This is a genomic window from Romboutsia timonensis (genome assembly GCF_900106845.1).
In the GTDB taxonomy this organism is placed as follows: Bacteria; Bacillota; Clostridia; order Peptostreptococcales; family Peptostreptococcaceae; genus Romboutsia; species Romboutsia timonensis.
Map to the genome: position 1 here is coordinate 408,482 of NZ_LT629850.1, position 57,671 is coordinate 466,152.

Genomic DNA, 57,671 nt, shown 5'->3' on the forward strand with positions numbered 1-57,671 from the left:
ATATTTACAGGCAAAGAAAAATTTATACAATTTTCAAGACTGTTTACTTCAGGAGGAATGCCTAGTTCACATAGTTCTTTTGTAACAAGTTTAGCTACATTAGTTGGAATTGAAAGAGGATTTAACTCCACAGATTTTGCAATAGTAACTGTATTTGCGTTAATAATAATGTATGATGCTTCTGGAGTTAGAAGAGCTGTTGGTAAACAAGCAACTATATTAAATAAAATATTAGATGATCTTCATCATAAAAAACATATAGAACAAAAAAGACTAAAAGAATTAATAGGACATACTCCAAAAGAAGTTTTATTTGGAGCAATATTAGGTATACTAACAGCTATAGTTTTTGTATAAATTGAAAAGATATATAGCATATGATATAATTTTTTATGTTTTATTTTGTTATAAAATTAATGTGTCTAAGTCAATACTAAGATATATTAACTTTTAAAGTTTATTAAAACTATGCAAAGAAAGAGTCTTCTCATAGAAGACTTTTTTAGATAATAAAAATTATAACTTATAATATTAAATTTATATTATTTTATAAACTACATGTAATAATTAAATAATAGTTTGAAATGTATATTATGAGTATAAAATTTTTAATTAAATTAATTGTTCAAATAAGAAGATTTTTAGATAAAAGTGTGAATAAAATTTGGTCAATAAAAGGTGAATGAATATGTACAAATATTTAGACAAAGTAAATTCTCCACAAGACATAAAAAACATGACTGTAGATGAATTAGATTTACTAGCAAAAGATATAAGAAAGTTTTTAGTTAGATCTGTATCGCAAACAGGCGGACATTTAGCATCTAATTTAGGTGTGGTAGAATTAACTTTAGCATTACATAAGGTATTTGACAGTCCTAAAGATAAAATTGTATGGGATGTTGGCCATCAATCTTATGTACATAAAATTATTACAGGTAGAAAAGATAACTTCAAAAGTCTTAGACAATTTAATGGAATGAGTGGTTTTCCTAAAGAATGTGAATGTGAACATGATATATTTGACACAGGTCATAGTAGTACATCTATATCAATAGCTCAAGGGCTTGCTTGTGCTAGAGATATAAAAAAAGAAGAAAATGATGTTATAGCAGTAATAGGTGATGGGTCTATAACTGGAGGAATGGCACTTGAGGCATTAAATCATGTAGGATATACAAATACTGATATGATTATAATTTTAAATGACAATGAAATGTCTATAGATAAAAATGTTGGTGGAATGTCTAGATACTTATCTGGCATAATAAGAAATTCTACTGTTAATAAGGTAAAAGATGAAGTAGAAAAGATATTACAAGTATCTCCAGGAGGTAACATAATATCTAAAACAGCAAATAAGGTTAAGGATAGTATTATTAGTAAATTTATACCCCAAGAATGTTCTTTCTTTGAATCTATAGGGATAAAATATTATGGTCCAGTAGATGGTCATAACACTAAAGAAATTATAGAAGCTTTAAATAAAGCTAAATCTAAAAAAGGACCAGTACTATTACATGTAATAACTAAAAAAGGTAAGGGATATAGATATGCAGAAGAACAACCAGACAAATACCATGGTGTATCGAAGTTTGATATAAAAAGTGGTATAAAAGGTTCTAATGCTGTGTCAATATCTAATCAAGTTGGTCAAAAGCTTAGTGAAATGGCAAATAAAAATGAAAATATAGTTGCAATAACTGCAGCTATGCCATCTGGAACAGGACTTAATATATTTGAAAAAAATCATCCTAATAGATACTATGATGTTGGAATAGCAGAACAGCATGCTACTACATTTGCTGCAGGGCTAGCTAAAAATGGTATGAAGCCTTATTTTGCAGTATATTCATCATTTTTACAAAGAGCATATGATCAAATTATACATGATGTTTGCATAACAAGTAAGCCGGTAACATTTTTAATAGATAGGGCAGGTATTGTTGGTAATGATGGAGAAACACATCATGGGATGTTTGATTTAAGCTACTTAAATAATGTACCCAATATAACTGTAATGGCGCCAAAGGATAGCAAAGAGTTAGATTTAATGTTAGAATTATCTTTAAAAATAAACTCGCCAGTTGCGATTAGGTACCCAAGAGGAAATAGTTACTATTTAGAGACGGGGTCTTATGAGCCTATAAATTTAGGTAGCTATGAAATATTATCTCAAGGAAAAGATATAGTCATATTAGCTATTGGAAGTATGGTAAAAAATGCATTAGAAGCAAGAAAAATACTATTAGAAGAAGGAATAAATCCAACTATAGTTAATGCTAGATTTTTAAAACCTATAGATAAAGAATTATTAGATAGACTATTTAAAGACCATAAAAAAGTAGTAACTATAGAAGATAATGTGATAACTGGTGGATTTTCAACTAATATAAATAAATTTATTATAGACAATAAATGTGATATAGATATAATTAATATAGCTTTACCGGAAGAATTCATACCTCATGGAAGTGTGGATGAAATATATAATAGTGTAGGATTATCACCAATTAAAATAGCAGAGAAAATAAAAAGTTTATAAACTAGAAAGGTAAATTTATGAAGAAGAGGATAGATTTATTATTAGTCGAAAAAGGCTACTTTGAAAGCAGAGAAAGAGCTAAAAAGGCTATAATGGCAGGCGTTGTATTTGTAAATAATCAAAGATGTGATAAGGCTGGTGTAGATGTTGATGAAGATGCAGATATACTAGTAAAAGGAGACCCAATACCTTATGTAAGTAGAGGTGGACTTAAGCTTGAAAAAGCAATGAAAAACTTCGATTTAACACTAGAGGGTAAGGTATGTATGGATATAGGTGCATCTACTGGAGGGTTTACAGACTGCATGCTTCAAAATGGAGCTAAAAAAGTATTTTCTATAGATGTAGGATATGGACAACTTGCTTGGAAACTAAGACAGGATGAAAGAGTTGTTTGTATGGAAAGAACTAATATAAGACATGTTACAATAGAGGATACAAAAGAGTTTGCAGATTTTGCATCTATAGATGTTTCGTTTATATCCTTAAAATTAGTACTTCCTAAGTGTAAGGAACTTATTCGTGAAAATGGAGAAATTGTAGCACTTATAAAGCCACAATTTGAAGCAGGAAGAGAAAAAGTTGGTAAAAAAGGTGTAGTAAGAGAAAAATCAACGCATATAGAAGTTATACAAATGATATCTGACTTTGCAGTTGAAAATGGGTTTGAAATATTAGATTTAGATTATTCTCCTATAAAGGGACCAGAAGGTAATATAGAATACCTAATACATTTAAAAGTTACAAATCAGCCATTTGAGTTTGATAGTGAAAATCATAATAAAAAAATATTAGAAGTAGTTGAAGCTTCTCATAATTTAAGTAAATAGATAAAAAATATTAAATATATAAAAAAGAGGGGGATTTAAATTGATCCTTGAGTTATATATGAAAAACTGTGCACTAGTTGAAGAACTAAGACTAGGAATAGATGAAAACTTAAATATATTAACTGGTGAAACAGGTTCAGGGAAGTCTATAATAATAGATGCATTAGGATTATGCCTAGGTGAAAAATATGATAGATCTTTTTTAAGAAAAGGTACAGAAAAAGGTGTAATAGAAGCTGTATTTCATTCAGAAAGTAGCAACTTAAAGAAAGTCTTACATGAACATGATTTAGACTTAGATGAAGACAATTTATTAGTAATAACTAGAGTTATATATTCTGATGGAAAAAGTGTTGCTAGGGTTAATGGAAGAACAGTTAAATTATCTATATTAAAAGATATTGCATCTACTTTAATAGATATACATGGACAACATCATAATCAAGCATTATTTAATAAAGAAACTCATTTAGATTTCTTAGATTTGTTTGGAGAGTTTGAGTTAGAAAATTATAAAAAAGAATATAAATCTATATATGATGAATATAGTGATGTTAAAAAGGCATTAAGCGTATTAACTGAAAATAAAGATGATATGCAGATACAAAGAGAAATAGATTTACTTAAATTCCAAATAAATGAAATAGAATCTGCAAATTTAAGTAATGATGAATATGAAGAATTATTAAAACAAAGAGATGTATATAGAAACAGTGAAAAAATATATAGTAATCTTAATTCAGCATATCAGAATTTATATGATGGTTCTGTAAACTCTGTTGATTTAGTAGGAAATGCAGTAAAAGAACTTAGTTTAATATCTCAATATGATAAAACTTTAAGTGATTATAATAATGATATAGAAAGAATTATGTATGAGCTTCAAGATATATCGAGAGAGATAAGAAACTATAAAGAAAATATAGATTTTGAGCCATATGAACTTGAACAAATAGAACTTAGAGTAGATGAAATAAATAATTTAAGAAGAAAATATGGAGATTCTATAGAAGATATATTTAACTACTATGAAAAAATGAAATCTAGATTAGAAGAAATACTAAATAGAGATGAAAAAGTAGAAGAATTAAAATTAGAAATAATAAGACTTGAAAAAACTCTTAAAAATAAAGCAGATGAACTAACAAAAGCAAGAAAAGAAGTTGCTTTAAGGTTAGAGGAAGTTTTATTAGTAGAATTAAAGAGTTTAAATATGAAAAATGTTGTATTTAAAGTTAACTTTGAAGAAACTGTATTTAATATGAAAGGTCAAGATGATATAGAATTTATGATATCTTTCAACTTAGGAGAAGATATTAAACCTATATATAAAGTTGCATCAGGTGGGGAAATGTCTAGATTTATGCTTGCATTTAAGACTATACTTGCAGATATTGACCAAATAGATACATTGGTATTTGATGAAATAGATACAGGAATAAGTGGTATAGCAGCTCAGATAGTTGGAGAAAAGCTTAGTAATATAGGTAAGAAAAAACAAATTATATGTATAACACATTTACCACAAATTGCTGCTACAGCAGATACTCATTATTGTATAGAAAAAAGTACATCAAATGAAAGAACATTCACAACTATAAGAAGGCTAGATAACAATCAAAGAAAAGATGAAATAGCAAGACTTATAGCAGGAAGTAATATAACAGAGAAAACAATGGAACATGCTACTGAAATAATAGAATTAGCTAAAAGAAGCCTATAAGGCTTCTTTTTTTGTATAAAACTTACTAAAAATGGAATTATAAATACATAATATATAAGGGTTGGAGGTTAATATGAAAGGAAAAAATGTTATATTATCTTTAGTTTTAATTAGTTGTTTTATACTATTTGGATATTATTATAAAAGTGTGTATTTAAGTAATAGCATAGAAGCTATAAATATGAAAGCTATGAATAAGAAATATGTATATCCTTTAGGAGAAATCGTAGGTATAAAAGCAACTACAGATGGAGTTTTAGTTATAGGATATGAAGAGGAAAATATAGAGTATATAGGTGGTATAGAAAAAGGTGATAATATAATAGCTATAAATGATATAAAAATTGAAAATGTTCAAGATATATCTGAAATATTAGAAGATGTAAATGAAGATGAAGTTAAGATAAGTTTAATAAGAAATGAAAATTGTATTGATGAGAATATAAAATTAAAAAAATACGGAAAAAATAAAAGATTAGGATTATGGGTAAGGGATAAGATATCAGGAGTAGGTACAATTACATTTTATGATCCACAAGAAGCTGTGTTTAAAGGTATTGGTCATGCTATAATAGATTCTGATACAAATGAGTTGCTTAGAATAAAGCAAGGATATGTATATAAACCTAAAAAATTAAATATAGAAAAAGGAACAAATGAGAAAACTGGATATTTATATGGCGATTTTGATTTAAAAAGTCCAATTGGTGAGTTTAAATGTAATTCTAATTTTGGAATTACTGGAATATATAATTCAGAAAAGAAAAAATCAACTCAGTTAATGGAAGTGGGAAGTGAAAAAGATATAAACCTAGGAAAAGCATACATATTATTAGAAGATAAAAATAAAAATACAGTAAGCTATGATATAAATATAATTGATATATCAACAGATGAACAAAGTACTAGACAAATTTCAATAGAAGTTACGGATGATAGATTAATTAATTATACAGGTGGTATTATTCAAGGTATGAGTGGTGCTCCTATAATACAAAATAATAAGCTTATTGGAGCTGTAACTCATGTAATTAAAGATAATCCTAAAAAAGGATATGGTATTTTTATAGAGGAAATGATAAAATTAGAGAATAAAGATTAAAAAAATAATAATAAATATTAAAATTTTAAATAGATTGAAGGAATATAAATTTAGTATGTCGAATATGATTAAAAGTGAAAAACTTTCGATATTATTTAAATATAAAAAATAAAATGTTTTATTAATAGGGGGAATTTTAGTGAACGAGAAAATTAAAATAGTATTAGCTGACGATAACAAAGATTTTTGTCAGGTTTTAAAGGAATATTTATCAAATGAAAGCGATATAGAAATATTAGGTATAGCAAAAGACGGTATAGAAGCTTTAGATTTAGTTAAAAAAACTCAACCAGATTTACTAGTATTAGATGTTATAATGCCGCACTTAGATGGTTTAGGAGTAATAGAAAAATTAAACTCTATGAATCTTCCTAAGATGCCAAAAATAATAGTTTTATCTGCAGTAGGTCAAGATAAGATAACTCAATCTGCTATAAACTTAGGTGCAGATTATTATATAGTTAAGCCTTTTGATTTTGTCATATTTATAAATAGAATAAGAGAGTTAGTGGCAAATAAAACGAATCATGTTGAAGCTAAGCCAAGAACACATGCAGATATACAAATGACTAGAAGTGATTTTGTAAGAAATGCAGGGAATATAGAAACTGAAATAACAAATATAATACATGAAATAGGTGTTCCAGCACATATAAAAGGATATTTATACTTAAGAGAAGCTATAAAAATGGTTATAGAAAATGTTGAACTTTTAGGAGCTGTGACTAAAGAATTATACCCAAGTATAGCTAAGAAGTTCAACACTACTCCAAGTAGAGTAGAAAGAGCTATAAGACATGCGATAGAAGTTGCATGGAGTAGAGGTAAAGTTGATACTATAAACCAATTATTTGGATATACAGTTCATAATACTAAAGGAAAACCAACAAACTCTGAATTTATAGCAATGATTGCAGATAAATTAAGATTAGAGCATAGTATGGTCAAGTAAATCATATAAATAAAGCCTTCTAAAATAAGAAGGCTTTATTTTTTTGTATTTTATTATAATATATTATGTTATAGGAAAACTTAATATATAAGGACATATTAAGGAGGTTCTTTAATGGAAATATTTATACCTAAAGAGGTCAGTTTTTTAATAGATACAATATATGAAAATGGGTATGAAGCATTTATGGTAGGTGGATGTGTGAGAGATAGTATACTTAATTTAACACCTAATGATTATGATATTACAACTAGTGCAACACCACAAGAAATAATGAATATATTTAAAGACTATAAAATAATAGATACAGGAATAAAGCATGGAACAGTGTCTATTATTTTAAATAATAATATATATGAGATAACTACTTATAGAATAGAAGGAGAATATGAAAATAATAGAAGTCCTAAAAATGTAGAATTTACATCTAATATAGAAGAAGATCTTAAAAGAAGAGATTTTACAATAAATGCAATGGCATACAATGAACAGTTTGGAATAGTAGATAAGTTTAATGGCTTAGAAGATTTACAAAAAAGAATAATAAAGACAGTAGGAAATCCAGATGAAAGATTTGAAGAGGATGGACTTAGAATGATAAGGGCAATTAGGTTTAGTAGTAAACTAGGCTTTAGTATAGATGAAAATACACTAAAGAGTATATACAAAAATGCATATATAATAAAAAATATAAGTATAGAAAGAATTAATGATGAGTTTACAAAAACCCTGGTAAGTGATAATCCACAGAATATAATTTTACTGTATAAAACTAAGATACTTGAGAATTTAGGAATTCATTGCAACTTAAATGGATATTATTACGAAGAATTGGAAAGAGATATAAACATATTAAAAAGTTGTGATAATAATTTACTAGATAGATTAATAATGTTAGAATATTTAATTTCAAATAAAATATTAAAATGTATTGATCAACATGAAAAATATAAATATTACTGTGAAAACATAAAGAAAGTAAATATTATAAATAATTTAAGATATTCAAACAAAGTAATAAATTACTGTAATGATATTATGGAATATATGATTAAAGATATTGAAAAAATAGACAATATAGTTATTAAAAGATATCTAAATAATATTGGATATGAAAAATTAAATAAAGTTTTTAAATTAAAATTAATTTACAATGTATTTTTAGATAATAAAAATAAAGCTGAATTTTTTAGGCAATGTATTATTAAATTAAATGAAATAGAAAATAGCAAAGAATGTTATAAAATAAGTGATTTAGATATAAATGGAAAAATACTTAAAGATTTAGGATATAAAGGTAAAGAGATAGGAGAAAAGTTAAACTTTTTACTAGATGAAGTTATAAAAAGTCCTTTACTTAATAAAAAGGATATCCTAATAAATTTATTGAAGTTATAAGTAATTTATGATATTAATATAGATTAGATGTAACATATGAATAAATATATAAAAACTTAAAATATTTCTTTTATTGTTAAATAGTGATATAATTGAATGTGATTTTAAAAAAGATGTCGGAGGTTTACAATATGAAAGTCCAAGCACCTATAAAGGTGGATAGAAAAACTAAAAGACTTGCTAAAAGGCTTACAGGTAGAGAGATAGCGGTTATAAATCATGTAGATATTGATGAAGTTGCTGCAAACTCTTTAGTAGAAGGTAAGATTAAACTTGTAATTAATGCATCAGAGTCTATAAGTGGAAGATATCCGAATAAAGGACCAGGTATACTAACTGAAAATAACATACTAATAATCGATAATGTAGGAGAAGAGTTATTTCATAATTTAGCTGAAGGTCAAATAATAGAAGTTATAGATGGAAATATATATAGAGATGGAGAACTTTTAGGAAGCGGTGAAGTATTAGATAAGCAACAGGTTTCAGAAAAGTTAAAGAAAGCATACGAGAACTTATCAGTAGAACTAGACAGATTTATAGACAATACTATAGATTATGCAAAGAAAGAAAAAGGATTTATACTAGGAGAAGTTGAAATTCCACATGTTAAAACAAACTATGCAAATAAACATGTATTAATAGTTGTAAGGGGTCAAGATTATAAGCAAGATTTAAGTACAATAATATCATACATAGAAGAGATGAAACCAATTTTAGTTGGTGTTGATGGTGGAGCAGATGCATTACTTGAGTTTGGATATACTCCAGATGTTATAGTTGGCGATATGGATAGTGTAAGTGATGAAGCATTAAAAAAAGCAAAAGAAATAATAGTACATGCATATACGGATGGAAGAGCACCAGGATTAAAAAGAGTAAATGATTTAGGCTTAGATGCTATAGTTTTCCCTGCACCAGGAACTAGTGAAGATATAGCTATGCTTATTGCTTATGAATATAAAGCAGAACTTATAGTTGCTTTAGGAACGCACTCAAATATGATTGATTTCCTAGAAAAAGGTAGAAAAGGTATGGCAAGTACGTTTTTAGTTAGATTAAAAATTGGTGCTAAATTAATAGATGCAAAGGGTGTTAATTTACTGTATAGAAGTAAATTAAAGATGAAATATATTTGGGCGTTAATAGCAACTGCGTTATTCCCAATACTTATAATTGCATCTTTCACACCAAGTGTAAAACAATTTATGCATCTGATGCAATTAAAGTTAAAGTTATTATTACAGATGTAATTTAGGAGGATTAATATGCATATAAATATGAAATATTATATAGTTAGTATAGGGGCTATATTTATATCTTTAGGGATTGGTATATTAGTAGGGTATAACTTGAACTATGACCAAGAACTTAGCAAACAACAAGCAAGTGTTATAAGTGATTTAGACAATAAATTTGATGCACTAAAAGTAACAAATGATAATTTAGAAAAAAGCTTAGCTGATTTAAGTGATGACTATGATAAAGCTATAGCATTTATAAATGATAATGTAAATAATTTAGTAGTAGGTAGACTAACAGATAAAAACATAGGGATAATATCTACTAATCAAGACAATGACTATACAAAAGAGATAAATGAAATAATAACTACTGCTAATGGAAATGTAGCTTTTGATATAACATTAAATAACAATATATTTAATGAAAAAAAGATAGAAGAACTAGCAACTAAATTAAATTTAGAAATAAAAGATACAAAAGATATTATGGCATATATTGAAAAAGCTTTAAGTGAAAGTAATGCTAGCTTAAAATTAAAGGAACTTGAAGATGCAGAAATGATAAAGATAAATTCATTAAATGAAAATTACCAAAGTTATGATTCTGTAGTAATAGCCGGTGGAAATAATGGTAAGCTAGGTAAAGAACAATATGAAAATATAGATAAAATACTAATAGAAACTTTAAAGGATAAAGATAAAAATATAGTAGGTGTTCAACAAAGCAATACTAAATTTTCATATGTAGATTTATATTTTAATGACAAGGTTACAACTATAGATAATGTAGATGAGGGTATAGGTAAATTATCGCTAGTTATGGTACTTCAAGATAGTAGTATAGCAGGCAAATTTGGAAAGCTAGAAGGTTCAGATAGCATAATACCATATAAAAAATAAAAAGGAGAGACAAGTATGAATCCTTATATAAGTATAATAATACCAGCTTATAATGAAGAAGATAAAATTAAAGATACTTTAGAAAATATCAAAGATATAAATGAGATAAATGAAATATTAGTTATAGATGATGGATCAAGTGACAAAACAACTGAAATTGCAAATTCAGTTGAAAGTGAAAAAATAAAAGTTTTTACTCTAGATAAAAATAGAGGGAAAGGCTATGCTCTTAATTATGGATTAAAAATAGCAATGAAAAATGCAACTATTATAGGATTTTTAGATGGAGATTTAGGTTCTACATCTAGCGAAGTTAAAAAGCTTATAACTCCAATATTAAACAATGAAGCAGATGTTATAATAGCTAAGTTTCCACCAGCTACGAAAAAAGGTGGATTAGGATTTGTAAAGAGACTAGCAAAAGAATCTGTATTAGAAATGACGGGTAAAGAATTAGATGCTACTTTATCAGGGCAAAGAATATTTAAAAAAGAAGTACTAGAAAAGTTTAAAGAAATGCCATATGGATATGGTGTAGAAGTAGGTATGACTATAGATATACTAAAACATGGATATACTGTAAAAGAAGTTTTAGTTAATATGACTCATAGTGAAACTGGTAGAAATTTAAAAGGATTTATACATAGAGGGAAACAATTTTATCATATAAAGAAGGTCTTAAGACAAAAGAAAAAAGAATGGAGGTAGTATTATATGAATAATTATATACTTTATGCCATTTTAATTTTAACTGGATTACTTGGTACTTATGCTATAATACCTCTATTTAGAAGTTTACTAATTGAGAGTAATGTACTAAGGCCTAATTATAAAAAAGATATGATACCTGTTAGTATGGGAATAGTGTTTCTTCCTATGCTTATTATAAACGCTATAATATTAGCTTATTTTACAACTAATTTTAAAGATATGTTACATATATTTATATTTTTATTTGGATTAGTATCTATGTTTTTTGCAGGGATATTAGATGATATTATAGGAAATAGAGATGTAAGTGGACTAAAAGGGCACTTTAAAAGTTTATTAAATGGAAAGCTAACAACAGGTGGATTCAAGGCTTTATTTGGAGGCTTCATAGGTATTGTAATATCAATAGCTATATCTAAGAATATTTATGACATAGTTATAAATACATTAATAATAGCTTTATCTACAAACTTAATGAATCTATTGGATTTAAGACCAGGTAGAGCTATAAAAGGATACTTAGTAATATCAATAGTATTATTATTTACATTAGGTGAATATACAAGAAATCTTTTACTATTAATATTTCCAAATGTGATTGCGTATTTTAACCAAGACTTAAAAGCAAAAGCAATGATGGGTGATACTGGTTCTAATGTATTAGGAATATCGATTGGAATATTATTTGTAATGGGATACTCGTTAAAGGTTAGATTAATATGGTTAGCATTCTTAATATTTATACATATACTTACAGAAAAGTATTCATTAACTAAAATAATAGAGAATAATAAGTTTTTAAATTTCATAGATAAGTTAGGAAGGTAATCTTATGATAAGTAAAAAAATAGGAATAGTTGAATCTATAGTAGATCAAAATGGAGAATTAGATGATATAAGAGTAAAAATAAATGGAGAGCTACAAAGGGCCTATAACTATCCTAAGATTACAGGACATATAAATATAGGAGATGAAGTGCTTCTAAATACAACTGCTGTAGAGCTAAGTTTAGGAACAGGTGGATATCATTTTGTTATAGCTAATTTAAATAACTTAGAGTCAAACTTTACTAAGGGTGGACATATAATGAAGTTAAGATATACTCCACTTCAAGTAAAGGTAGACTCAGTAGAGGAGCAAGAAAGTGCTTATCATAAAAATATAGAAGAATTTTCGAGCTTAGATAATATGCCAGTTGTGGTTGGAAGTTTACATAGTATGTTAACTCCTTTTGTAGCATCATATAAAAGGTTAAACCCAAAGAAAAAATTAGTATACATAATGACAGATGGGGCTGCTCTTCCTATATACTTAAGTAAAAATGTTGATACACTAAAGAAAAAAGGATTGATAGATAATACTATAACAATAGGTAGTGCATTCGGTGGAGATTATGAATGTATAAATATATACACAGCTTTGATAACAGCAAAAGAGGTTTTAAAGGCAGATGTTGTATTTGTAAGTATGGGACCTGGAATTGCTGGTACAGGAACTAAATATGGATTTACAGGCATAGAGCAAGGGCCGATACTTGATGCGGTTCAAAAGCTTGGTGGTATGCCTATATCTATACCAAGAATAAGTTTTGCAGATCAAAGGGAGAGACATAAAGGAATATCTCACCATAGTATAACTGTACTTAAAGAGATAGTAAATGTGAGTGTAAATCTACCTATATGTACTTATAACGAAGAACAGTTATGTTACATAAAAGAACAGTTAAGGAATAATAAATTAGAGTTAAAACATAATATAGTATATATCAATAATGAAAATTCTAAAGCAGACCTAGAGTACTTTGAGCTGAAGGTAAGAAGTATGGGTAGAAACTTTGATCAAGATAAGGAATTTTTTGAGGCTGCAAGTACGGCAGCTTATTATCTAGCGGAGGTTTGTGATGATAGTAGAAGAGAAAACCATAAGTAGTGATAGGATATATACTGGAAAAGTAATAAGTTTGAAAGTTGATACTGTAGAAATAGAAAATAAAGGGTATCAAAAAAGAGAAATAGTAGAACATCAAGGGGCTGTAGCAATAGTTGCATTAACGGATGATGATAAAGTGGTGCTTATAAAGCAATTTAGAAAGCCAATAGAACAAGTTATATGGGAAATACCTGCAGGAAAACTTGAAATAGGAGAAAATCCAAAGGATTGTGCTATAAGAGAATTAAAAGAAGAAACAGGATATAGTGCTAAAAATATTAAATTAATACACAAGTTTTTCACATCAGCAGGATTTTCAAATCAAAAAATATATATATTTTTAGCTACAGGTCTTAATAAGGGCGAACCTGAATTTGATGAAGATGAAATTATAGAAAAATATGAAATTGATATAAATGAAGCTCGAAATATGGTAATAAATAATGAAATAGAAGACGCAAAAACTGCAATAGGAATTTTATTAGCTAAAGAATTAATATAAAAGGAATAACCTCCTCTTTTTATACATACTATTTTGTAAGATGTAAGAGGAGGTTATGAATTTGAGAGGAACATATAAGAAAAGTTATTTTAGAGAAATAAATAAACAATTAATAGTTATTGGACTTATATTTTTAACAGCAGTAGTAATTGGTACATATTTAAATAAAATGTGGCCAGATTATCAAGGTAACATAGTAAATAGCATTAATCCTATTGTAGAGTATTATAGCTCAAAAATATCGATAAAAAATATAGTGCTAGCTAATTTAAAGTCTGATATATCCTTTATGATGTATATTTCTTTATCAACTTTATTTGTAGTAACATTTCCAATAACGTTGATATTATTTATAGTAAAAGGGATATCTATGGGCTATACTATAAATAGTGTTATATTAGCTATGAAATTAAAAAGTATAAAGTTTATTCTTATAACGACATTTAAAAATTTAATTATTATATTAGGTACCATTATACTTATTTTGATTTCAATTAATTATATAAAAGAAATGGTACTTGAGTTTAAGAAAAGTAGAAATAGAAGCAAGATGATTTTTTTATTTTCAAGATATATATTAAACTCAATAATTGTACTAGCTATAACTATTGGTTTACAAGTTTTATTAAACACTTTAATTATTAGTATTATTAAGTTCCTAGTCAGATAAAGGAGTTTACTATGGAAGTTGTGAAGAAATATATAAACTATATAAAAGATAAAAAGAAATTATCAAACAATACGGTATTATCTTATTATACAGATATAAAAAAGTATATGGATTATTTAAAATCCATAAATTTAGAAGTAAGTGATGTAGTAGAAAATGATATAATAGGGTATATAATAAATCTAGAAAAGGATAGTGTATCAGTAGCCACAGTATCTAGAATGATATCATCTATTAAATCTTTTCATGATTATTTATTTTTAAATCACATAACAGATAATAATCCAGCAAAGACTATAAAAAAGCCTAAAGTTGAAAAGCATGAAGTAGATATATTAACAGAAAAAGAAATAGAAGCATTATTAAATTTTCCTAAGTTAAATACACCTAAGTTGATAAGAGATAAAGCTATATTCGAGGTATTATATGGAACAGGAATAAAGGTTTCAGAACTAGTTGATATGGATATTGAAGATGTAGATTTAGAATTAGATTATATATATTGTAATATTGCTAAAAATAAAAGAGTTATACCTCTTTCAGATACAACTAAGGTTTACTTAGAAAAATATATAAAAGAAGCAAGACCTAAAATAACTGAAGATACAGAAAATGCTCTATTTGTAAATTCATTAGGGCAAAGGTTTACACGACAGGGACTTTGGAAGCTTATAAAGAAATATGCAAGTATTGCTAATATAAATAAAAATATTAATCCTAGTATGCTTAGACACTCATTTGCTATTCATTTGCTAAATGAAGGAGCAAATATAGCTGTAGTTAGCAAAATATTAGGAAATGCAAATTTGTCTAGTTTACAGGCATATTTAAATCATATAAATAAAAATATGAGAAGAGAAATAAAAGAAAAACATCCTAGAAAATAAACAGCTAAGGAGGAAAATATGAACAGAATTATATGGATAGTAATTGATAGTGTTGGAGTAGGTGCATTACCTGATGCTAAGGCATTTGGTGATGAAGGTGTAAACACATTAGGTCATATAGTTAAAGAATTTAACGATATAAAAATACCTAATATGGTAAAACTTGGATTAGGAAACATAGATGGAATTGATTACATAAAAAATGTAGATTCTCCAATAGGTTCTTTTGGTAGATGTAATGAAGTATCTCAAGGAAAAGACACTACTACTGGACATTGGGAGATGACAGGATTATTAGTAGATACACCATTTAAAACTTTTGAAAATGGATTCCCAAAAGAAATAATAGATGAGTTTGAAAGAAGAACAGGAAGAAAAGTAGTAGCTAATAAGCCAGCATCAGGAACTGCAATATTAGATGAATTTGGAGAACATCAAATGAAAACTGGTGATGTAATAGTTTATACTTCAGCAGATAGTGTGTTCCAAATAGCAGCTCATGAAGATATAATTCCTTTAGAAGAATTATATGATATGTGTAAAATAGCTAGAGAAATAATGATGGGAGAATATGCTGTAGCTAGAGTTATAGCAAGACCATATGTAGGACCATGCAAAGGACAATTTGAAAGAACTTCAAATAGAAGAGATTATTCATTAAATCCTTTTGATAAAACAGTTCTTGATAATATAAAGGAAAATGGTCTGGATGTAATAGCTGTTGGTAAAATAGAAGACATATTTAATGGACAAGGGATAACTGAAGCTATACACACTAAAGATAATATGGATGGTGTAGATCAAACTATAAACTATATTAAAAAAGATAATAAAGGATTAATATTTACTAACCTTGTTGATTTTGATTCAAAATATGGTCATAGAAGAAATATAAAGGGATATAAAGAGGCTTTAGAAGAGTTTGATGCTAGAATACCTGAGATAATAGAATCTATGAATGAAAAAGATATACTTATAATAAATGCAGACCATGGTAATGATCCAGCATATAAAGGAACAGATCATACTAGAGAATATATACCTTTACTAGTGTATGGTAAAGATATAAAAGAAGGAATAAATCTAGGAACGAGAAAAAGTTTTGCAGATATAGGAGCAACTGTTGCCGATATATTAAATGTTTCTAAAACTAAAAATGGTACAAGTTTTAAAGATGAAGTAATGAAGTAATTTTGGAGGACAAAAAAATGGAAAACATATATGATAAAATACAAGAAAGTGCAAACTTTATAGAAAGTAAATCTGAAGTAAAACCTTCAATTGGTTTAATATTAGGATCAGGACTTGGAGTATTAGCTGATGAAATACAAAATCATGTTAAAATAAAGTATAATGAAATACCTAATTTTCCAGTTTCAACAGTTGAAGGACATGAAGGTTGCCTTGTATTAGGTGAATTAGAAGGTAAAATGGTAGTGGCTATGCAAGGAAGATTCCACTATTATGAAGGGTATACTCAACAAGAAATAACTTTCCCTGTAAGAGTTATGAAAGCTTTAGGTGTAAATACTATAGTTGTAACTAATGCTGCAGGTGGAGCAAATACAAACTTTAAGCCGGGGGATTTAATGCTTATAAAGGATCATATAAACTTAAGTGGAAATAATCCTTTAATAGGTAAAAATGATCAAAGACTTGGACCTAGATTCCCAGATATGTCTAGTGCATATACTCCTAAGTATATAGATGTAGTTAAAGAATGTGCTAATAAGCTGAATATAGAGTTACAAGAAGGGGTTTATGCGTTCTTTAGCGGACCAACTTATGAAACTCCAGCTGAAGTAAAAATGGCGAGAATATTAGGTGCAGATGCAGTTGGTATGTCTACAGCTCCAGAAGTTATAGTAGCTTCTCACTCTGGAATAGAAGTTATAGGTATATCTTGTATAACTAATATGGCAGCTGGTATACTTGATCAGCCACTTGACCATGAAGAAGTAATAGAAACAACACAAAAAGTAAAAGCTGAATTTTTAAGCTTAGTTAAATCAGTTGTAAACCATATATAGTATAATAATTAAGGAGAATTATTATGAGAATTTATGATATAATCAGCAAAAAAAGAGACAAACAAAAGCTAAGCAAGGCTGAAATTGACTTTTTTGTAGAAAAGTATTCAAAAGGTGAAATACCTGATTATCAGGCAGCAGCACTTTTAATGGCAATATATATAAATAAGATGGATAAAGAAGAAACTGTATATCTTACTGAAGCAATGATGAACTCTGGAGACGTCATAGATTTATCAGATATTGGCGGAATAAAAGTTGATAAGCACAGTACAGGTGGAGTTGGTGATAAAACTACAATAGCATTAGCACCATTAGTAGCAGCTTGTGGAGCACCAGTTGCGAAAATGTCAGGAAGAGGTCTAGGGCATACTGGAGGAACTTTAGATAAATTAGAAGCTATACCAGGGTTCTCAATAGAAATGGATTCTAAAAAGTTTGTAGACTCTGTAAATGAACATAAAATAGCAGTATGTGGCCAAACAGCATCAATAGCTGTTGCAGATAAAAAGATGTATGCATTAAGAGATGTTACTGCTACCGTTGATAACATATCTCTTATAGCAGCTAGTATAATGTGTAAAAAGTTAGCTTCGGGAGCAAATGCTATATTACTTGATGTAAAAACTGGTGATGGAGCATTTATGAAAACTTTAGATGATTCATTTGAATTAGCAAAAGCTATGGTTGATATAGGATGCGGAATGAATAGAGAAACTATAGGTATGATTACAGATATGGATGAACCATTAGGATTTGCTGTAGGAAACTCTCTAGAAGTTATAGAAGCAATAGAAACATTAAAAGGAAATGGTCCTAAGGATTTTGTTCTTTTATGTGAAACATTAGGCTCTTATATGCTAGTTTTAGCAAAGGTTGCAAAAGATTTTGATGAAGGTTTAAGTATGATAAGAGATGCTATAAATTCAGGTAAAGCTCTTGAAAAATTAAAGGTATTTATAGAAAATCAAGGTGGAAATAAGAATGTAGTTGATGATTATACACTATTGCCTCAAGCATCAAAAATAGTGCCTATAAAAGCAAATAAATCAGGATATATAAGCAAAATAGAAGCTGAAGAGGTTGGTATAGCTGCTATGATTTTAGGTGCAGGTAGAGAAACTAAAGAAGATTTACTTGATTTATCTGCTGGTATAGTGTTAGAGAAAAAAGTTGGAGATTACGTAAATGAAGGTGATATATTAGCGTATATGTACTTAAATAAAGAGGAAAAATTTGAGCAAGCAAAAGAAAGATTTATAAATGCTTACTCAATAGTAGAAGAAAAAGTAGAACCTAAAAAGTTAATCTACGGAGTTGTAACTAAAAACGAAGTTAAAAAATTCTAATAATATGATTAATAAAAGCCTAACGTGTAAAAAATAACGTTAGGCTTTTAAACTTTTAAGAGTACAAAATTTATAACTTGTCGACAAATTTATTGAATTTTTTTATGCTTAGATTTATAATATAAAGGATATAAATATATATAAGGAGTAGATAACTTTATGAATATAAATAAAAAAAAGTTAGGTATAATAGGTGCTATTTCTATTATATCAGTAATATTGATATCGGTATTTATATTTACACAAATAGGTCCATATGATAAAAATAACAAAAAAGGTATAGTAGTTGAAATACCACAAGGGGCAACAACAAGTACTATATCAGATATTTTATATAAAAATAAATTAATAAAAAATAAAACAATGTTTAAAATATCTGTAAAACTAAGCAATAAAGCACAGCATTTTAAAGCAGGTAAATATTTATTTAATCAAACCTATTCAAATAAAGAAATAATTGAAGATATATCATCTGGTAAAATATACAATGATGGAATAAAAATAACTATTCCAGAGGGATCTACTTCTAAAGAAATTGTTTCAATTCTTGTAGGACAAAAGTTAGGTAATGAAGAATCTTATGAAAAACTAATATCAAATCCTAAGGAATTTTATAATCAATTTAAATTTCTAAAGGAAGAAGATATAACTTCATTAGAAGGATTTTTATATCCATCAACATATTATTTTGATGAAAATGCATCTGAAAAGGAAGTATTAAGCGTAATGTTAAGTCAGTTTAATAAAGTATATACTGACAAGCTAAGAGATAGACAAAAAGAATTGAAAATGACAATAGAACAAGTTGTAAATTTAGCATCTATAGTTGAAAAGGAAGCAGTACTAGATGAGGATAGGCCTATAATTGCTAGTGTATTTTATAATAGGCTAAAGATAGGAATGCCTCTTCAATCAGATGCAACTATACAGTATATATTTAAAGAAAGAAAAAAAATAGTAACATACAAGGATTTAGAAATAGATTCTCCATATAATAGTTATAAAAATAAAGGTCTTCCTCCTACACCAATAGCAAGTCCAGGGATAAAGTCAATAGAGGCAACATTATATCCTGAAAAAACTGAATATTTATATTTTGTAGCTAAGATGGATGGTGGAAATAATTATAGTACAAACTATGAAGATCATTTAAAATATGTAAAAGAATATAAAGATGAAAGAGATAGATTAAATAAAGAAAAATAAAATTAAGGGTTATTATTTGAGGTTTAAAATATGGATTATGTCTTAAAATATTAAGATGTAATCCTATATTAATGTTATTACTACTGTAAGGAGTGGATTTAATGAGTAATATAGTAAATAATTTAGTAGAAGATTATATAAGAACTACATTAAAAGAAAAAGATGGGTTATTAAGAGAATTAGAAGAATATGCAAATGAGCATAATGTACCTATAGTTCATAAAGAAGTATCTGAACTTTTAAAGGTGCTATTAAAAATTCAAAAGCCAAAAAGAATATTAGAAGTAGGATGTGCGATAGGATACTCTTCTATACTTTTTGCATCTGTATTAGATGAAGATGTTGAGATAATAACAGTAGAGAGAAATGAAAAAATGATAGAAAAAGCTAAAGAAAATATAAAATTAGCAGGATTTGAAAAGAATATAACTATATTAGAGGGAGATGCCGAAGAAATATTAAAAGAAGTAGAAGGACCTTTTGATATGATATTTATGGATGCAGCTAAAGGACAATATAAGTTATTTTATGACATGATAATAGATAAATTAAGAGTAGATGGTCTTTTAATCTCTGATAATATATTATACAAAGGTATGGTAGCTCATGATGATTTTGTTATAAGAAGAAAGAAGACGATTGTAAAGAGAATGAGAAACTATTTAGATTATATATGTAACTGTGACTATTTATCTACGTCGTTAATACCAATAGGAGATGGAGTTGCATTAAGTTATAAAAATAACAAAAGAGGTGATATTAATGAATAAAGTAGAACTGTTAGCGGAAGCTTTTAATTTAGATTCATTAAAGTTAAATATAGAAAATGGTTGTGATGCAGTTTATATAGGTGATGAACTTAAAAACTTTTCTATAGATGAATTAAAGAAAAGTGTAGAGTATGCTCATAACAGAGATAAAAAGGTATATGTATCGTTAAATAAAATACCTCATGAAAATGATATAAATGAAATAAAAAGATATATTAAATCTTTAATAGATACAGGTATAGATGCTATAGTCGTAATAGAACCTGGTATGTTAACTATTGTGAGAGATGTATGTGAGAATATAGAGATACATTTAAGTGATCAAGCTAATGTAACAAACTATGAAACTGCTAGTTTCTGGTACAATCAAGGCATAAAAAGAGTGATAGTTTCTAAAGAATTATCATGTGAAGAAATAGGACAAATAAGATTAAAATCTCCTATTGATATGGATATAGAAGCATTAGTACATGGAGCTTTATTTATATCACACTCTGGTAGAAAGCTATTAAGTAATTTCTTAAAAGGTAAGAATGCAGATGAAAATAATAGAATAAACTCTAAAAAATATAATTTAGTTGAAGAAAAGAGACCAGGAAAATACTTCCCAGTATATGAAGATGAAAGAGGGACATTCTTATTTAATACAGAAGACTTATGTATGATAGAATATATACCAGAACTTATAAAATGTGGTATAACAAGCCTTAGAATTGATGGAAAAATGAAAGATGATGAATATGTAGCAACTGCTGTAAAAGCTTACAGAAAAGCCATTGATGCATTTTATTCAGATCCTAATTCATGGGAATTTAATCCTATTTGGTTAGAGGATTTAAATAAATTAAATAATAGGAATTTAACATCGGGATTTTATTTAGATAATCCTAATAAAGATGAGTAAAATAAAGCTATATATTAAGGAGAACTGACATTATGAATGATAACAAAAGACCGCTTATAATAGGTATAACGGGAGGAACAGGGTCAGGTAAAAGTACTGTTTGTAAAGCTATAATAGATAATATACCTGAAGAAAACATAGCCACGCTAGAGCAAGATGCATATTATAAAGATCAATCTCATTTAACTTTTGAAGAAAGATTAAAAACAAATTATGATCATCCACTTTCTTTTGATAATAAATTACTTATAAAGCATATAGAAGAATTATGCGAAGGAAAAACTATAGAAAAGCCAATATATGATTATGAATTACACACTAGAAAGCAAAATGAAACAGTAACTATATCTCCTAAAGATATAATTATAGTTGAAGGAATAATGATACTTGAAGATGAAGAGTTAAGAGATAAGTTAGATATAAAAATATATGTGGATACAGAAGATGATATAAGAATACTTAGAAGAATACAAAGAGATATAAAAGAGAGAGGAAGAACTGTAGATTCAGTTATAGAACAATATTTATCAACAGTAAAACCTGCACATGATCAATTTATAGAACCATATAAAAAATATGCTGATATAATAATGCCAGAAGGTGGACAAAACGAAGTTGCTATAGATATAGTTATAACTAAAATAAAAACTCAATTAAATTAATTATAATAAAGTATTAACCCCTTAGATATTGTTAAAAATAAAAATATCTAAGGGGTGATTTTATGCCAAGAAAAACTATTTTACCAAAACAAATAATTCGAAGAGCATACAGTATATTTTTTATATTTATAATAGGGTATCTAGTATTAGTATATAGAATTATAGATATCCAATTTATAGACTCAGATTTATATCAAGAAAAAATAGAAAATCAAAATACTAGGAAAATAGAACTAAATAGTGGAAGAGGAACAATATACGATAGAAATAAAAAGCCGTTAACAGATACAAAAATATCTAAGATAATAGTAGTACCCAAAAATCAGATTTTAAACGATAACGAAACTAAAGACTTAGTAAATAAAATAATAAAAGATGAAAGTGGAGACTTAAAAACAGATATTGAATACAAGGTATTAGAATCTGTAGTTGAAATAGAAACTAAAAGTATAGATTACAATTTAGAAAAACAGCTAGAAGAAAAAGGTGTAATAGTAGAGAATAAAAAGCTAAGATATTCATCAGATGGTCTTTTATCTCATACGATAGGATATATAAGCAGTGTAGATAAGATAGGTCAATACGGAATAGAGAAAAGCATGGAAGAATTACTTAATAATTCTCATGAAGAATATGTCTCTGTATTTAAAGCTGGGCAAGCAGGGAATGAAGGTAATAAAAATGTAGGGATATTAAAAGGTACTATAAAAACAGTAGATAAAAATGATGATGATAAACATATTAAGTTAACAATAGATAAAGATATTCAAAGTATAGTTGAAGATACAGTTGATAAAGAGGATAATCCTAGTGCAGTAGTAATATCTGATGTAAACACAGGAGAGATATTAGCAATAAGTTCTAGACCTACATTTGATCAGTATGATTTGTCTAAATACATAAATAGTAGGGATGGAGAGACTATGAATAGAGCTATTCAAGTTAATTACCCTATTGGATCTATATTTAAGATAGTAGTTCTTTATGCAGCATTAGAAAATAATATAATAGATGAAAATTATACATATGAATGTAGTGGAAGTATAACTATAGGAAATAATAATGAGATATTAAATTGTAATAAATTAGATGGACATGGACCACAGACATTAAAAGATGCATTTTCAAACTCATGTAACCCTGCGTTTTTAGATATAGCAATGAAGGTAGGAAAGGAAAAAATAATAGAGGCAGCTAGAAAACTACATATGGAAGAGAAAGTGGATATAGGATTAGAAGAAGAGAACTTTGATTTAATTCCAGATAATATATCTATAAGAAACTTGGCAATAGGTCAAGGCAGCATGGAGTTTACTCCAATACAAGTAAACCAAATGACTCAAATTATAGCTAATAATGGAACATATAAACCATTGTATTTATATGATAGTATATTAGACTCAAATAAAAATATAATTAAAACATTTAAGAAGACTAAAAGTGAAGATATAATATCTCCATATTCAATTAGTAAGGTAAAAGAGCTAATGAAAAATGTATCTAAAGAAGGCACAGGTAAAGAGTTAAATGATTTACCTGGTGGATGTGGAGTAAAAACTGGGACAGCCCAAAGTACTGTGAATAATATAAAGGTAAATCATAGTTGGATAACTGGCTTTTATCCTGAAAATAAACCTAAATATGCTATAACAGTATTAGTTGAGGGTAATGAAAATGGAAACAAACAAGCATTACCAATATTCAAAGAAATATGCATGAAAATAAATAATAAAATTAAATAAAAAAAAATAAATATAGCAATTAAAACAGGTCACCTTCATATAATTTAAAATGACATGAAATAAAAAGGGGGTGGCCTTTTGACGATCTTAAAATCATTTGAAAAACCATTAACCCCTGAAGAAGAATTAAAATATCTAACAAAATTTAAGGAAGAACAAGATGAACACGCAAAGGAAGTTTTAATAGAGAGAAACATGAGACTAGTAGCTCATATAGCTAAAAAATACAATAACTCTAGTGAGGATCAAGACGATTTAATATCTATAGGTACTATAGGGCTTATTAAAGCTATAGAAACTTATAATATAGAAAAAGGTACGAGGCTTGCAACTTATGCATCTAAATGTATTGAAAATGAGATTCTTATGAATATTAGAACTAATAAGAAAAATAAAGTTCAAGTATCTCTTCAAGATCCTATAGGTATGGATAAGGAAGGTAATGAAATTAGTCTTATTGATGTTTTAGGGACAGATATTGATTATATATTAGACCAAGTAGAATTAAAGGTTCAAATTAGTAAACTATATGAACAATTAGATAAAATACTCACTAAGAGAGAGAAAGAGATTATACTATTAAGGTATGGTCTAACTACGTGTGGATATAAGACACAAAGGGAAATTGCTGAAAAATTAGAAATATCAAGATCATATGTATCTAGGATTGAAAAGAGAGCATTGAAAAAGTTACAAAAAGAACTAAAATCAGAAAAAAGCCTTATTTAACTAAATAAGGCTTTTTTTGTTGAAAAGTTCATGATTAGACAATCAAAAACGACAAAAAAACTTACATGAATCTGCTAACATTAATTATATAGCAAAAAGTATTAATATCATCTTGGTTTATACAGAAAAATTAGTTAAAAATACAGTTAAATTTAGATAAAGTTAATTAAATGAAAAAAGGATGGTGATTAATATAATGAATTTATACAAATATAAGGAAATATTAGAAAATATAAATATAATTGTTATATTTTCTATACCTATTATATCTTTAATACTATATACATTAAATAAAAGAAAGGTGATGATATTAGAAAATTTAATATATATAGGAGAGTTTTTTATATATCTATACTTAAATAGCTATATCATAATAGGTAATATAAATTTGATTAGCGTGATACTTATTTTAAAGTTTGTAATTATATTAACCCTAAAAGAAAAATTAAAAATTAATAATTTTTTATATAAATTTATACTAATTTTAGGTTTATTATATGTATGTAATATTAAAGTTGAATATAGCATTTTAATAAATATAATACTGAATATTATAATATTAAAATGTTCAATTATAGATTGTATAAAGCTATTTAATAAAGAATTACTAGATAATAGACATGATTTAAACCAAAAAAAATCATATATAAAAGAAGTAAAAAAGAAAATAAAGTCAGAAAAAGAACTTCAAAAGAATTATAAAGATGAAATACTAGGAGTTAGCAATAAAATAAGCAAATCAATAGAAGAGTCTGACATTCCAATATTTATCCTAGATATCAATAAGAAATTTATTTATAGTAATGAAGCATTTAATATGTTAATACAAGACTACAAAAATAAAGAAAATAGGATAGACATATCAAAATACTTGCAGTTTAAGTTTCCTAAATATAAAAATTTAATGGATGAAATAAAAAAAATAGCAACAGAGGCTAGAGGAAATCTCAATATTAAATCTTATGATGGAAAAATATATAGATTAGAATGTATAACAGATATTATAGATGAAAGACCAGTTATAGTATGTATACTAAAAGATATAACTCAAACCACATTAATACAAAACAAGTTAGAAGAAAGTGAAAATATGTACAAAAACTTAATGGATGTATTAAATGAAGGGGTTATAATACATGACAACAAAAATATAAAATATATAAATGATAAAGGGTTAGAAATATTAGATATAAATATCGGTAAGAAAGAAATATTTATAGAAGATATAAAAAATATTGTAAGTAAAAAATTTAGAGAAAAATTTTTATCAAATATACAATTAGTAATAAGTAGAAAAGAAGAAAAGGTTATAAATAAGATAGAGTTGATAAATGGAAGAATAGTTGAGTTAGTAACAACTAATATAAAGTTAAATGATGAAGATTTATTGATTAGTATAGTAATAGATATAACAGAATTAGAAAATACAATAATGAATATAGAACAAAGTGAAAAAACTTATAAATTACTACTTCAAACATTACCGGAAGGAATAGTGATAGTAAATCCAACGACAAAAAAGCATATCTATAGAAATGAAGCAAGTATAAGGATGCTAAAAACTATAGGTCTAGAGAAGCTAAATGAATCTATAAAAACCTATCTAAAAGAAGAAAACTACGGTAATTTTAGAAGATTTACAATAGATAAGTTAAATAATGTTGATATATCATTAGCTATTGTAAAAAGAGAAGAAGAAGGATCACTTATAGTAGTATTTAGAATGTTAGATTGTGAATTTAAGTCGACACAATTAGAAAAAGAACTAAATAGAATAAAAGAAAAAAATAAATTTAAAACAGAGTTTTTATCTAATGTAGCTTATGATATAAAAAAGCCTATTAATAAAATATTTGAAACTAACAATAATTTGATTGAAAATAAAGGAAAGTATAACTCTGAAAATATAAATAATCATACTAGACTAGTTAAACAAAATTGCTATAGACTTATAAGGCTTTTAAGCAATGTAGAATATGTAAGTAGGATTGATAATGGGACATGTACTTTAGAATTAAGAAAATGTGATATTGTTAAGTTAGTAGAAAATATAGTTAAGATATCTAAAACGTACACAGATAAAAAGGGTATAGATATAAGTTTTAAAAGTGAAGTGAATAAGAAAATATTATCTTTAGATATAGATAAGGTAGAGAAAATAATTTTAAATATATTATCAAATGCAATTAAGTTCACTGATACAGGTGGAAAAATAAATATAAATTTATATATGCATAATGAACAAGTTTGTATATCTATAAAAGATACAGGGATTGGTATACCAAAAGATAAGACAGAAGTAATATTTGAAAACTTTGAACAGTTAGATACAACCTTATCTAGAGGTTGTGAAGGGACTGGTATGGGACTGTCTGTAGTAAAGAAATTAGCCAACCTAAATAATATAAAAATAAATGTAGAAAGTGAATTAAATAAAGGGAGTGAATTTATAATAACATTACCTAATAACATAGTAAGTAAAAATATTAAATTACAAGATAAGTTTGCTCAAGACGAAAAGATAGATATTGAGTTTTCAGACATATATCTTAATCTAACTTCGTAAGGAGGAATTAATAAGGAGATTAATATGTATAAGTATATAAATTTATTTAGTATATCAATTTTTCTTACTAGTACATACATATTATATGCAAATTGGACAGCTAAAAGAAATAAGAAAAATACAATGATATTGATGACTTTGATAACTATAGTTGTATATCAATTTAAAATAATAATAAAAGGATCTGATATAAATTTATTACAGTATAATAGTCAAATACTTATGATGCTATTAATATTAAAGTTAAATTTATATAAATTGAAAAATCATAATTTAAAACTTGTTATGAATATGAATTATATTCTATCATTATTGCCAATATTAGTATCAACTAATTATAAGTTAATAGAATATAATAGGTTAGTTTTATTATATATGTTAATGGCAACTGTATATATGTTTTCAATTAGTATATATAATTATAGTTTGAGTAAAAACTCAAAGATTATACTAATTTTGAATTTGTCTTATATAGCTATATGCTTATTAGTAAAAAAGAATATATATATAGCAAATATGGGATATATATTAGAACTAATGTCATCAATGATGATATTAAGATATATATATACAATATATATAAAAGAATCAGAATTAAAGAATATAAAACTTTCTAAAAAAATAAGTTTATTTAGAGATGAAATAATCAATGATAATGAAAAACTAGAAATAAATAAGAACATATCTATGGCTATAAAAGAAAACTTAGATAAAAAGAATAAACTTTTGAATACTATTTTAGATCAAAGTAATAAGTGTGTAATATTAATAGATAATCTAGGTAATATAGTTAATGAAGATGAAGGTTTTTATAATATGTGGAGAGAGTATAAATCTTTTGACGGTGAGTTAAGTCTATTAAAGTTTTTAGATAATAGCGTAAAAAATAAGGATAAATTTTTAAAATATCTTAGATTGTTAGACAAAAAAACAGATAAGCTTAAAGGAGAATTTGAAGGCAAGGATGGTAGATATTTTGCTTGTACATATTGTAAAATAATTATAGATGATAATGAGATTGGTTTTATTTGTTATATAGAGGATATTACATATAAGAAGAAAAGTGAAATGAAAATAAAAGAAAATCATGTGAAATATAAAAAGATAGTAGATAATATACCATATTCAATACTACTAACTGATGAAAATAATATTATATATAATAATAAGAAAAGTGAAAATATAGATTTTAGAAGTAAGGAAATAAATAATGCCCTATTTAATTCAAATAAAAATGGAGAATTTAAATATATGTATGAAGATGACAAAGAAATTTTCTTGAATATAGATAGAGCAAGCTTTAGAGATTGTAATAGTAAGAAAAATGTAATAGCAATTAGAGATATAACTGAGTATAAAAAATTACTGCAAAAATTAAAGTTAAGTAAAGAAAAATATGAGTCATTAGTAAATATAATACCAGAAGGAATTTACATAGCAAATTTTGACAATAATAATATAACTTATGCGAATTCTAGGTTTTTAGAAATGACAAATTACAAAACAGTAGAAGAAATAGATATGGATAATATAAGTAATAGTATGATAATTACAACTTCTAAGGATGATGAAAATATAAAATTTCAAAGAAGGACTGTTAAATCAGGGCAAAAAGGTATGCATATAGAGTGTGGAGGAACAATAATAGAAGTAAATAAGAAATTAAATGTTGTAGGAATAGTAAGAGATATAACTAAGCAAGTTAAGGCAGAGCTAATGGAAATAGAAATAGAAAAGCAAAAAATAGCTAATAAAATAAAGTCTGAATTCTTTATAAATATGTCTCATGAATTGAAAACACCTTTAAATGTAATATCATCATCTAATCAATTAATGTCAATTTTACATAAAGAAAATATAAAATTAAACCCAGATAGTCAATTGTCAAATACGGTTAAAATTATTAAAAAGAATGCAGATATTTTAATGGAGATAATTAATAATATAATGGATCTATCTAAATTAGAACTAAATGTTTATGAAAGTAATAAAGATTACTATAATATAGTAACTTTAGTTGAGGATACAGCTGTAGAGTTTAATGACTATGTAAAATTAAATGATATAGAAATTTTCTTCGATACAGATGAAGAAGAAAAGATTGGTCTTGTAGATCCTAAAGATATAGAAAAAATAATATTAACTTTATTAACTATGATATTAAGATATTCGGATAAAAAAAGTTTAGTAGAGATATTATTTACAAGTAAACATAGTAAGAATATAATAAGTATAAAAAATACTGGAGGATATGACTATAATAAGTATATAAATGATAAAGATAGAAGGATTTTAGATATTGCAGTTTCTTTAGCGAAGCATATAATAGTCATATATAATGGGAAAATAGATATAAAAACTGATTCAGATAAAAATATAGAAGTTACTATAGAGTTAAATCTAGATAAGGATATAAAGAATTATAAAAGCAGAGTAAGGGATGATAATGATGAATTTATTTATCAAAAATATTTAAATATGTGTAACTTTTAATATAATATAGTATATATACTCCAATAAGTGGAAATAAAGAAAGAGGAGACTAATATGAATATAAATTCAAATACTAATACGATATGTCTTTTAGGACATCCTATAAAACATAGTTTTTCGCCAACTATACATAACTATTTATTTGAAAAATATTCTGAAAATAATATATACGTATGCTTTGATGTAAAAGAAGATAAATTAAAAGATTGCGTATATGGAATAAAAGGATTAGATATAAAGGGGTGTAATGTTACAATACCTCATAAAGTTAATATAATTAAATATTTAGATAGTATAGATGATAATGCGAAATTAATAGGAGCTGTAAATACTATAAAAAATAAGGGAGGTATATTAAAAGGATACAATACTGATGGGCGAGGATTTGTAAAGTCGATTTTAGATAAAGATTATGATATAAAAAATAAGAAAGTAATGATAATAGGTGCAGGTGGTGCTTGTAGAAGTATAGCTATAGAAATGGCATCACAAGGTGTGAAGTCTATAGAAATTAGAAATAGAAGCTTAGATAGAGCAAATGAAATTATAGACTCTATAAATAAGAATTTCAATACAGAGGCTAATTGTTCAAAAGATGCGATAGATAGTAGTTGTTTAATGGATATAGATATTTTAATAAATACTACGCCTATAGGTATGGAAAGTGATTTATGTCCAATAGATACAAATATAGTAATAGATAAAAAGTTACTAGTTTGTGATATAGTTTATAAGCCACAAAATACCTCTTTTCTAAAGTGGGCAAAGAAAAATAATTTAGAAATTATATATGGAATAGATATGCTTATAAATCAAGCGCTAGAGGCTTTTTATATATGGACAGGTATTAATCCTTGTAATGAAGATTTTGAACATATAAAGAAACTTTATGAAAATAGTATTTAATAAGTTTTAACTAGGAGGAAATTTGAAAAATAAAAGTGATGGATTTACATATATTGAATGCGTAGTTAGTTTATCTATAATATGCACTTTAGTTTATATGGTTTCAGTATCGTTATATAATAATTATTTTATATTAAACAACAATATATCAAAAATAGAGATGACAAATATTGCAAAGTCTACTTTAGATTACATAAAAGAAAGTGTTAGAAATAAAAATATAAGTGGTAATTATAATGATACTGAGACTATCAATGACTATGAAATTAGAAAAATAGTAGAAGAAGATGAATATTACTATAAGTGTTATAAAATAGTAATAGAAGTAAAGAAAAAAGAACAAATAAGGAGGCTTGAAAGCTATGTATTACAGCAATAAAGGCTCCGTATTAATATTTATATTAATAGTATTCTCTATAGTAAGTACAATAACTATGATGTGTATAGGATTAAATTATAGCAATAGTAGAATTAACAATTTAAATTATCAGAATATAGCTATGAAAGAATCTTTATTAAGTTCAATAGAACTTGTACATAGCAATATATTAAAAGAAGTAAGTATAGCCCTTGAAAATAGTGAAACAGAGGAAGAGTTTAAAAACTATTTTCTGGGAAATATATTTGTAAATAATATAAAAAACATCTCAAATAGTCAAATTCAAAATACAACCATAAGAATACCTAGCAAAATAATTTGTGATTCGAGTGGATTAATTACTTTTCAAATAGAATCTACGTTTAAACAAGATAACTATACAAAAAAGTATAGAGCGAATGTAGAAATAAATACAGACTTAAATTTTTTTAATACCAGTGATGAAATAGAAAATAAATTTGAAACTTTAGGTATAAATAATCTTAATAAATTCACGGATACATATGACAAAACTATAAATTACGAAAAAGAAAATAATTTAGAATCTGAAAATAAGACTGATAAAATATTAGATTCTAATAATGAGACTATAAATAATGATAAAAATATCGAGACTGATAAAGTTGAAATTGAAGATGAAAATAATATAAAAATAAAAAATATAGACCCAAGCAGTATAGTTACAGTTTATGATTATAAGGAGATATAAAAATATGAAAAGAGAAGGAATGTGACTTTAGTAGAACTTGTAATAACTATAAGTATAATACTACTAATAACAACTTTATGTTTTCCTAGTGATAATGTAGAGAAGTATCAAGTAAATTCATTTATAAAACAATTATGTTCAGATATAAGATATGTAAGGAATATAAATATGATGGGAAATACAAATGCTTATGTATATCTAAATAATAATGATGAAGGTAGTAGTTTTACTTTAAATGAAAATAAAAAAGATATAAAACAAGTACATTTACCTAAGACATGTAAAATAGAGTATACGAGGCCAATGATAAAATTTAAGGTAGACGGGACACCATATCCTTCTGGAACGACTATAAAAATCATTTATAAAGATATAAAAAAAGAAATAACAATAGTGCCTATAAGTGGAAGGGTGCTTATAAAAGAAGGTAAGTATGAAGTATAGAAAAGGATATATACTTATAGAAAGTGTAATAACATTATCAGTAATAATGATATTAGCATCTATAATTTATTCAATAGTACATTTATCAATTAATATAAAATTAAATATAGAAGATAAAATAGAACTTCAACAACAAGCTATGGAAATTACAAACTATATTGACGAATTAATTGGAAATTCTAAAGGTATTATAGGTATAACTTCAAAAGAAGAAATAAATAATTTCTTATCAGTGACATCAATTAAATGTAAATATAAAGATAGTAGTAATAAGTTACAAGATAAAGAAATTAAATTTATTCCAAGTAGCAATAAATTATTTATAAAAGATGTAACAGCAAGTAGTGGGTATGAAATTGGAGATTATGTAGATAAGGTACTGATTTCAAAGGAAAATAGTGATAAAATTATAGATATTAAATTGAAGTTATCAAAAAACAAACAAATTTATGAAACTAAGTTCACTATAGATATAATAAATTTTAAGGGAGAAGACATATGAGAGTAATACTAATAGGATTTATGGGAGTAGGAAAAACATCTGTAGGTAAAAAATTGGCTAAAAAGTTGAATTTTGATTTTATAGATACTGATTATGAAATAGAAATATTAGCAAATAAAACTATACCTGATATATTTGAACAAGATGGAGAAAAACATTTTAGAAAACTAGAAAGTATTATATTAAAAAAGTTTATAAAAAAAGAAGATGTAGTAATATCAACAGGTGGAGGTATAATTACTACTAAAGAAAATTATAATATATTAAAAAATGAAGAAAATGTAATATTTCTAGATGCAAGTGTTGAAACTATAATAAGTCATTTACAAAATGAAAGAAATAAAAGGCCGTTATTAAAAGAATGTGAAAATTTAAATAAAAAAATAGAAGAATTATTGTCTACTAGATATGAAAAGTACAGAAATGTAAGTGACATATTAATAGATATAAATGGTAAAAATATAGACGAAGTAATTAGTCAAATACTTGTTTATATTTGATGATTTATGATATTATAATTATATGAAATTGTAATCAGATAGTTGGAGGTAATTGTGAAAATCTTAGTAATTAATGGTCCAAACTTAAATATGTTAGGAAAAAGAGAACCTCATATCTATGGAAATGCAACCTTAGATGATTTAATAAGCTTTATAAAAGATACATTTAGAGAGAATTTTGAAATAGAGTTTTTTCAAAGTAATCATGAAGGAGAAATAATAGATAAACTTCATGAAGCAAGTGATATATTTGATGGAGTAGTTATAAATCCAGGAGCTTTTAGTCATTATAGTTATGCGATTTATGATGCAATTAAATCTATCAATATTAATTGTGTAGAAGTACATATTTCTAATATTCATCAAAGACAAGAGGAATTTAGAAAGAAGAGTGTTACAGCAGGTGCATGTATTGGGCAAATATCAGGCTTTGGTTTTTATGGATATATATTAGCGATAAATGCATTAGTTAATAGTATATAAATAATTATAATTTACTTGACAAGATTACAATAGAGTATATAATTTACAGAGTATACGATAATAAAAGGATAGATATGGGCAAACTAGTAATCTAGAGAAATATTTGCCTAAAATTAAATTTAGAGATTTGATTATAATAATAATATAATTGAATTAATCCTAAGTATCGAAGAATAAAATTATTTTTATATGGAGGGACAAAATGGTAAATGCAAGTGATTTCAGAAAAGGTGTAACATTTGAAAAAGATGGTCAACCATGTTTAATAGTTGATTTCCAACACGTAAAGCCTGGTAAAGGAGCAGCTTTCGTTAGAACTAAATACAAAAACTTAAAAACAGGAGCTATAAGAGAAGAAGCTTTCAACCCAAGTGATAAATTCCCTAAAGCTCATATAGATACAAGACAAATGCAATACTTATATAATGATGGTGAATTATACTACTTCATGGATGAAGAAACATATGATCAAATACCATTAAACTATGAGCAAGTTGAAGATGCTATAAAATTCTTAAAAGAAAATGAAGTAGCTACTATAAGATTCTATCAAGGTCAAGCTTTCCAAGTTGAAGCTCCAAACTTTGCAGAATTAGAAGTAGTAGAAACTGAACCAGGAATAAAAGGAGATACAGCAAGTAACGTAACTAAGGCAGCTACAGTTGAAACTGGAGCAGTTGTTCAAGTTCCTTTATTCATAAATCAAGGTGACAAAATAAAAATAGACACTAGAACTGGAGAATATTTATCAAGAGTTTAGTTTTTTATGTATAAAAAGCTTGTATATCTTAATAATAAAGATGTACGGGCTTTTAATTTATATAAAAAAGAAAGAGAGGGGTACATATGAAATATTTATATGAAGAAGTAGCATATCTTAAAGGTCTAGCTGAAGGGTTAGAGATATCAAAAGAAACTAAGGAAGGGAAAATAATACATAAGATAATAGATGTATTAGAAAGTTTTGCAGATTCTATAGTAGAACTAGATGAAGAACAGTGTGATTTAGCAGAATATGTTGAGTCTATAGATGAAGATTTATCAGATATAGAAGATGACATATATGATGATGACGAGCTAGATGAAGATTGCGATGATCTTAGTTTTATAGAAATGGAATGCCCAAACTGTAATGACTTAGTAGAAATAGATGAAGAGTTATTATATGATGATGAAGTTGATGTAGTTTGTCCGAATTGTAAAGCTATAATATTATCTTCTGATGATGACGATTATAGTTGTACAGATTGTGATTGTGAAGAATAATTAAATATAAACTAATATGCCTATGAGATAAAAGTCTCATAGGCATTTCTATATAATATAAAACTTTCCAACTTAAATACATAGTAAAATATATATTTAAGTTAAAAACTTAAAGTTATAAAAATATTATAATAATGAAAAATTTATGCAATTTATATAATAAAGTTTAAATTATAAATATATTTATTTTAAAGTAAATAATATATAAAATACTTTATAGAACATAGTTAAAAACTAATTTTATTTTGCAATACTTTTAGAAAAATAGTACACTATAAGCTAGGAAAGTTAATTCGGAGGTATTATAATGAAATTAAACAAAAATATATTAGACAGCATAGCTCAATTTGAAAATATTATCGGATATAGATTTAATAATAAAGAATATATATTAGAAGCACTTACTCATAGTTCATATTCTAATGAAAATAAAGGGTATAACTTTAATGAAAGATTGGAGTTCTTAGGAGACTCTATACTTAGTATAGTCATAAGCGATTACTTATTTAAAAAAGAAACAGAATTACCTGAAGGAGAACTTACTAAGTTAAGAGCTAATATAGTGTGTGAAGAATCTTTAAGTGAAGTAGCTATTAGTATAAAACTTGGAGAATATATGCTACTTGGAAAAGGAGAAGAAGCAACTGGGGGAAGAGAACGAATATCTATTCTTGCTGATGCTTTTGAAGCAGTTATAGCAGCAATTTATTTAGACGGAGGACTTAGAGAAGCTTCTAAATTTATATTAACATATATGAAAGATATAATTACAAACTCTAGAAAAGGAAAAATATTTAGAGATTATAAGACTCATCTTCAAGAGGTTTTACAGAGCAAAGGTGAAGTTAATATATGGTATAAATTAATAGATGAAAAAGGTCCAGACCATAATAAGAAATTTGTTATGCAAGTTGGTATAGATAGTAAGATTTTAGGATTTGGAGAAGGTAAAAGTAAAAAAGAAGCAGAACAAGTTGCTGCAAGAAAAGCATTAGATAATATTAATTAAAATTTAACAGAGTTTATAGTAAAGGGTGATAATAAATGAAAAAAAGAATAATACCTATATTTGTACCTCATAGAGGTTGTCCTCATGATTGTATATTTTGTAATCAAAAGAAGATAACAGGGGTTAGCACAGACATAACTAGTGAAGATGTAAAAAATATAGTAGATGAATATTTAACTACTATAGACAAAGATGCTAATGTTGAAATTGCATTTTTTGGAGGGAGCTTTACTGCAATAGATGTAGATATACAAAAAAGTTTATTATCTGTAGCTAAGGAATATGTAGATAAAGGATTAGTCAATGATATAAGAATGTCTACAAGACCAGACTGCATAGATGAAGATATACTGAAAATGTTAAAAGAATATAAAGTTAGTATAATTGAACTTGGTGTGCAATCTTTAGATGAAGATGTACTTAGAGATAGTATAAGAGGGCATCATGCAGAGGAAGTATTTAAAAGTGCAAAATTAATAAAGGATTATGGTATACAATTAGGACTTCAAATGATGGTAGGTCTTCCATCTGATGCAGAAAGAAAGTGTATAGAAACTGCAAGGAAATTTATAGAAATGAAGCCTGATTGTGTAAGAATATATCCAACGTTAGTAGTAAAAGAAACAGGGCTTGAAAATTTATTAAATGAGAGAAAATATAGTCCATTTACATTAGAAGAGAGTGTACAAATAGTAAAGAAACTTTTAGCTTTATTTTATGTTAATAATATAAACGTAATAAGAGTAGGACTTCAAGCGACAGACGATATACAACTTGGTAAGGCTATACTTGATGGACCTTATCATCCAGCATTTAGAGAATTAGTAGAATCTGAAATGATTAAAGATTACTTAAAATCTATTGTTATAGAAAATAAGGTTAAAAGTAATATATTAGTTAAGACGAATAAGAAGAACATATCTAAAATAATAGGTAATAAAAAAAGTAATAGTAATTATATGAAAAATGAATTAAACGTAATATTAAAAACTAAAGAAGAAATTATAGATACAAATACATTAGAGATTGTATTAGATGATAACATTGAAGTAGAAACTAACATGAATCATATTTATGAAAGTTTATATAAAATATACAACCTTTAGTTTTATCATTGAAGGGAGAGAGGACGTTGTATTTAAAGCGACTTGAAATAAAAGGATTTAAGTCATTTCCTACAAAAACAGAGATAGTTTTCAATGAGGGAATAACAGCAATAGTTGGTCCAAATGGTAGTGGAAAAAGTAATATATCAGATGCTATTAGATGGGTTTTAGGAGAACAAAGTGCTAAAAGCCTGAGAGGAGATAAATTAGAAGACGTAATATTTGTAGGAACGGAGTCTAAAAAGGCTATGAACTATTGTGAAGTAGCTATAACACTAGATAATAGTGATAATAAATTAGAATTAGGATTTAGCGAAGTTACTATAAAAAGAAGAGCTTATAGAACAGGAGAAAGTGAGTTTTTCTTAAATAATAAAAGTTGTAGATTGAAAGATATAAAAGAAATACTATTAGATACAGGTATAGGTAAGGATGGATACTCAATTGTAGAACAGGGTAAAGTTGATGAAATACTTAGCAATAATCCTGTTAATAGAAGAAAGGTATTTGATGAAGCTTGTGGTATATCTAAGTTTAGATATAAGAAACAAGAAGCAGAGAGGAATTTAAAACATACTAAGGAAAACTTAGAAAGAATAGACGATATATATATAGAAATAGAAAATCAACTTAAGCCATTATTTTTACAACAAGAAAAAGCAGTAAAATATTTAGAGTTTAACAAAAAACTAAAAGTGTTAGAAGTTAATAGTTGTATAAAAGTGGTAGCTGAATTAGAAGCAGAGTTAGATGAATTAAATAAACATAGTAATTTATTAGGAAGTCAATCTAGCGAAATTCAAAAGCAAAAGAGTACTTTAGAAAAGGCTGTTGAAGAAACTAATATAGAAATAGAAAATATTAATGATGGAATAAATAAGTCTCAAGATTATATAAATACAATTAAGTCTGTAATATCACAAAAAGATGCTCAAGTTAATCTTATAAACGAAAAAATAAGAAACTGTAAAAATGAGATAGAAAGAAATAAAGAAGAGATTATTTATATAAAAGAAAAATTAAATAGTGACAAAATAACATTAGAAAAATTAATAAATCAAAAATATGAAAAAGAAAAAATTATAAATGATTTAAATATAGATATAAAATCTATAGAGTCTAATAATAAAGAAAGTAGAGATAAGATAGAAACTATCAATCGAGATTTAGAAAATTTAAAGGACGAAATAATAAATCTTTTAAATAACAAACAAGATACTACAAGTAAACTTTCAACTTTAAATGCTAATAAAGAGAGTATAAATTTAAGAAAAGAGACTATAGATTTAGATATAAGGGAAATAAAATATAAGATAGATAAAAAGATAGAAGAAGTATCAAAAGCTTCGGAAAAGTTAGAAGATAAAACTAAATCTATGGAGAGTTTAAAAAATGATGAAGTAAAAACTAATAATGATTTTAATATACTACTAAACAAAAGTAATAATATAGAAAAGCAAATTCAAAATAGTAAGTATAGCCTAAATGATTATAAATCAAAGCTTAATATATATATTGAAATGGAAAATCATTATGAAGGATTTAATAAAGGTGTAAAAGAAGTTCTTAAAAATAAAAACTTACAAGGGATACAAGGAGCTCTTGGCCAAGTTATAGAGGTTCCTTCTGAGTTTGAAAAAAGTATTGAAGCATCACTGGGTGCTTATATGCAAAATATAATAACTAATGATGAATCAAGTGCTAAGTTTGCTATAAACTATTTAAAGAAAAATAACTTAGGTAGAGTTACATTTTTACCTATGAATATAATTAAATCTAATAAGATAGATACTAGAAATATAAAAGTAGGTACAAGTTTTATAGGAATAGCTAGTGATTTGATAAAGTTTGATGACAAATATAGAAATATAATAGAAAATATACTTGGTAGAACTATAATAATAGATAATATAGATAATGCTATAAAGTTTGCCAAAGAAAATAACCATAAATTTAAGGTAGTAACATTAGATGGAGAAATATTAAATCCAGGAGGATCTTTAACTGGGGGAAGCTTAAGAGTAAGTGGAAATATATTATCTAGAAAAAGGCTTATAAATGAATATAAAGAAAAAATAGAATTATTAAAAGCTGAAATAGATAGATTGTATATAGAAAAAAATGAAGTTGATAATAATACAAAAATAATTAAAGAAAAGCTAAAGCAAATAAGTATAGATATAAATAGTCTTGATAAAGAAATTATAATTGAAAATGCAGAACTTAATAAGTTTAAAGAAGAAATAAAATCTTTAAAAATAAGTGTTGAAAAGTTAGAAAATGAAAAAGATGGATTAGGTTCTAACTTAGAATATATATTAGAAAAATCTAAATTAATAAAAGATGATATATTATCTATAGACACTAAACATGATGAAAATAAATTACAAATAGAAAGTTTAACTAATAAGTTAAAAGAATATAACTCTTTATATGAAGATGATAAATTAAAATTTGATAACTTAAACTTAAATCTAGTGAAGCATAATCAAATATATGAAAGTATAATTAGAGATATACAAAGAATTAGTGAAGAAAATAAAACCTTAGAAAATAAGTATGTACAAATAGAAAAGTCTTTAAATGATAAAACTATAGAAACATCTAAATTAGAAGAAGATATAGTTATAGAAGAAACAGAAAAAATAAGCTTAAATAAACAATTAGTAGATAATACAAGAAGTCTAGAAACTAAAAAATTATCAAAAGAAAGTTTAAAAGAAAAATTAGAAGATTTAAATAAAGAATCAAAAAATATAGACAGACAATATATTGATTTAAAAGAAAGTTTATTTAAAGTTGAAAGTAAAATAGAAAGACTAAAATCTAATAGAGAAGATCATATAAATAGTTTATTTGAAAAATATGAAATAACTTTAGATCAAGCTATAGAAATGAAAGATGATAACTTAGATGTAGATAAAAGATATCTTGAAAATATAAGAAAAGAAATAAGAAATCTTGGAAATGTAAACTTAGATTCTATAAAAGAATATGAACATATAAAAGAAAGACATGATTTCTATAGTGAACAAAAGAAAGACTTAGAACAGTCTATAGAAGTTATAGAAAAGCTTATATATGAACTAGAAGAAAATATGAAAAAGGAATTTGAATCTAATTTTAACAAAATAAATGAAAACTTTAAGTTTGTATATAAAAGATTATTTGGTGGAGGTAATGGAGAATTAAAGATTGTAGATAAAAACAATATATTAGAAAGTGATATAGAGATAACAGCTCAACCACCAGGAAAGAAAATGAAAAACTTGAATCTATTATCAGGGGGAGAAAAAGCTCTTACTGCTATAAGTATATTATTCTCTATTATACTTGCAAAACCAACTCCATTTTGCATATTAGATGAGATAGAAGCTCCACTTGATGATGCAAATATATTTAGGTTTGGAGAGTTCTTAAAAGAATTATCTAACGAGACTCAGTTTATATCAGTTACTCACAGAAGAGGAACTATGGAAGCTGCGGATTATATATATGGAGTAACAATGCAAGAAAAGGCAATATCAAAGGTTTTAAGTTTAAAACTTAAAGAAGTAGAAGAAATTATAGATGCTATATAATATTAGACTTAATAGGTTAATGATATTTACTTTTTTATAAATAAAAATAAAGTGAAAATAATCTAATTTAATAGACTTATATAAAAAATTACTTAAAAATATTTAATTTATATTTGTTACTTTCTATATAGTTCAAGGATTATATAGAAAGTAACGATATAGTTACTAAAATTATACATATATTTAGGTTAAACTTAAATTATACTAAATAATATTAGTTATAGGAGGAAAATAAGTGTTTAAAAAGCTATTTAAATTTGGTAATAAAAAACAAGAAGAAGCAAATGACAATGAAGTGGTAAATGAACACGATACTGCTATTGAAGAAAATAATGATAATGTAAATGAAAGTAAACAAGAAGATATAGCAGTATCAAATGAAGATGTAGTTGAAGAGAAAGTAGAAAATGAAGAAACTAAAGATTTAGAAAATAGTGATGTGTCTGAAACGATAGAAAGTGTGGAAGAAAAAGATACTGAAGATGAAAATTTACATAATCAATCTGAAAAAATAAATGAATATGATATAATTGAAGAAATAAAAGAAAACATAGCTACAGATGAAATAGAAATAAATGAAGAGAAGATTGAAGATACTTTAAATGATGAAAAAGTAAATGAAGTCGTAGAAAATATAGAAGAATCTACAATACATGATCAAGAAGTTATTATAAATGAAGTAGATGAAGATATTAAAGAAGAAAATATTGAAGTTGTAGAAGAACCTCAAAAGAAAGTAAATTTATTTGAAAGGTTAAAGCAAGGATTAACTAAAGCTAAACAAGGTATAACGGATAAAATAGATGATGTATTAAAATCTTATACAAAAGTAGATGAAGAGCTATTAGAAGAGTTAGAAGAAATATTAATAACAGCTGATGTTGGTGTAAATACAACTATGGATATAATAGATAAACTAAGAGATAAGATTAAAGAAAATAAAATAACAGAGCCTGCAGGAGTTAAAGCAGAATTAAAAAATATAATAGGAGAAATATTAACTAATGAGAACTCTACATTAAATGTAGAAAAGTCTCCAACTATAATACTTATGGTAGGTGTAAATGGTGTAGGTAAAACGACTACTATAGGTAAATTAGCTAATAGATATAAACAAGAAGGTAAAAAAGTTTTACTAGCGGCAGGGGATACATTTAGAGCAGCTGCAATAGAGCAATTAGAAGTTTGGGCAGGAAGAAGTAATGTTGATATAATAAAACATCAAGAAGGTGCAGACCCAGGAGCTGTTGTATTTGATGCTATAAAAGCTGCTAAAGCTAGAAAAGTAGATTTATTAATATGCGATACAGCAGGAAGACTTCATAATAAAGCTAACCTTATGAATGAATTAGGTAAAGTATTTAAAATAGTAGATAGGGAATTCCCAGAAGCTAATAAGGAAGTATTATTAGTAGTTGATGCTACTACGGGACAAAATGCAGTAGTACAAGCAAAAACATTTAAAGAAGTAGCAGATATAACAGGAATAGTTTTAACTAAGCTTGATGGAACAGCAAAAGGTGGGGTTGTACTTGCAGTTAAGAGTGAAGTTGATGTTCCAGTAAAGCTTATAGGTGTTGGAGAAAAAGTAGAAGACTTACAAGATTTTGATGCAAAAGCCTTCTCTGAGGCGCTATTTGGGAGTAATTAGTAATTAAAATAAAATGTTGACAACAAACGCTATATGATATAAAATACAATGTGTAAAGTAAATAACCTTTACAGTATGTATCATGGAAGTGTGATTATGAATATAGAAAAAATGGTTGAGATTGGCTTGCTATTTGAACAATATAAAGAATTATTAACTGATAAGCAAAGAGAAATAGTTTCATTATATTATGAAGAAGATTATTCTCTAGGTGAAATTAGTGAAAATTTAAATGTATCTAGACAAGGTGTATACGATACATTAAAGCGTTCAGAGAAAATACTAAAGGATTATGAAAATAAATTACATTTAGTAGAAAAAATACAAGAGCAAGAAAAACTAACTAAAACTATAATAGATAAAATTGTTGACATTAAGCAAGATTTATTGCAAAATAGAGATTGTGCTAATTTAATCCCTAAAGTAGAAAATATAGAAGATATATGTAGGGAGATGTTAAAATGATATTTGAAGGATTATCAGATAAACTACAAGGAGCACTTGGTAAGTTAAAATCAAAAGGAAAACTTACTGAAAAAGATGTTAAAGATGCTATGAGAGAAGTTAAACTTGCTCTTTTAGAAGCTGACGTTAACTTCAAAGTAGTTAAAGATTTCGTAAAAAAAGTTCAAGAAAGATGTGTTGGACAAGAGGTTATGAGTAGTTTAACTCCTGGACAGCATGTAATAAAAATAGTTAATGAAGAACTAACAAGCCTAATGGGTGATGTATCTAGTAAAATTATGATATCTCCTAAACCACCAACTATAATAATGATGGTTGGTCTTCAAGGGGCAGGTAAAACTACTACATCAGGTAAGCTTGGAGGTTACTTTAAAAAACAAGGTAAAAGACCACTTCTTATTGCCTGTGATATATATAGACCAGCAGCTATAAAACAATTACAAGTTGTTGGAGAAAAATTAGATATACCAGTGTTCAATATGGGTGATAAAGAAAGCCCAGTAAACATAGCTAAAGCAGGACTAAGTCATGCTATGAAAAATAATCATGATTTAGTTATTATAGATACAGCCGGTAGACTTCATATAGATGAAACTTTAATGGATGAATTAAAGTCAATAAAATCAGAAGTTAAACCACATGAAATTCTTTTAGTAGTTGACTCAATGACAGGACAAGATGCAGTAAATGTTGCAGAAAGCTTCAATGAAGCTCTTGGTGTTGATGGAGTTGTATTAACGAAACTAGACGGAGATACTAGAGGTGGGGCTGCACTTTCCATAAGAGCTGTAACTCAAAAACCTATAAAGTTTATAGGTATGGGTGAAAAACTAGATGATTTAGAACCATTCCATCCAGATAGAATGGCATCTAGAATATTAGGTATGGGAGATATCTTAAGTCTAATAGAAAAAGCTCAAGAATCTATAGATTTAGATAAAGCTAAAGAATTAGAACAAAAAATTAAGAAACAAGATCTTGACTTTGAGGATTTCTTAGAGCAAATGGAACAAATTCAAAATATGGGTCCTTTAGATAAAATTTTAGGTATGATACCAGGTATGGGTAATATAAAAGACCAACTTGGGGATGTAGACCTAAATGGAAAAGAAATGAAGAGAACAAAAGCAATTGTTCAATCTATGACAATAGAGGAAAGAAGAGACCCAAGTATATTAAATGCTTCTAGAAAGAAAAGAATTGCTAGAGGTAGTGGTACAAGTGTACAAGATGTAAACAGACTTATAAAGCAATTTAATGAAATGAAGAAAATGATGAAGATGTTTACAGGATCTCAAAAAAGTATGAAGAAAAGGGGCGGTTTTCCCGGACTTCCTTTCTTTAAATAAATAAAAAATAGACAAAAACATTATTCGGAGGTGCTATTATGGCAGTTAAAATAAGATTAAAAAGAATGGGATCAAACAAAAAGCCTTTCTACAGAATAGTAGTTGCTGATTCAAGATCTCCAAGAGATGGAAAATTCATAGAAGAAATAGGATACTACAACCCAGTTTCTCAACCAAAGCAAGTTAAAATAAACGATGAGAAAGCTGTTAAGTGGTTATCAAATGGTGCACAACCAACTGATACTGTAAAAACTTTATTAGTTAACAACGGTGTAATGGAAAAATTCGAAGCTTCTAAGAAATAATAATTTTTAATTAGGAGAGATGAGTATATGAAAGAGCTAGTGTTAGATATAGCTAAAGCTCTAGTTGATAATCCTGATGCAGTTGTAGTTGAAGAAACAAGAAAAAATGATGAAATCATTTTAAAGCTTACTGTTTCTCAAGACGACATGGGAAAGGTTATCGGAAAGCAGGGCAGAATAGCTAAAGCTATAAGAACTGTCGTAAGATCTGCTGCAAACAGAGAAAAAGTAAAAGTTTCTCTTGAGATAGTATAAAAGGATTAGGTATATGCCTAATCCTTTTTGTATATACTCAAAATACATAATTATAGCTAATAAATTTAATAATATAATAATGAAAGAAAGTCATAAAGATTTTTAACATAAGGAGATATATTGATGGAAAAGCTAACACATTTTAAAATAGGACAAATAGTAAATACTCAAGGTTTAAAAGGAGAAGTTAGAGTTTATCCTTTTACTGATGATATATATAGATTTGATGATTTAGAAGAATTCTACTTAGGAAAAGACTTAGAAACTAAGTGGGAAGTTGAAAGAGTTAGATATAAAGGCAACATGGTTATAATGAAAATAAAAAATGTTGATAGAGTTGAAGATGCAGAAAGATTAAGAAATAAGTTCATGTATGTTTCAAGAGAAGATAGTAGAGAATTAGAAGAAGGTGAATTCTTTATAGCAGACATGATAGGTATGGATGTATATACATTAGATAATAATCACATAGGAACATTAAAAGATGTATTACAATATGCAGCTAATGATGTATACGTTATAAAAAGTAACGATGGTAAGGAATTTTTAATACCTGCTATAACTAAGTTTGTGCCTACTATAGATATAAATGAAAGAAAAATGATAATAGACCCTATTAAGGGTATGTTAGACTAGGTGATAGTATGAGATTTCATATAATGACACTTTTTCCAGAAATATTTCATTCGTACATGAATGAAAGTATAATGAAAAAAGCAGTAGAAAAAAATATAATAGAAGTTAACATATATAATATAAGGGATTTTTCTACTAATAAACATAAAAAAGTAGATGATTATCCATTTGGTGGTGGAGCAGGAATGGTAATGACTCCACAACCTATATATGATACATATAAACATATAATAGAAAAGCATGATATAAAAAATCCAAGAGTAGTATATTTAACTCCAAAAGGTAAGGTTCATAATCAAAGTATTGCACAAGATTTTTCTAAGCTGGATGATGTAATATTTTTATGCGGGCATTATGAAGGAATAGATCAGAGGATAATTGATTTAATAGTTACTGATGAAATATCTATAGGTGACTATGTATTAACAGGAGGAGAACTTCCAGCACTTATACTTATAGATTCTATATCAAGACTTATACCAGGAGTATTAGGACAAAATGAATCATTTGAGGAGGAGTCTTTTAAAGATAATTTATTAGAATATCCTCATTATACTAGACCTAGAGAGTTTATGAACTTAGAAGTTCCGTCAGTTTTACTATCTGGAAATCATAAGAATATCGATAAATGGAGATATGAAGAGTCGATAAAAATTACCAAAGAAAGAAGACCAGATTTGTACAAAAAAGCTTGTAAATAAACAATATATATAGTATAATTTTAAATGTTGAAAAAATAAACGGGCATTCCTCTTTTTACACGTAGGAGGTAATTAAGAATGTCTATGATACTAGGAGGAAGAATAATGAACGAATTAGTAAGAGCATTAGGACAAGAACAATTAAAGAAAGAAGTTCCTAACTTTGGACCTGGGGACACAGTAAGAGTTCACGTTAAAATAGTTGAAGGTAAGAGAGAAAGAATACAAGTATTCGAAGGTGTTGTTCTTAAGAGACAAGGTGGAGGAATACAAGAAACTTTCACAGTTAGAAAAATATCTTTCAACGTTGGTGTAGAAAGAACTTTCCCAGTACATTCTCCAAGAATAGAAAAGATAGAAGTAACTAGAAAAGGTAAAGTAAGAAGAGCTAAACTAAACTACTTAAGAGGTAGAGTAGGTAAAGCTGCTAAGATAAAAGAAGCTAGATAATTAAACTTTACTATAAAATAAAGGACTGATTTTATCAGTCCTTTTTACATATATTGATATTATTAATTTAAATATAATATCGATGAATAGATTAAAAATTTATATTATAGAAATAATAGAAGTATTATATTAAATACTTAAAAAAGCTTATAATATAATGTATAAATTGAAATAAAAAAGAATGAATAATTTACATAAAGGAGTGATAATCATGGCAAGAGGAGACAGAATGGGAGAAAATTATGATGATTATCTAAGAGATGATAATTTACATATAAACTGGTATCCAGGTCATATGAAGAAAACTAGAGATTTAGTTAGAAATAACTTAAAGCTAGTTGATGTTGTTGTAGAACTTTTAGACTCTAGAATACCTTTTAGTAGTAGAAACCCAGATATAGATAATTTAGCAGGGAATAAGCCTAGAGTTGTCATATTAAATAAATGTGATTTAGCGGATAGAGCTAAGTTAGATAAATGGATAAAATACTATAAAGACCGTGGAATCAAAGCAATACCAGTAGATACTTTAAAAGGTGTTGGTTTAAATAAATTAGTAGATGAATGTAGAAATGCAGTTAAAGATAAAATGGATGCATTAAAAGAAAAAGGAAGAAAAGAAAGACCTATAAGAATAATGATAGTAGGTATTCCAAATGTTGGTAAATCATCTATAATAAATAAATTAACAGGTAGAAAAAGCACAGTTACAGGAGATAGACCAGGTGTAACTAAAGGAAAGCAGTGGGTTAGATTAAAAGGAAACTTAGAATTACTTGATACACCAGGTATACTTTGGCCTAAATTTGAAGATCAAGATGTTGCACTTAATTTAGCATTCTGTAGAGCTATAAAAGATGAGATACTAGATGTTGAAACTTTAGCTCTAAGACTAATTGGAAAGCTTATGGAGATAGAGCCAGAAAAATTAAAGGCAAGATATAAGCTAGAGGAATTAGGTGATAGAGATATAGAAACTATGGATATGATAGGTCGTAAAAGAGGATTTATAATGGGGAATAAGGAACTTGATTATACTCGTATAGCAACGACAGTTTTAAATGAATTTAGAGATGGAAAAATAGGAAAAATAACTTTAGAAGTTCCTGAAGACATAAAAAAATAGATACAATATAAAAAATATCATCTAATGTTAGATGATATTTTTTTACGTATAAGGAAATTATATCATGAAAAAAGTGGAAAATTTATGAATATGAGTAATATCAACTTTATAAAAGTAAAAATGATATTTTGAGCAACGGATTTATCCGTAGCGTGAGCAAGAATATATCGTTGGCGAAATGAGCGGAGCGAATTTTTTATATTATAAATAATAATTATAAGGTATACTAAGATATAGCTAATAAATTATGAGTAATTTTATATCTTAAAATTAAGTAGAGATACTTTTTTAATGGTATATGTAGGCATTATATTTATATATATTTTAGGATAGAACATAGTACACATGATATAAAAATTACATCGTATAAATAACGTGAGGAGAAGATCATGAAGAATAAAAGTGTAAAGGAAATTAAAGAAATAGTAGATAGTTTAAGTATAGATAAGTACTTAGAGTATATGGATATATTAAAAGACGATGAAAGAAAATCAGTTCAAAATATAGCAATTAAAATGGGAAGAAAATTAGATAATATAAGAAAAGAAGAAGAGAGATTAGAACGTATAAATACATATGAAAATGAAGGATACACTAAAGGATATTTATATATAGGTGGAATAGACGAGGCAGGGCGTGGTCCACTAGCAGGGCCTGTAGTAGCTAGTGTGGTAGTGTTTAAACCAAATACTAAGATAGAAGGGATAAATGATTCTAAAAAGCTAAGTGAAGCTAAAAGAGAAGAGTTATTCGATAGAATAAAGGAAGAAGCTTTAGACTATGGAATAGGTATAGTTAATAATGAAGATATAGATAAATATAATATATTAAATGCTACTTACATGGCCATGAAAAAGGCTTTAAATTGTTTAAAAAATACACCAGATTATTTATTAATAGATGCTGCTACAATACCAGGAATAGACATACATCAAAAGCCAATAATTAAGGGAGATTCTAAATCTATATCAATTGCGGCAGCTAGTATATTAGCTAAAGTTACAAGAGATAATATAATGTATCAATATGATGAAATATTCCCGGAATATGGATTTAAATCGCATAAAGGTTATGGAACAAAGGAACACTACGAAGCAATTGAAAAATATGGAATAACTCGTATACATAGAAAGAGTTTCTTAAAGAATATGTTATAATTTTATATGAAAGTTTAATTAAAAATTTATATAGAGGAGTCTTATAATGAATTTTAAAGAAGTTGAGAAAGTTGCTAGAGAAAAATTTAATGGAAGTTGCAAGGTATGTAAGGTATGTAATGGTATTGCTTGTGCAGGTGAAGTTCCAGGTATGGGCGGAAAAGGAAGCGGGTCTTCATTTATAGATAATAGAAAAAGTTTAGAAAAAATAAAAATTAATATGAGGGTTATACATAATGTTTCTAATCCAGATATTACTATAGAATTGTTTGGAAAGAAAATGGATGCTCCAATATTTGCAGCACCTATAACTGGAACAACTTTAAATATGGGTGGAAAAATTTCTGAGAGAGATTATATAGAACCTGTTGTAAAAGGATGTATAGATAGTGGTGTATACGCTATGGTTGGAGACACTGCAGTTGATGAATTTTTATTAGAAAACTTAAGTGTACTTAAAGAGTATAATGGACAAGGTATAGTATTTATAAAGCCATGGGAAAATGATGATATAATAAACAAAATAAAGTTGGCAGAAGAGTCAAATGCTATAGCAGTAGGTGTTGATATAGACGCATGTGGTCTTGTTACATTATCTATGCATGGAAAAAAAGTTGTTCCAAAAACTGTAGAAGATTTAAGAAAACTTAAAAATTCGACTAAATTACCTTTTATAGTTAAAGGGATAATGACTGTTGAAGATGCTCTAATGGCTGTTGAAGCAGGTGTTGATGCAATAGTTATATCAAATCATGGTGGTAGAGTATTAGATTGCACTCCTGGAGTTTGTGAAGTAATTCCATCAATTGCAAAGGCGGTAAAAGGAAAAATTACTATACTTGCTGATGGTGGAGTTAGAACTGGAGTAGATGTGGTTAAAATGATAGGTTTAGGTGCAGATGCAGTTTTAATAGGAAGACCATTTGTAACAGCTTCATTTGGTGGTAAAACAGATGGGGTTAAGACTTATGTAGAAAATATAAAAAATGAATTAAAATCAACTATGATTTTAACAGGATGTCAATCTATAAGAGATATAGACAGTAAGGTTATATATAATTATTAAGCATAAAAAAGGAGCTATTAGTAAAACTAAGAATTATAGAGATACTATAAAACTTTGTTTTAAAATAGCCCTTTTTTATTTTAAAGCTCTACTTTAAAAGTTGTTATGTTTAAAATGAGTGTTTGTTGATATTACAAATATTTAATATTAACAAAAATATTAAATATTATTATATTTTTATTAATATTATTTATATTTTCATAGAGCTTTTAAAATAATTATTTAAATGGATTATCCATAACATTTATTATATCAGATTGTTTAACTTGTGAGGCAGTATTATTATAAGAATTTTTTAGTTTTTCTAAAGTTATATTATCTAAATGACTAAAATCTTCATTATTAGTTATAGGTAGAACCTCAAAAACTATCTTACTTCCATCATTATATTTATTAACCCATGTAGGAATACAATTTACTTTAGATACAAATGTTTTGTCTGTATTTTTAGTAATTTCTATGTTAACCATAAGCCCATCTTCAGTAAAAGGTGTTCCTAAAAGTTCCCTTCTTTGATTTGATATAAAATTTCCAAGAGAATATATAACTAAAGTTTCATGACTTTCATCAGTAGATTTTATTATTTCAACGGGTTGAACTACATGAGGGTGAGATCCTATTATTATATCTACGCCACTATCGCTAAGTTTTTGGGCTAAATCATATTGAAATTGGTTAGGAACTCTTCTATACTCATCTCCCCAATGAATAACAAGTATCTGAATATCTGTGTGTGATATATTTTTTAGGGTATTATTTATAGTATTAAAAGCGTTATTTACATCTGAGCTATCAAATACATTTAATTTATCTTTAGACTTATCTGAAATTCTGATACCATTTAAAAGTTTAGTATTTTCTCTAAGTTCGCCATAAGAAAAAGCTGTTATTCCTAAACTTATTCCATTAACTTCTTTTATTAAATAATTCTTATCACCAACATTTGAAATTGTTCCTATAGTACTAAGGTTTCTAGATTTTAGTACATCTAAAGTTCTTTCTACTCCTAAATCACCTTTATCAAAAGAATGGTTATTTATAGTTGAAACTACATCTACGCCTGCATTTTTTAATGCATCAGCCAAGGTATCAGGAGTATTAAAAGTTGGATAAGAACTATATGGTATACTATCGCCAGCTAATGTGGTTTCTAAATTTGCAATAGATAAGTCTGCTTTTTTTATGTAACTTGACACATATTTATAATTATTATCAAAAGAATATGTATTTGTTTTAGGATCGTATTGTGCATTAAGTTGAGGTGTATGAGCCATAACATCTCCTATTGCATTTATAGTAACCTTACTAGTTTTATTATCTGCTAAAGTTTCTAAAATTTGTTCATCTTTTACTACTTCGCTATTACATTTTTTATCAAATAAATTAAAATTATTAAATAAAAAAATAAAAGTTAGTACTAAAATTGATAAGTATAATCCTATTATTTTAAACTTCTTTTTTCTTCTACTACTTTTCTTTTTTTTATCACATCTTCCCATTAAACATTCCCCCTATATAGTGATTTTAATAATTCAATTAAAAAAATTCAATTATAAAAGGAAAAAATGTATATAAAATGAATATTAGGGACAATACTTACAAAAAAGTACATAGGAGATACTTATGAATAATATTCAAAAAGGTAGAGCTGGTGAAAGGATAGCATTAAAATATCTAATAGATAATAAGGCAAATATTTTAGAAACTAATTATAGAATAAATAGTGGAGAAATAGATATAATAGCTAAAATTAATGATGAATTAGTATTTATAGAAGTTAAGTCAAGAACTAACATAAAGTTTGGTTATCCAGCAGAAGCTGTAGATTGTAGAAAAATTAGAAAAATAGTAAATACAGCTAAATATTATATCTTAAAAAATAATTTAAATAATGTACCGATAAGATTTGATGTTATAGAAATATATTTAAAAGATAAGAAGATAAATCATATAGTAAATGCTTTCTAGAAAGGAGTGAATATGCTTAGTATAATAAATTCTAGTAATTTAATAGGAATAAATGGTTATCTAATAAAGATAGAAATAGATATAACTAATGGGATTCCTTCATTTAATATAGTAGGTTTAGCTAGTACTGAAATAAAAGAGTCTAGGGAACGTGTAAAATCAGCAATAATAAATAGTGGATACAGATTTCCTAACTCTAGAATAGTTGTAAATTTATCACCTGCAGATATGAAAAAAGAAGGGTCTTTTCTTGATTTAGCTATATCTATAGGAATTTTAAGAGAATTTATAAGAAAAGATGATGGATACTTAAATGAAAGTATGTTTATAGGAGAACTTTCTTTAGATGGAAAGCTTCAAAAGGTAAGGGGAATACTTCCAATTATAATAGGGGCTAAGGAGTGTAATATAAAAAGATTATTTTTACCATATGATAACTTTTTAGAAGGATTATTTATAGATGGTATAGATATTATACCCGTAAAGAGTTTAAATCAATGCATAGACTTTTTAAATGGAAGTTTAGATATATGTAAAGAGTCTATTATTGAGGATATTAATATAAACAAAAAAGAAAAAAGTCAAAACGAATATGAAGAAGATTTTTGTGATGTATCTGGAAATTATTTTGTAAAGAGAAGTGCTGAAATAGCTGCAGCAGGTAATCATAATATGTTAATGATAGGCCCTCCAGGCTCTGGAAAAACAATGATAGCAAAAAGAATAAGGACAATACTTCCAGATATAAATAAGGAAGAAATGTTAGAAGTTAGTAAAATTTATAGCTCAATAGGATTAATAGATAATCAAAAAGGTTTTTTAGATAAAAGGCCATTTAGATCACCGCATCATACATCTACAAAGCAAGCTATGATAGGTGGAGGAATTGATGCAAAGCCAGGAGAGGTTGTATTGGCTCATAGAGGTATACTGTTTTTAGATGAAATAGCTGAATTTGATAGAAAAATATTAGAAACGTTGAGACAACCTATAGAGGATAAGATTATAAATATATCTAGAATAAAATATAATTTTGAATATCCATGCAATTTCTTATTAGTAGGTGCGATGAATCCATGTCCATGTGGATATCATATGTCAGAAAATGAATGTAGGTGTAAAACATATGAAATAGACAGATATATAAACAAAATATCTGGACCATTATTAGACAGATTTGATTTATTTGTAGAGGTAAATTCAATACCATATAAAGAGTTTATAAATACAAAATCTGAAACGTCTCATGATATAAGAAAAAGAGTTCAAAGTGCAAGATATATACAACAAACTAGATTCAAAAATTATAATATAAAAACTAATGATGAAATGAATTCTTCAATGGTAAATGAGTATTGCAAATTAAATGATGAAGGATCAGAAACTATCAACTTAATATTTAATAAATATAAATTAAGTAATAGAAGTTATATGAAATTATTAAAAGTTGCAAGAACAATAGCAGATTTAGATGGAGAGAATACTATAAAATCTAATCACATAGTAGAAGCTTTTTCTTTTAGAAAAACTTATTATAAATATTTTGAACAGAGGTGATTTATGAATATTAATGATGTTTATTTGTGGCTAAAGTCTATAGAGGGAGTAACAAATAATAATATAAATCAAATAGAGTCAAATAACATAGATATTAAAGATTTAATTAACTTTAGTGATAAGGAAATATATAATTTAAAAAATATAAATACAAATATTAAGGAAAATATAGTAAAATATAAAAGTCTAACTTATTTAGAGGAAATAAAGTCAAATCTTGAGAAAAAATTTATAAAATATGTTAGTATTTATGATGAATCATATCCATCTAATTTGAAGCACATATATGATGCACCTAAAATATTATTTTATAAGGGAAATTTAGATGTATTAAAAAATAATATTAATTTGGCAATGGTAGGTTCTAGGAAGTGTACTCAGTATGGGGTTAATTGTGCAAAAAATATAAGCAAAAGTTTGTCAGATGTAGGTATAAATATTATAAGTGGACTAGCTATAGGAATAGATACTTATAGCCATATAGGATGCTTAGAAGGTAAAGGAAAAACCGTGGCAGTAATTGGGTCTCCTTTAGATAATATATTACCAAGACGAAATATTAAATTAGCTCAAAAAATATTGGATGATGGTGGTTTGATATTGTCTGAATATAATATTGGAAGTGCTGTTTATCCTAGCAATTATGTTCATAGAAATAGAATATTGAGTGGGATAAGTGATGGTGTTATAGTAGTTGAGGCAGCTAAAAAAAGTGGTGCATTAATTACTGTTGAGTATGCATTAGACCAAGGCAAAAACGTTTTTTCTATTCCGGGCAATATAAACTCATGTATGAGTGAAGGATGCCATAAAATAATAAATGAAGGAGCAACATTAATTCATAGTGTGGAAGACATATTAAATGAATACCAAATTGACAGGAATTATTATACAGAAAATTCTAAAAAATATGATAATATTAAATTGAATGAAAAAAGTGTTGAAATATTAGAACTAATAAAAGATAATGGTATATTGAATATAGATGAAATTTGTGATAATACTAAAATGGAAGTAAAATATATAAACGCAATCTTAAATGAACTAGTACTTAAAGATTTATTAATAGAGATGAATAATCAAGTATACAGTTTAAATATATAAAGAAAATAAGTGGGGGTGTGTCGTTAATGGCAAAAACATTAGTCATCGTGGAATCTCCTGCAAAAGCTAAAACAATAGAAAAATTTCTAGGAAAAAGTCACTATACTGTAAAAGCTTCTGTAGGACATGTAAGAGATTTACCTAAAAGTAAATTAGGTGTTGATATAGAAAATAATTTTGAGCCACAGTATATAAATATACGAGGAAAAGGTGATTTAATAAAAGAGCTAAAAAAGGAAGCTAAGAAATCTAAGAAAGTTTATTTAGCTACCGACCCAGATAGAGAGGGAGAAGCTATATCATGGCACTTAGCTTATATTTTAGGATTGGATCAAAATGATGAATGTAGAATAGAATTTAATGAGATAACAAAAGATGCTATAAAAAAAGCTATTAAAAGTCCAAGGAACATAGATATAAATTTAGTTGATGCTCAGCAAGCAAGGAGGGTTTTAGATAGACTTCTTGGATACCAAATAAGCCCGATACTTTGGCAAAAAGTTAGAAAAGGATTAAGTGCCGGTAGAGTTCAATCTGTAACAACTAAGTTAATATGTGATAGAGAAAAAGAAATAGAAGCATTTATACCAGATGAATATTGGACAATAGACGTAGAGGCTAAAACTTCTAAAGATGAGGATATTAGTTTAAAGTTTTATGGTAGATCTAAAGATAAAATGGAATTACCAAATGAAGAAATAGTAAACTCTATTTTAGATGATATAAAGGATAAAGAGATAGTAGTAAATTCAATAGAAGCAAGAACTAGGAGAAAATCAGCTCCTAAACCTTTTACAACAAGTATGCTACAACAAGAAGCAGCAAACAGACTATCTTTTACCACTAAGAAAACAATGAGTATAGCACAAGAGCTATATGAAGGTATTGATATTGAAAATGAAGGTACAGTGGGTCTTATATCATACATAAGAACAGATTCTAAAAGAATATCAGAAGAAGCAAAAGAGAAATCAAAAGAATATATATTAGAAGCATTAGGGGAAGATTACTATAAACCTGATTTTGATAAAGGCAAGGAAAAAGGAAGTAAAAAAGTACAAGATGCACATGAGGCTATAAGACCAACTTCTGTAATTAGAACTCCGGATAGTATAAAGAGCTCTTTAACGAAAGATCAATTTAAGTTATATAACTTAATATGGAGACGATTTATAGCTAGTCAAATGCAAGATTCTATTTTTGATATATTAAATGTAGAGTGTAAGATAGATGACTATATTCTAAAGGCTACTGGTTCTAAAATGAAATTTGACGGATATACAAAGATTTATAACTTTACAGAAAGAGAAGATAAAATACTTCCTCCTATAAATGAAGGAGATACTCTTATTGTGAAGGATATATTACCTCTTCAACATTTTACTCAACCACCAGCAAGATATACTGAGGCGAGTCTGGTAAAAACCCTAGAAGAATTGGGAATAGGAAGACCTAGTACTTATGCACCAACTATAACTACTATATTAAATAGAGAATATGTTGAGAAGCAAGGAAGTAGTCTTCATCCAACAGAATTAGGAAAAATAGTTACTGATATACTAGAAACTAATTTCCAAAAATTTATAGACGTAGACTTTACTGCTACTATGGAAAGTCAGCTAGATGAGGTTGAAGAAGGAAATATACCTTGGAAAGAAGTTGTAGCGAAATCATATGAACCGTTAAAAGAAGCTATAGAGATAGCTAAGGAAAATATAGAAAAGATAAATATGGATGAAGAAACTGATGAAATATGTGAAAACTGTGGAGAACACATGGTAATAAAGCATGGTAGATTTGGAAAGTTTATGGCTTGTAAGAATTATCCAGAATGTAAGACTACAAAGCCTATTGTAAATAAAATAGGTGTAAAATGTCCTAAATGTAATAATGGAGATATAATACTTAGAAAATCTAAAAAAGGCAAAGCATTTTATGGATGTTCAAATTATCCAGAGTGTGACTTTTTATCATGGAATAAACCAACTGGAGATATTTGTGATAAATGTGGATCTTATATGGTAGAAAAAATAACAAAATCGGAAACTAAAGTTGTTTGTCCTAATAAAGAATGTAAAAATGAGATGGTAAAAGAGAATAGTGAAAATTGAAAAAATGAGGGGCTTTATATTGAAAAACCAATAGAATTATGATAATATTTCTATTACATAATTATAAGAAAAACTAACGTTTATTATATATAAGTATATAAGGCATAACTTTCATGAGGAGATGAATTGCAAATGGCGAGCGAAGTATTACAGAAAACAAGAAAAATTAATAAAACATTACAAACAAGTGGTGGAAGTAATGTCTCTTTTGACTTATTAGCAGGTGCATTAGGAGAAGTTTTAAGTTCAAATGTATACGTATTAAGCTCTAAAGGAAAAGTATTAGGATTACACCTTAATGATATAGCTGATAGCTCAGTTGTAGAAGATGATATAACTAAGCAAAAGAAGTTTCCAGAGGAATACAATACAAATGTATTAAAGATAAAAGATACTTTAGAAAATCTAACAGGTGAAGAATTACTTGAAGTATTCCCATTCGAACAAGGTAGAACTGAAAAGAAAACTACAATAGTTCCAATATTAGGAAGTGGGCAAAGATTAGGAACATTAATATTATCAAGATATGATAATGAATATGAAGATGATGATTTAGTTATAGCAGAATATAGTGCTACTGTTATAGGACTTGAAATATTAAGAGCCATAGGTGAAGAGCTAGAAGAAGAAATGAGAAAGAAAGCTGTAGTTCAAATGGCAATAGGAACATTATCTTATTCAGAACTTGAAGCAGTTGAACATATATTTGAAGAATTAGATGGTAAAGAAGGTTTACTTGTTGCAAGTAAAATAGCAGATAGAGTTGGGATAACTAGATCAGTTATAGTAAATGCATTAAGAAAGTTCGAAAGTGCTGGAGTTATAGAATCTAGATCTTTAGGTATGAAAGGTACTCATATAAAGATACTAAATGATAAACTTATGGAAGAACTTAAAAAATTAAAAAATCATCAATAATTGATTATAAAAAGGTATCTAAATTCTAGATACCTTTTATTTTTAATATGTATAAGGAGTGAGAGTATTGCCTTTAGCAGATAAAATGCGTCCAAAAAAGATTGAAGATATGGTTGGTCAAA

56 protein-coding genes (2 of these 56 running past the window's edge) are annotated in these 57,671 nt (G+C 26.6%); 55 read left to right on the top strand and 1 reads right to left on the bottom strand.

Annotated elements, in window-relative coordinates; all coding sequences use genetic code 11:
• The 49 genes from BN7997_RS04580 to BN7997_RS04820 form a co-directional block, all read left to right on the top strand.
• Positions 1 to 357 carry the 3' portion of a divergent PAP2 family protein gene (locus BN7997_RS04580; RefSeq protein WP_071119686.1) on the top strand. 81 nt of this gene lie to the left of the window's left edge, so the window shows 357 of its 438 coding nt (coding positions 82-438); the start codon falls outside the window, past its left edge; it ends in the stop codon at positions 355 to 357.
• 331 nt (positions 358 to 688) lie between these two features.
• Positions 689 to 2,545, top strand: a complete 1,857-nt coding sequence (gene dxs / locus BN7997_RS04585) for a 1-deoxy-D-xylulose-5-phosphate synthase (RefSeq protein WP_071119687.1) — start codon at positions 689 to 691, stop codon at positions 2,543 to 2,545.
• Between the two features lie 17 nt (positions 2,546 to 2,562).
• The gene (locus tag BN7997_RS04590) at positions 2,563 to 3,375 is read left to right on the top strand and encodes a TlyA family RNA methyltransferase (RefSeq protein ID WP_071119688.1); all 813 of its coding nucleotides are present in this window, start codon (positions 2,563 to 2,565) and stop codon (positions 3,373 to 3,375) included.
• Between the two features lie 40 nt (positions 3,376 to 3,415).
• Positions 3,416 to 5,098 (top strand): DNA repair protein RecN, encoded by a 1,683-nt coding sequence (recN, locus tag BN7997_RS04595; RefSeq protein WP_071119689.1) that lies wholly within the window; start codon positions 3,416 to 3,418, stop codon positions 5,096 to 5,098.
• A 73-nt stretch (positions 5,099 to 5,171) separates the two neighbouring features.
• Positions 5,172 to 6,200 carry a SpoIVB peptidase S55 domain-containing protein gene (locus tag BN7997_RS04600; RefSeq protein WP_071119690.1) on the top strand — a complete coding sequence of 343 codons (1,029 nt, stop codon included), beginning with the start codon at positions 5,172 to 5,174 and terminating at the stop codon, positions 6,198 to 6,200.
• A gap of 124 nt (positions 6,201 to 6,324) precedes the next feature.
• Positions 6,325 to 7,152, top strand: coding sequence for a sporulation transcription factor Spo0A (spo0A, locus tag BN7997_RS04605; RefSeq protein WP_071119691.1), 828 nt, complete (start codon positions 6,325 to 6,327; stop codon positions 7,150 to 7,152).
• 114 nt (positions 7,153 to 7,266) lie between these two features.
• On the top strand, positions 7,267 to 8,550 hold the full coding sequence (locus BN7997_RS04610; protein WP_071119692.1) for a CCA tRNA nucleotidyltransferase: 1,284 nt from the start codon (positions 7,267 to 7,269) through the stop codon (positions 8,548 to 8,550).
• A 131-nt stretch (positions 8,551 to 8,681) separates the two neighbouring features.
• A complete protein-coding gene (gene steA, locus BN7997_RS04615) occupies positions 8,682 to 9,803 on the top strand; it encodes a putative cytokinetic ring protein SteA (protein ID WP_071119693.1) in 1,122 nt (373 codons plus the stop codon).
• 15 nt (positions 9,804 to 9,818) lie between these two features.
• Complete coding sequence (locus BN7997_RS04620; protein WP_071119694.1) at positions 9,819 to 10,694, top strand: copper transporter; 876 nt, start codon at positions 9,819 to 9,821, stop codon at positions 10,692 to 10,694.
• Positions 10,695 to 10,709: 15 nt separating this feature from the next.
• Positions 10,710 to 11,402, top strand: a complete 693-nt coding sequence (locus BN7997_RS04625) for a glycosyltransferase family 2 protein (RefSeq protein ID WP_071119695.1) — start codon at positions 10,710 to 10,712, stop codon at positions 11,400 to 11,402.
• A gap of 6 nt (positions 11,403 to 11,408) precedes the next feature.
• A complete protein-coding gene (locus tag BN7997_RS04630; RefSeq protein WP_071119696.1) occupies positions 11,409 to 12,233 on the top strand; it encodes a glycosyl transferase in 825 nt (274 codons plus the stop codon).
• Positions 12,234 to 12,237: 4 nt separating this feature from the next.
• The gene (locus BN7997_RS04635) at positions 12,238 to 13,335 is read left to right on the top strand and encodes a DUF3866 family protein (protein WP_071119697.1); all 1,098 of its coding nucleotides are present in this window, start codon (positions 12,238 to 12,240) and stop codon (positions 13,333 to 13,335) included.
• The gene (locus tag BN7997_RS04640; protein ID WP_071119698.1) at positions 13,307 to 13,837 is read left to right on the top strand and encodes an NUDIX hydrolase; all 531 of its coding nucleotides are present in this window, start codon (positions 13,307 to 13,309) and stop codon (positions 13,835 to 13,837) included. The genes BN7997_RS04635 and BN7997_RS04640 overlap by 29 nt, the downstream gene beginning before the upstream one ends.
• A 55-nt stretch (positions 13,838 to 13,892) precedes the next feature.
• Complete coding sequence (locus tag BN7997_RS04645) at positions 13,893 to 14,507, top strand: hypothetical protein (protein ID WP_242873386.1); 615 nt, start codon at positions 13,893 to 13,895, stop codon at positions 14,505 to 14,507.
• Between the two features lie 11 nt (positions 14,508 to 14,518).
• Entirely contained in the window at positions 14,519 to 15,394 is an 876-nt protein-coding gene (locus BN7997_RS04650) for a tyrosine-type recombinase/integrase (RefSeq protein ID WP_071119700.1), read from the top strand.
• Between the two features lie 18 nt (positions 15,395 to 15,412).
• A complete protein-coding gene (locus BN7997_RS04655; RefSeq protein ID WP_071119701.1) occupies positions 15,413 to 16,585 on the top strand; it encodes a phosphopentomutase in 1,173 nt (390 codons plus the stop codon).
• A 17-nt stretch (positions 16,586 to 16,602) separates the two neighbouring features.
• Positions 16,603 to 17,424 carry a purine-nucleoside phosphorylase gene (locus tag BN7997_RS04660; RefSeq protein WP_071119702.1) on the top strand — a complete coding sequence of 274 codons (822 nt, stop codon included), beginning with the start codon at positions 16,603 to 16,605 and terminating at the stop codon, positions 17,422 to 17,424.
• A 23-nt stretch (positions 17,425 to 17,447) separates the two neighbouring features.
• On the top strand, positions 17,448 to 18,773 hold the full coding sequence (locus BN7997_RS04665; RefSeq protein ID WP_071119703.1) for a pyrimidine-nucleoside phosphorylase: 1,326 nt from the start codon (positions 17,448 to 17,450) through the stop codon (positions 18,771 to 18,773).
• 159 nt (positions 18,774 to 18,932) lie between these two features.
• Positions 18,933 to 19,979, top strand: coding sequence for an endolytic transglycosylase MltG (mltG, locus tag BN7997_RS04670; protein ID WP_071119704.1), 1,047 nt, complete (start codon positions 18,933 to 18,935; stop codon positions 19,977 to 19,979).
• A gap of 101 nt (positions 19,980 to 20,080) precedes the next feature.
• Positions 20,081 to 20,749, top strand: a complete 669-nt coding sequence (locus tag BN7997_RS04675) for an O-methyltransferase (protein WP_071119705.1) — start codon at positions 20,081 to 20,083, stop codon at positions 20,747 to 20,749.
• Complete coding sequence (locus tag BN7997_RS04680; protein WP_071119706.1) at positions 20,742 to 21,653, top strand: peptidase U32 family protein; 912 nt, start codon at positions 20,742 to 20,744, stop codon at positions 21,651 to 21,653. The genes BN7997_RS04675 and BN7997_RS04680 overlap by 8 nt, the downstream gene beginning before the upstream one ends.
• A 29-nt stretch (positions 21,654 to 21,682) precedes the next feature.
• Positions 21,683 to 22,315, top strand: a complete 633-nt coding sequence (udk, locus tag BN7997_RS04685) for a uridine kinase (protein ID WP_288247245.1) — start codon at positions 21,683 to 21,685, stop codon at positions 22,313 to 22,315.
• A gap of 62 nt (positions 22,316 to 22,377) precedes the next feature.
• Positions 22,378 to 24,057 carry a peptidoglycan D,D-transpeptidase FtsI family protein gene (locus BN7997_RS04690; protein ID WP_071119708.1) on the top strand — a complete coding sequence of 560 codons (1,680 nt, stop codon included), beginning with the start codon at positions 22,378 to 22,380 and terminating at the stop codon, positions 24,055 to 24,057.
• Between the two features lie 78 nt (positions 24,058 to 24,135).
• A complete protein-coding gene (gene sigK, locus BN7997_RS04695; protein WP_071119709.1) occupies positions 24,136 to 24,786 on the top strand; it encodes an RNA polymerase sporulation sigma factor SigK in 651 nt (216 codons plus the stop codon).
• 196 nt (positions 24,787 to 24,982) lie between these two features.
• The gene (locus BN7997_RS04700; protein ID WP_071119710.1) at positions 24,983 to 27,352 is read left to right on the top strand and encodes a PAS domain-containing sensor histidine kinase; all 2,370 of its coding nucleotides are present in this window, start codon (positions 24,983 to 24,985) and stop codon (positions 27,350 to 27,352) included.
• A gap of 24 nt (positions 27,353 to 27,376) precedes the next feature.
• On the top strand, positions 27,377 to 29,845 hold the full coding sequence (locus tag BN7997_RS04705; RefSeq protein WP_071119711.1) for a PAS domain-containing sensor histidine kinase: 2,469 nt from the start codon (positions 27,377 to 27,379) through the stop codon (positions 29,843 to 29,845).
• 54 nt (positions 29,846 to 29,899) lie between these two features.
• Positions 29,900 to 30,751: a shikimate dehydrogenase gene (aroE, locus tag BN7997_RS04710; protein WP_071119712.1), complete on the top strand. Its 852-nt coding sequence runs from the start codon at positions 29,900 to 29,902 to the stop codon at positions 30,749 to 30,751.
• A gap of 22 nt (positions 30,752 to 30,773) precedes the next feature.
• Positions 30,774 to 31,130, top strand: a complete 357-nt coding sequence (locus BN7997_RS04715; protein ID WP_071119713.1) for a hypothetical protein — start codon at positions 30,774 to 30,776, stop codon at positions 31,128 to 31,130.
• On the top strand, positions 31,114 to 31,839 hold the full coding sequence (locus tag BN7997_RS04720; protein WP_071119714.1) for a hypothetical protein: 726 nt from the start codon (positions 31,114 to 31,116) through the stop codon (positions 31,837 to 31,839). Before BN7997_RS04715 ends, BN7997_RS04720 begins: the two co-directional genes overlap by 17 nt.
• 21 nt (positions 31,840 to 31,860) lie before the next feature.
• Positions 31,861 to 32,283 carry a hypothetical protein gene (locus BN7997_RS04725; protein ID WP_071119715.1) on the top strand — a complete coding sequence of 141 codons (423 nt, stop codon included), beginning with the start codon at positions 31,861 to 31,863 and terminating at the stop codon, positions 32,281 to 32,283.
• Positions 32,273 to 32,785, top strand: a complete 513-nt coding sequence (locus tag BN7997_RS04730; protein WP_071119716.1) for a type II secretion system protein — start codon at positions 32,273 to 32,275, stop codon at positions 32,783 to 32,785. The genes BN7997_RS04725 and BN7997_RS04730 overlap by 11 nt, the downstream gene beginning before the upstream one ends.
• Positions 32,782 to 33,285, top strand: a complete 504-nt coding sequence (locus tag BN7997_RS04735) for a shikimate kinase (protein ID WP_071119717.1) — start codon at positions 32,782 to 32,784, stop codon at positions 33,283 to 33,285. Before BN7997_RS04730 ends, BN7997_RS04735 begins: the two co-directional genes overlap by 4 nt.
• Before the next feature lie 54 nt (positions 33,286 to 33,339).
• Positions 33,340 to 33,768, top strand: a complete 429-nt coding sequence (gene aroQ / locus BN7997_RS04740) for a type II 3-dehydroquinate dehydratase (RefSeq protein WP_071119718.1) — start codon at positions 33,340 to 33,342, stop codon at positions 33,766 to 33,768.
• A gap of 202 nt (positions 33,769 to 33,970) precedes the next feature.
• Entirely contained in the window at positions 33,971 to 34,528 is a 558-nt protein-coding gene (gene efp / locus BN7997_RS04745; protein ID WP_071119719.1) for an elongation factor P, read from the top strand.
• A gap of 86 nt (positions 34,529 to 34,614) precedes the next feature.
• Positions 34,615 to 35,034: a CD1247 N-terminal domain-containing protein gene (locus tag BN7997_RS04750; protein ID WP_071119720.1), complete on the top strand. Its 420-nt coding sequence runs from the start codon at positions 34,615 to 34,617 to the stop codon at positions 35,032 to 35,034.
• 307 nt (positions 35,035 to 35,341) lie between these two features.
• Positions 35,342 to 36,043 carry a ribonuclease III gene (gene rnc, locus BN7997_RS04755; RefSeq protein ID WP_071119721.1) on the top strand — a complete coding sequence of 234 codons (702 nt, stop codon included), beginning with the start codon at positions 35,342 to 35,344 and terminating at the stop codon, positions 36,041 to 36,043.
• A 35-nt stretch (positions 36,044 to 36,078) separates the two neighbouring features.
• On the top strand, positions 36,079 to 37,149 hold the full coding sequence (locus tag BN7997_RS04760) for an elongator complex protein 3 (RefSeq protein ID WP_071119722.1): 1,071 nt from the start codon (positions 36,079 to 36,081) through the stop codon (positions 37,147 to 37,149).
• A gap of 26 nt (positions 37,150 to 37,175) precedes the next feature.
• A complete protein-coding gene (smc, locus tag BN7997_RS04765; protein ID WP_071119723.1) occupies positions 37,176 to 40,730 on the top strand; it encodes a chromosome segregation protein SMC in 3,555 nt (1,184 codons plus the stop codon).
• 235 nt (positions 40,731 to 40,965) lie between these two features.
• Positions 40,966 to 42,381 (top strand): signal recognition particle-docking protein FtsY, encoded by a 1,416-nt coding sequence (gene ftsY, locus BN7997_RS04770; protein WP_074010960.1) that lies wholly within the window; start codon positions 40,966 to 40,968, stop codon positions 42,379 to 42,381.
• A 96-nt stretch (positions 42,382 to 42,477) separates the two neighbouring features.
• Positions 42,478 to 42,846: a YlxM family DNA-binding protein gene (gene ylxM / locus BN7997_RS04775; protein WP_071119724.1), complete on the top strand. Its 369-nt coding sequence runs from the start codon at positions 42,478 to 42,480 to the stop codon at positions 42,844 to 42,846.
• Positions 42,843 to 44,195 (top strand): signal recognition particle protein, encoded by a 1,353-nt coding sequence (gene ffh, locus BN7997_RS04780; RefSeq protein ID WP_071119725.1) that lies wholly within the window; start codon positions 42,843 to 42,845, stop codon positions 44,193 to 44,195. The genes ylxM and ffh overlap by 4 nt, the downstream gene beginning before the upstream one ends.
• Positions 44,196 to 44,233: 38 nt before the next feature.
• Positions 44,234 to 44,500 carry a 30S ribosomal protein S16 gene (gene rpsP, locus BN7997_RS04785; RefSeq protein ID WP_071119726.1) on the top strand — a complete coding sequence of 89 codons (267 nt, stop codon included), beginning with the start codon at positions 44,234 to 44,236 and terminating at the stop codon, positions 44,498 to 44,500.
• A gap of 27 nt (positions 44,501 to 44,527) precedes the next feature.
• Positions 44,528 to 44,755, top strand: a complete 228-nt coding sequence (locus BN7997_RS04790; RefSeq protein ID WP_071119727.1) for a KH domain-containing protein — start codon at positions 44,528 to 44,530, stop codon at positions 44,753 to 44,755.
• A 120-nt stretch (positions 44,756 to 44,875) separates the two neighbouring features.
• Positions 44,876 to 45,391, top strand: coding sequence for a ribosome maturation factor RimM (gene rimM / locus BN7997_RS04795; protein WP_071119728.1), 516 nt, complete (start codon positions 44,876 to 44,878; stop codon positions 45,389 to 45,391).
• Between the two features lie 8 nt (positions 45,392 to 45,399).
• The gene (gene trmD / locus BN7997_RS04800) at positions 45,400 to 46,092 is read left to right on the top strand and encodes a tRNA (guanosine(37)-N1)-methyltransferase TrmD (protein ID WP_071119729.1); all 693 of its coding nucleotides are present in this window, start codon (positions 45,400 to 45,402) and stop codon (positions 46,090 to 46,092) included.
• Between the two features lie 105 nt (positions 46,093 to 46,197).
• Positions 46,198 to 46,542 carry a 50S ribosomal protein L19 gene (gene rplS, locus BN7997_RS04805; protein WP_071121358.1) on the top strand — a complete coding sequence of 115 codons (345 nt, stop codon included), beginning with the start codon at positions 46,198 to 46,200 and terminating at the stop codon, positions 46,540 to 46,542.
• A 211-nt stretch (positions 46,543 to 46,753) separates the two neighbouring features.
• The gene (gene ylqF / locus BN7997_RS04810; RefSeq protein ID WP_330385860.1) at positions 46,754 to 47,668 is read left to right on the top strand and encodes a ribosome biogenesis GTPase YlqF; all 915 of its coding nucleotides are present in this window, start codon (positions 46,754 to 46,756) and stop codon (positions 47,666 to 47,668) included.
• A 389-nt stretch (positions 47,669 to 48,057) separates the two neighbouring features.
• Positions 48,058 to 48,825, top strand: coding sequence for a ribonuclease HII (locus BN7997_RS04815; protein WP_071119730.1), 768 nt, complete (start codon positions 48,058 to 48,060; stop codon positions 48,823 to 48,825).
• Between the two features lie 46 nt (positions 48,826 to 48,871).
• Complete coding sequence (locus tag BN7997_RS04820; protein ID WP_071119731.1) at positions 48,872 to 49,891, top strand: alpha-hydroxy-acid oxidizing protein; 1,020 nt, start codon at positions 48,872 to 48,874, stop codon at positions 49,889 to 49,891.
• 218 nt (positions 49,892 to 50,109) lie between these two features.
• On the opposite strand, the gene BN7997_RS04825 is transcribed toward BN7997_RS04820, so the two are convergent.
• The gene (locus BN7997_RS04825) at positions 50,110 to 51,390 is read right to left on the bottom strand and encodes a CapA family protein (RefSeq protein WP_071119732.1); all 1,281 of its coding nucleotides are present in this window, start codon (positions 51,388 to 51,390) and stop codon (positions 50,110 to 50,112) included.
• A gap of 124 nt (positions 51,391 to 51,514) precedes the next feature.
• On the opposite strand from BN7997_RS04825, the gene BN7997_RS04830 reads away from it, so the two are divergent.
• The 6 genes from BN7997_RS04830 to BN7997_RS04855 all read left to right on the top strand — a co-directional run.
• Positions 51,515 to 51,859, top strand: coding sequence for a YraN family protein (locus BN7997_RS04830; protein WP_071119733.1), 345 nt, complete (start codon positions 51,515 to 51,517; stop codon positions 51,857 to 51,859).
• A 12-nt stretch (positions 51,860 to 51,871) separates the two neighbouring features.
• A complete protein-coding gene (locus tag BN7997_RS04835; protein WP_071119734.1) occupies positions 51,872 to 53,416 on the top strand; it encodes a YifB family Mg chelatase-like AAA ATPase in 1,545 nt (514 codons plus the stop codon).
• 3 nt (positions 53,417 to 53,419) lie between these two features.
• Complete coding sequence (gene dprA / locus BN7997_RS04840; protein ID WP_071119735.1) at positions 53,420 to 54,520, top strand: DNA-processing protein DprA; 1,101 nt, start codon at positions 53,420 to 53,422, stop codon at positions 54,518 to 54,520.
• 26 nt (positions 54,521 to 54,546) lie between these two features.
• Positions 54,547 to 56,631 (top strand): type I DNA topoisomerase, encoded by a 2,085-nt coding sequence (gene topA, locus BN7997_RS04845; RefSeq protein ID WP_071119736.1) that lies wholly within the window; start codon positions 54,547 to 54,549, stop codon positions 56,629 to 56,631.
• 132 nt (positions 56,632 to 56,763) lie between these two features.
• The gene (gene codY / locus BN7997_RS04850) at positions 56,764 to 57,549 is read left to right on the top strand and encodes a GTP-sensing pleiotropic transcriptional regulator CodY (protein WP_071119737.1); all 786 of its coding nucleotides are present in this window, start codon (positions 56,764 to 56,766) and stop codon (positions 57,547 to 57,549) included.
• Positions 57,550 to 57,616: 67 nt separating this feature from the next.
• Positions 57,617 to 57,671 carry the 5' end (the start) of a replication-associated recombination protein A gene (locus BN7997_RS04855; RefSeq protein WP_071119738.1) on the top strand. The gene runs 1,217 nt beyond the window's last position, so the window shows 55 of its 1,272 coding nt (coding positions 1-55); it begins with the start codon at positions 57,617 to 57,619; its stop codon lies off the right edge, out of view.

Bases quoted from the DNA above. Each gene is read 5' to 3' on its own strand.
- dxs (WP_071119687.1), top strand. From the start codon at position 689: ATGTACAAATATTTAGACAAAGTAAATTCTCCACAAGACATAAAAAAC.
- BN7997_RS04590 (WP_071119688.1), top strand. From the start codon at position 2,563: ATGAAGAAGAGGATAGATTTATTATTAGTCGAAAAAGGCTACTTTGAA.
- BN7997_RS04600 (WP_071119690.1), top strand. From the start codon at position 5,172: ATGAAAGGAAAAAATGTTATATTATCTTTAGTTTTAATTAGTTGTTTT.
- BN7997_RS04610 (WP_071119692.1), top strand. From the start codon at position 7,267: ATGGAAATATTTATACCTAAAGAGGTCAGTTTTTTAATAGATACAATA.
- steA (WP_071119693.1), top strand. From the start codon at position 8,682: ATGAAAGTCCAAGCACCTATAAAGGTGGATAGAAAAACTAAAAGACTT.
- BN7997_RS04620 (WP_071119694.1), top strand. From the start codon at position 9,819: ATGCATATAAATATGAAATATTATATAGTTAGTATAGGGGCTATATTT.
- BN7997_RS04625 (WP_071119695.1), top strand. From the start codon at position 10,710: ATGAATCCTTATATAAGTATAATAATACCAGCTTATAATGAAGAAGAT.
- BN7997_RS04630 (WP_071119696.1), top strand. From the start codon at position 11,409: ATGAATAATTATATACTTTATGCCATTTTAATTTTAACTGGATTACTT.
- BN7997_RS04635 (WP_071119697.1), top strand. From the start codon at position 12,238: ATGATAAGTAAAAAAATAGGAATAGTTGAATCTATAGTAGATCAAAAT.
- BN7997_RS04640 (WP_071119698.1), top strand. From the start codon at position 13,307: ATGATAGTAGAAGAGAAAACCATAAGTAGTGATAGGATATATACTGGA.
- BN7997_RS04645 (WP_242873386.1), top strand. From the start codon at position 13,893: ATGAATTTGAGAGGAACATATAAGAAAAGTTATTTTAGAGAAATAAAT.
- BN7997_RS04650 (WP_071119700.1), top strand. From the start codon at position 14,519: ATGGAAGTTGTGAAGAAATATATAAACTATATAAAAGATAAAAAGAAA.
- BN7997_RS04655 (WP_071119701.1), top strand. From the start codon at position 15,413: ATGAACAGAATTATATGGATAGTAATTGATAGTGTTGGAGTAGGTGCA.
- BN7997_RS04660 (WP_071119702.1), top strand. From the start codon at position 16,603: ATGGAAAACATATATGATAAAATACAAGAAAGTGCAAACTTTATAGAA.
- BN7997_RS04665 (WP_071119703.1), top strand. From the start codon at position 17,448: ATGAGAATTTATGATATAATCAGCAAAAAAAGAGACAAACAAAAGCTA.
- mltG (WP_071119704.1), top strand. From the start codon at position 18,933: ATGAATATAAATAAAAAAAAGTTAGGTATAATAGGTGCTATTTCTATT.
- BN7997_RS04675 (WP_071119705.1), top strand. From the start codon at position 20,081: ATGAGTAATATAGTAAATAATTTAGTAGAAGATTATATAAGAACTACA.
- BN7997_RS04680 (WP_071119706.1), top strand. From the start codon at position 20,742: ATGAATAAAGTAGAACTGTTAGCGGAAGCTTTTAATTTAGATTCATTA.
- BN7997_RS04690 (WP_071119708.1), top strand. From the start codon at position 22,378: ATGCCAAGAAAAACTATTTTACCAAAACAAATAATTCGAAGAGCATAC.
- BN7997_RS04700 (WP_071119710.1), top strand. From the start codon at position 24,983: ATGAATTTATACAAATATAAGGAAATATTAGAAAATATAAATATAATT.
- BN7997_RS04705 (WP_071119711.1), top strand. From the start codon at position 27,377: ATGTATAAGTATATAAATTTATTTAGTATATCAATTTTTCTTACTAGT.
- aroE (WP_071119712.1), top strand. From the start codon at position 29,900: ATGAATATAAATTCAAATACTAATACGATATGTCTTTTAGGACATCCT.
- BN7997_RS04720 (WP_071119714.1), top strand. From the start codon at position 31,114: ATGTATTACAGCAATAAAGGCTCCGTATTAATATTTATATTAATAGTA.
- BN7997_RS04730 (WP_071119716.1), top strand. From the start codon at position 32,273: ATGAAGTATAGAAAAGGATATATACTTATAGAAAGTGTAATAACATTA.
- BN7997_RS04735 (WP_071119717.1), top strand. From the start codon at position 32,782: ATGAGAGTAATACTAATAGGATTTATGGGAGTAGGAAAAACATCTGTA.
- efp (WP_071119719.1), top strand. From the start codon at position 33,971: ATGGTAAATGCAAGTGATTTCAGAAAAGGTGTAACATTTGAAAAAGAT.
- BN7997_RS04750 (WP_071119720.1), top strand. From the start codon at position 34,615: ATGAAATATTTATATGAAGAAGTAGCATATCTTAAAGGTCTAGCTGAA.
- rnc (WP_071119721.1), top strand. From the start codon at position 35,342: ATGAAATTAAACAAAAATATATTAGACAGCATAGCTCAATTTGAAAAT.
- BN7997_RS04760 (WP_071119722.1), top strand. From the start codon at position 36,079: ATGAAAAAAAGAATAATACCTATATTTGTACCTCATAGAGGTTGTCCT.
- ylxM (WP_071119724.1), top strand. From the start codon at position 42,478: ATGAATATAGAAAAAATGGTTGAGATTGGCTTGCTATTTGAACAATAT.
- ffh (WP_071119725.1), top strand. From the start codon at position 42,843: ATGATATTTGAAGGATTATCAGATAAACTACAAGGAGCACTTGGTAAG.
- rpsP (WP_071119726.1), top strand. From the start codon at position 44,234: ATGGCAGTTAAAATAAGATTAAAAAGAATGGGATCAAACAAAAAGCCT.
- BN7997_RS04790 (WP_071119727.1), top strand. From the start codon at position 44,528: ATGAAAGAGCTAGTGTTAGATATAGCTAAAGCTCTAGTTGATAATCCT.
- trmD (WP_071119729.1), top strand. From the start codon at position 45,400: ATGAGATTTCATATAATGACACTTTTTCCAGAAATATTTCATTCGTAC.
- rplS (WP_071121358.1), top strand. From the start codon at position 46,198: ATGAACGAATTAGTAAGAGCATTAGGACAAGAACAATTAAAGAAAGAA.
- ylqF (WP_330385860.1), top strand. From the start codon at position 46,754: ATGGCAAGAGGAGACAGAATGGGAGAAAATTATGATGATTATCTAAGA.
- BN7997_RS04815 (WP_071119730.1), top strand. From the start codon at position 48,058: ATGAAGAATAAAAGTGTAAAGGAAATTAAAGAAATAGTAGATAGTTTA.
- BN7997_RS04820 (WP_071119731.1), top strand. From the start codon at position 48,872: ATGAATTTTAAAGAAGTTGAGAAAGTTGCTAGAGAAAAATTTAATGGA.
- BN7997_RS04825 (WP_071119732.1), bottom strand. From the start codon at position 51,390: ATGGGAAGATGTGATAAAAAAAAGAAAAGTAGTAGAAGAAAAAAGAAG.
- BN7997_RS04830 (WP_071119733.1), top strand. From the start codon at position 51,515: ATGAATAATATTCAAAAAGGTAGAGCTGGTGAAAGGATAGCATTAAAA.
- BN7997_RS04835 (WP_071119734.1), top strand. From the start codon at position 51,872: ATGCTTAGTATAATAAATTCTAGTAATTTAATAGGAATAAATGGTTAT.
- dprA (WP_071119735.1), top strand. From the start codon at position 53,420: ATGAATATTAATGATGTTTATTTGTGGCTAAAGTCTATAGAGGGAGTA.
- topA (WP_071119736.1), top strand. From the start codon at position 54,547: ATGGCAAAAACATTAGTCATCGTGGAATCTCCTGCAAAAGCTAAAACA.
- codY (WP_071119737.1), top strand. From the start codon at position 56,764: ATGGCGAGCGAAGTATTACAGAAAACAAGAAAAATTAATAAAACATTA.